Annotated in this window: 54 protein-coding genes and 1 pseudogene (1 of these 55 only partly in view); 42 read left to right on the top strand and 13 right to left on the bottom strand. The window is 64.3% G+C overall.

What is annotated here, in order from left to right; genetic code table 11:
* From VEC01_RS09985 to VEC01_RS09960, 6 genes are all read left to right on the top strand, one after another.
* On the top strand, positions 1-1,039 hold the final stretch of the coding sequence (locus VEC01_RS09985; RefSeq protein WP_324900662.1) for a ribonucleoside-diphosphate reductase subunit alpha. 1,877 nt of this gene lie to the left of the window's left edge; 1,039 of the gene's 2,916 nt are visible here — the last part of the coding sequence; its start codon lies beyond the left edge, outside the window; its stop codon occupies positions 1,037-1,039.
* Positions 1,040-1,100: 61 nt separating this feature from the next.
* Complete coding sequence (locus tag VEC01_RS09980) at positions 1,101-2,285, top strand: ribonucleotide-diphosphate reductase subunit beta (RefSeq protein ID WP_324900661.1); 1,185 nt, start codon at positions 1,101-1,103, stop codon at positions 2,283-2,285.
* Positions 2,286-2,425: 140 nt separating this feature from the next.
* On the top strand, positions 2,426-2,566 hold the full coding sequence (locus VEC01_RS09975) for a hypothetical protein (RefSeq protein ID WP_324900660.1): 141 nt from the start codon (positions 2,426-2,428) through the stop codon (positions 2,564-2,566).
* A 240-nt stretch (positions 2,567-2,806) separates the two neighbouring features.
* Positions 2,807-3,337, top strand: coding sequence for a histone H1-like repetitive region-containing protein (locus tag VEC01_RS09970; protein ID WP_324900659.1), 531 nt, complete (start codon positions 2,807-2,809; stop codon positions 3,335-3,337).
* A 98-nt stretch (positions 3,338-3,435) separates the two neighbouring features.
* Entirely contained in the window at positions 3,436-3,978 is a 543-nt protein-coding gene (locus VEC01_RS09965) for a YggT family protein (protein WP_324900658.1), read from the top strand.
* A complete protein-coding gene (locus VEC01_RS09960) occupies positions 3,975-4,280 on the top strand; it encodes a DUF167 domain-containing protein (RefSeq protein WP_324900657.1) in 306 nt (101 codons plus the stop codon). Before VEC01_RS09965 ends, VEC01_RS09960 begins: the two co-directional genes overlap by 4 nt.
* A gap of 60 nt (positions 4,281-4,340) precedes the next feature.
* Here the strand turns inward: VEC01_RS09960 and VEC01_RS09955 are convergent, their stop codons facing one another.
* From VEC01_RS09955 to VEC01_RS09915, 9 genes are all read right to left on the bottom strand, one after another.
* Complete coding sequence (locus VEC01_RS09955) at positions 4,341-4,796, bottom strand: glycine zipper 2TM domain-containing protein (protein WP_324900656.1); 456 nt, start codon at positions 4,794-4,796, stop codon at positions 4,341-4,343.
* A 19-nt stretch (positions 4,797-4,815) separates the two neighbouring features.
* Positions 4,816-5,748, bottom strand: coding sequence for a carbohydrate kinase family protein (locus VEC01_RS09950; protein ID WP_324900655.1), 933 nt, complete (start codon positions 5,746-5,748; stop codon positions 4,816-4,818).
* 73 nt (positions 5,749-5,821) lie between these two features.
* Positions 5,822-6,958, bottom strand: coding sequence for a DUF3426 domain-containing protein (locus VEC01_RS09945; RefSeq protein ID WP_324900654.1), 1,137 nt, complete (start codon positions 6,956-6,958; stop codon positions 5,822-5,824).
* Positions 6,959-6,962: 4 nt separating this feature from the next.
* A complete protein-coding gene (gene prmA / locus VEC01_RS09940; RefSeq protein ID WP_324900653.1) occupies positions 6,963-7,874 on the bottom strand; it encodes a 50S ribosomal protein L11 methyltransferase in 912 nt (303 codons plus the stop codon).
* 12 nt (positions 7,875-7,886) lie between these two features.
* Positions 7,887-9,236 (bottom strand): acetyl-CoA carboxylase biotin carboxylase subunit, encoded by a 1,350-nt coding sequence (accC, locus tag VEC01_RS09935; protein ID WP_324900652.1) that lies wholly within the window; start codon positions 9,234-9,236, stop codon positions 7,887-7,889.
* A 192-nt stretch (positions 9,237-9,428) separates the two neighbouring features.
* Positions 9,429-9,902, bottom strand: coding sequence for an acetyl-CoA carboxylase biotin carboxyl carrier protein (gene accB / locus VEC01_RS09930; protein WP_324900651.1), 474 nt, complete (start codon positions 9,900-9,902; stop codon positions 9,429-9,431).
* A gap of 80 nt (positions 9,903-9,982) precedes the next feature.
* The gene (aroQ, locus tag VEC01_RS09925) at positions 9,983-10,420 is read right to left on the bottom strand and encodes a type II 3-dehydroquinate dehydratase (RefSeq protein WP_324900650.1); all 438 of its coding nucleotides are present in this window, start codon (positions 10,418-10,420) and stop codon (positions 9,983-9,985) included.
* A gap of 83 nt (positions 10,421-10,503) precedes the next feature.
* Positions 10,504-11,025 carry a TlpA disulfide reductase family protein gene (locus tag VEC01_RS09920; RefSeq protein WP_324900649.1) on the bottom strand — a complete coding sequence of 174 codons (522 nt, stop codon included), beginning with the start codon at positions 11,023-11,025 and terminating at the stop codon, positions 10,504-10,506.
* On the bottom strand, positions 11,022-11,636 hold the full coding sequence (locus tag VEC01_RS09915; RefSeq protein ID WP_324900648.1) for a hypothetical protein: 615 nt from the start codon (positions 11,634-11,636) through the stop codon (positions 11,022-11,024). The genes VEC01_RS09920 and VEC01_RS09915 overlap by 4 nt, the downstream gene beginning before the upstream one ends.
* A 141-nt stretch (positions 11,637-11,777) precedes the next feature.
* On the opposite strand from VEC01_RS09915, the gene mpl reads away from it, so the two are divergent.
* The 9 genes from mpl (at position 11,778) to corA (ending at position 20,488) form a co-directional block, all read left to right on the top strand.
* Positions 11,778-13,154: a UDP-N-acetylmuramate:L-alanyl-gamma-D-glutamyl-meso-diaminopimelate ligase gene (mpl, locus tag VEC01_RS09910; RefSeq protein WP_324900647.1), complete on the top strand. Its 1,377-nt coding sequence runs from the start codon at positions 11,778-11,780 to the stop codon at positions 13,152-13,154.
* Positions 13,151-13,735, top strand: coding sequence for a YqiA/YcfP family alpha/beta fold hydrolase (locus VEC01_RS09905; protein WP_324900646.1), 585 nt, complete (start codon positions 13,151-13,153; stop codon positions 13,733-13,735). Before mpl ends, VEC01_RS09905 begins: the two co-directional genes overlap by 4 nt.
* Complete coding sequence (locus VEC01_RS09900; protein WP_324900645.1) at positions 13,732-14,325, top strand: chorismate--pyruvate lyase family protein; 594 nt, start codon at positions 13,732-13,734, stop codon at positions 14,323-14,325. Before VEC01_RS09905 ends, VEC01_RS09900 begins: the two co-directional genes overlap by 4 nt.
* Complete coding sequence (locus tag VEC01_RS09895) at positions 14,322-16,307, top strand: ribonuclease catalytic domain-containing protein (protein ID WP_324900644.1); 1,986 nt, start codon at positions 14,322-14,324, stop codon at positions 16,305-16,307. Before VEC01_RS09900 ends, VEC01_RS09895 begins: the two co-directional genes overlap by 4 nt.
* 53 nt (positions 16,308-16,360) lie before the next feature.
* Positions 16,361-17,260, top strand: a complete 900-nt coding sequence (locus VEC01_RS09890; RefSeq protein WP_324900680.1) for an energy transducer TonB — start codon at positions 16,361-16,363, stop codon at positions 17,258-17,260.
* A complete protein-coding gene (aroE, locus tag VEC01_RS09885) occupies positions 17,257-18,096 on the top strand; it encodes a shikimate dehydrogenase (protein ID WP_324900643.1) in 840 nt (279 codons plus the stop codon). The genes VEC01_RS09890 and aroE overlap by 4 nt, the downstream gene beginning before the upstream one ends.
* Positions 18,093-18,788, top strand: a complete 696-nt coding sequence (mtgA, locus tag VEC01_RS09880) for a monofunctional biosynthetic peptidoglycan transglycosylase (RefSeq protein WP_349256517.1) — start codon at positions 18,093-18,095, stop codon at positions 18,786-18,788. The genes aroE and mtgA overlap by 4 nt, the downstream gene beginning before the upstream one ends.
* Before the next feature lie 24 nt (positions 18,789-18,812).
* On the top strand, positions 18,813-19,235 hold the full coding sequence (locus tag VEC01_RS09875) for a DUF4124 domain-containing protein (RefSeq protein ID WP_324900642.1): 423 nt from the start codon (positions 18,813-18,815) through the stop codon (positions 19,233-19,235).
* A 287-nt stretch (positions 19,236-19,522) separates the two neighbouring features.
* Complete coding sequence (gene corA / locus VEC01_RS09870; protein ID WP_324900641.1) at positions 19,523-20,488, top strand: magnesium/cobalt transporter CorA; 966 nt, start codon at positions 19,523-19,525, stop codon at positions 20,486-20,488.
* A 377-nt stretch (positions 20,489-20,865) separates the two neighbouring features.
* Here corA and hemL read toward each other — a convergent pair whose 3' ends face one another.
* Positions 20,866-22,149, bottom strand: coding sequence for a glutamate-1-semialdehyde 2,1-aminomutase (gene hemL, locus VEC01_RS09865; protein ID WP_324900640.1), 1,284 nt, complete (start codon positions 22,147-22,149; stop codon positions 20,866-20,868).
* A 19-nt stretch (positions 22,150-22,168) separates the two neighbouring features.
* Entirely contained in the window at positions 22,169-22,999 is an 831-nt protein-coding gene (locus tag VEC01_RS09860; protein ID WP_324900639.1) for a hydroxymethylpyrimidine/phosphomethylpyrimidine kinase, read from the bottom strand.
* Between the two features lie 87 nt (positions 23,000-23,086).
* Between VEC01_RS09860 and VEC01_RS09855 the strand changes: the two genes are divergently transcribed.
* From VEC01_RS09855 to VEC01_RS09830, 6 genes are all read left to right on the top strand, one after another.
* Complete coding sequence (locus VEC01_RS09855) at positions 23,087-23,239, top strand: rubredoxin (RefSeq protein WP_040042419.1); 153 nt, start codon at positions 23,087-23,089, stop codon at positions 23,237-23,239.
* Positions 23,240-23,434: 195 nt separating this feature from the next.
* A complete protein-coding gene (locus tag VEC01_RS09850) occupies positions 23,435-23,836 on the top strand; it encodes a response regulator (RefSeq protein WP_324900638.1) in 402 nt (133 codons plus the stop codon).
* 23 nt (positions 23,837-23,859) lie between these two features.
* The gene (locus VEC01_RS09845; RefSeq protein WP_324900637.1) at positions 23,860-24,225 is read left to right on the top strand and encodes a response regulator transcription factor; all 366 of its coding nucleotides are present in this window, start codon (positions 23,860-23,862) and stop codon (positions 24,223-24,225) included.
* Positions 24,226-24,250: 25 nt separating this feature from the next.
* Positions 24,251-24,811 (top strand): chemotaxis protein CheW, encoded by a 561-nt coding sequence (locus tag VEC01_RS09840; protein ID WP_324900636.1) that lies wholly within the window; start codon positions 24,251-24,253, stop codon positions 24,809-24,811.
* Between the two features lie 70 nt (positions 24,812-24,881).
* Positions 24,882-27,194: a methyl-accepting chemotaxis protein gene (locus tag VEC01_RS09835; protein WP_324900635.1), complete on the top strand. Its 2,313-nt coding sequence runs from the start codon at positions 24,882-24,884 to the stop codon at positions 27,192-27,194.
* Between the two features lie 96 nt (positions 27,195-27,290).
* Positions 27,291-33,455, top strand: a complete 6,165-nt coding sequence (locus VEC01_RS09830; protein ID WP_324900634.1) for an Hpt domain-containing protein — start codon at positions 27,291-27,293, stop codon at positions 33,453-33,455.
* Between the two features lie 276 nt (positions 33,456-33,731).
* Here the strand turns inward: VEC01_RS09830 and VEC01_RS09825 are convergent, their stop codons facing one another.
* Positions 33,732-35,219 carry a deoxyribodipyrimidine photo-lyase gene (locus VEC01_RS09825; RefSeq protein ID WP_324900633.1) on the bottom strand — a complete coding sequence of 496 codons (1,488 nt, stop codon included), beginning with the start codon at positions 35,217-35,219 and terminating at the stop codon, positions 33,732-33,734.
* 71 nt (positions 35,220-35,290) lie between these two features.
* Between VEC01_RS09825 and VEC01_RS09820 the strand changes: the two genes are divergently transcribed.
* From VEC01_RS09820 to VEC01_RS09795, 6 genes are read left to right on the top strand one after another with little or no spacing between them, the layout of a single operon-like run.
* A complete protein-coding gene (locus VEC01_RS09820) occupies positions 35,291-35,956 on the top strand; it encodes a YqgE/AlgH family protein (RefSeq protein WP_324900632.1) in 666 nt (221 codons plus the stop codon).
* Between the two features lie 3 nt (positions 35,957-35,959).
* Positions 35,960-36,349 (top strand): Holliday junction resolvase RuvX, encoded by a 390-nt coding sequence (gene ruvX / locus VEC01_RS09815; protein ID WP_324900631.1) that lies wholly within the window; start codon positions 35,960-35,962, stop codon positions 36,347-36,349.
* Entirely contained in the window at positions 36,336-36,842 is a 507-nt protein-coding gene (pyrR, locus tag VEC01_RS09810; RefSeq protein ID WP_324900630.1) for a bifunctional pyr operon transcriptional regulator/uracil phosphoribosyltransferase PyrR, read from the top strand. Before ruvX ends, pyrR begins: the two co-directional genes overlap by 14 nt.
* Positions 36,835-37,794: an aspartate carbamoyltransferase catalytic subunit gene (locus VEC01_RS09805; protein ID WP_324900629.1), complete on the top strand. Its 960-nt coding sequence runs from the start codon at positions 36,835-36,837 to the stop codon at positions 37,792-37,794. The genes pyrR and VEC01_RS09805 overlap by 8 nt, the downstream gene beginning before the upstream one ends.
* A 3-nt stretch (positions 37,795-37,797) precedes the next feature.
* Complete coding sequence (locus VEC01_RS09800; protein ID WP_324900628.1) at positions 37,798-39,084, top strand: dihydroorotase; 1,287 nt, start codon at positions 37,798-37,800, stop codon at positions 39,082-39,084.
* Positions 39,085-39,089: 5 nt separating this feature from the next.
* Positions 39,090-39,851 (top strand): lysophospholipid acyltransferase family protein, encoded by a 762-nt coding sequence (locus VEC01_RS09795; RefSeq protein WP_324900627.1) that lies wholly within the window; start codon positions 39,090-39,092, stop codon positions 39,849-39,851.
* A 174-nt stretch (positions 39,852-40,025) separates the two neighbouring features.
* Here VEC01_RS09795 and VEC01_RS09790 read toward each other — a convergent pair whose 3' ends face one another.
* Positions 40,026-40,850: a symmetrical bis(5'-nucleosyl)-tetraphosphatase gene (locus VEC01_RS09790; RefSeq protein WP_324900626.1), complete on the bottom strand. Its 825-nt coding sequence runs from the start codon at positions 40,848-40,850 to the stop codon at positions 40,026-40,028.
* Between the two features lie 210 nt (positions 40,851-41,060).
* Between VEC01_RS09790 and rfbB the strand changes: the two genes are divergently transcribed.
* The 15 genes and pseudogenes from rfbB to VEC01_RS09715 form a co-directional block, all read left to right on the top strand.
* Positions 41,061-42,140, top strand: coding sequence for a dTDP-glucose 4,6-dehydratase (rfbB, locus tag VEC01_RS09785; RefSeq protein WP_324900625.1), 1,080 nt, complete (start codon positions 41,061-41,063; stop codon positions 42,138-42,140).
* A complete protein-coding gene (gene rfbA / locus VEC01_RS09780) occupies positions 42,137-43,024 on the top strand; it encodes a glucose-1-phosphate thymidylyltransferase RfbA (protein ID WP_324900624.1) in 888 nt (295 codons plus the stop codon). The genes rfbB and rfbA overlap by 4 nt, the downstream gene beginning before the upstream one ends.
* 2 nt (positions 43,025-43,026) lie before the next feature.
* Positions 43,027-43,578, top strand: a complete 552-nt coding sequence (rfbC, locus tag VEC01_RS09775; RefSeq protein WP_324900623.1) for a dTDP-4-dehydrorhamnose 3,5-epimerase — start codon at positions 43,027-43,029, stop codon at positions 43,576-43,578.
* On the top strand, positions 43,575-44,456 hold the full coding sequence (gene rfbD, locus VEC01_RS09770; protein ID WP_324900622.1) for a dTDP-4-dehydrorhamnose reductase: 882 nt from the start codon (positions 43,575-43,577) through the stop codon (positions 44,454-44,456). The genes rfbC and rfbD overlap by 4 nt, the downstream gene beginning before the upstream one ends.
* Before the next feature lie 71 nt (positions 44,457-44,527).
* Positions 44,528-45,937: a mannose-1-phosphate guanylyltransferase/mannose-6-phosphate isomerase gene (locus VEC01_RS09765; RefSeq protein ID WP_324900621.1), complete on the top strand. Its 1,410-nt coding sequence runs from the start codon at positions 44,528-44,530 to the stop codon at positions 45,935-45,937.
* Positions 45,938-45,948: 11 nt separating this feature from the next.
* A complete protein-coding gene (locus tag VEC01_RS09760) occupies positions 45,949-46,734 on the top strand; it encodes an ABC transporter permease (RefSeq protein ID WP_324900620.1) in 786 nt (261 codons plus the stop codon).
* A complete protein-coding gene (locus tag VEC01_RS09755) occupies positions 46,734-48,014 on the top strand; it encodes an ABC transporter ATP-binding protein (protein ID WP_324900619.1) in 1,281 nt (426 codons plus the stop codon). The genes VEC01_RS09760 and VEC01_RS09755 overlap by 1 nt, the downstream gene beginning before the upstream one ends.
* A 181-nt stretch (positions 48,015-48,195) precedes the next feature.
* Positions 48,196-49,239: a GDP-mannose 4,6-dehydratase gene (gene gmd / locus VEC01_RS09750; RefSeq protein ID WP_324900618.1), complete on the top strand. Its 1,044-nt coding sequence runs from the start codon at positions 48,196-48,198 to the stop codon at positions 49,237-49,239.
* Positions 49,223-50,152 (top strand): NAD-dependent epimerase/dehydratase family protein, encoded by a 930-nt coding sequence (locus VEC01_RS09745; protein WP_324900617.1) that lies wholly within the window; start codon positions 49,223-49,225, stop codon positions 50,150-50,152. Before gmd ends, VEC01_RS09745 begins: the two co-directional genes overlap by 17 nt.
* A 47-nt stretch (positions 50,153-50,199) precedes the next feature.
* A complete protein-coding gene (locus VEC01_RS09740) occupies positions 50,200-51,351 on the top strand; it encodes a glycosyltransferase family 1 protein (RefSeq protein ID WP_324900616.1) in 1,152 nt (383 codons plus the stop codon).
* 41 nt (positions 51,352-51,392) lie between these two features.
* Complete coding sequence (locus VEC01_RS09735; RefSeq protein ID WP_324900615.1) at positions 51,393-52,250, top strand: glycosyltransferase family 2 protein; 858 nt, start codon at positions 51,393-51,395, stop codon at positions 52,248-52,250.
* A 12-nt stretch (positions 52,251-52,262) separates the two neighbouring features.
* Positions 52,263-53,441 carry a glycosyltransferase family 1 protein gene (locus tag VEC01_RS09730; RefSeq protein ID WP_324900614.1) on the top strand — a complete coding sequence of 393 codons (1,179 nt, stop codon included), beginning with the start codon at positions 52,263-52,265 and terminating at the stop codon, positions 53,439-53,441.
* A 30-nt stretch (positions 53,442-53,471) separates the two neighbouring features.
* Positions 53,472-54,956: an oligosaccharide flippase family protein gene (locus VEC01_RS09725; RefSeq protein WP_324900613.1), complete on the top strand. Its 1,485-nt coding sequence runs from the start codon at positions 53,472-53,474 to the stop codon at positions 54,954-54,956.
* Between the two features lie 161 nt (positions 54,957-55,117).
* Complete coding sequence (locus VEC01_RS09720; RefSeq protein WP_324900612.1) at positions 55,118-56,218, top strand: glycosyltransferase; 1,101 nt, start codon at positions 55,118-55,120, stop codon at positions 56,216-56,218.
* 71 nt (positions 56,219-56,289) lie between these two features.
* Positions 56,290-56,823 (top strand): annotated as a pseudogene (locus VEC01_RS09715) (phosphomannomutase/phosphoglucomutase); the annotation flags it as partial.

The raw sequence follows: 56,823 nt of genomic DNA, 5'->3' as shown, positions 1-56,823 counted from the left end.
GACCATCCGCACTGCGATGCGCATGCTGGATAACGTGATCGACATCAACTATTACGCGGTCAAGAAGGCGCGCGACTCCAACTTGCGGCACCGCCCGGTCGGTCTGGGCATCATGGGTTTCCAGGACTGCCTGCACATGATGCGCGTGCCGTATGCATCGATGGAGGCGGTGGAATTCGCCGACCGCTCGATGGAAGCCGTCTGCTATTTCGCCTACTGGGCCTCGACCGAGCTGGCGGAAGAACGCGGCCGCTACAGCTCCTACCGCGGTTCGTTGTGGGACCGCGGCATCCTGCCGCAGGATTCCCTGAAGCTGCTGGCCGAGGAGCGCGGCGGCTACCTGGAAGTCGACAGCTCGGAAACCATGGATTGGGCAGCCCTGCGCGACCGCATCAAGACCCATGGCATGCGCAATTCGAACTGCGTGGCGATCGCGCCGACCGCGACCATCTCCAACATCATCGATGTGTCCGCCTGCATCGAGCCGACGTACCAGAACCTGTACGTGAAGTCGAACCTGTCGGGCGAGTTTACCGAGATCAACGAGAACCTGGTGCGCGACCTGAAGGCGCGCGGCCTGTGGGACGAAGTGATGGTTGCCGACCTGAAGTACTTCGACGGCAGCCTGGCCAAGATCGACCGCATCCCGCAAGACCTGCGCGACATTTACGCCACCGCGTTCGAAGTCGATCCGAAGTGGCTGGTCGAAGCGGCGTCTCGCCGCCAGAAGTGGATTGACCAGGCGCAATCGCTCAATATTTATATGGCGGGCGCGTCCGGCAAGAAGCTCGACGAGACCTACAGGCTCGCCTGGCTGCGCGGACTGAAGACCACCTACTACCTGCGCACCATCGGCGCCACCCATGCGGAGAAGTCGACCACCAAGGCCGGCGCGCTGAACGCGGTGTCGGCCACGGGCAGCCTTGGCAGCGTCACCGTCGCGACGGGCGCGACGCCGGCGGCGGAAGACCTCGCCGGCCCGGCATGCATGCTGCGCCCGGGGGATCCCGGCTTCGACGAGTGCGAAGCCTGCCAGTAAGCCGGACGTTCACTTGAACACCACGCAACCAAAACTACAATACCTGTAAGGAAGATCTGCCATGCTAAGTTGGGATGACGAAGCAAGCCCCGCTGCACAACCTGCCCGCGCGCCGCAACCCGCGCTCTCTCCCGTGATGCCGTCCGCGCCGCGCCCGCTGCAGTCCGCCGACGTCGCGCTCGATCCGGCGCTGGTGACCCCGCCGCAATCCGCATCGGGCGACGAGACGCGCCGGGTCAATGCCGCGGACAAGCGCATCATCAATGGCCAGACCGATGTCAACCAGCTGGTTCCGTTCAAATACAAATGGGCCTGGGACAAGTACCTGGCCGGCTGCGCGAACCACTGGATGCCGCAGGAAATCAACATGCAGCGCGACATCGAGCTGTGGAAGAACCCGAACGGCCTGACCGAGGACGAGCGCCGCATCATCAAGCGCAACCTCGGCTTCTTCGTGACCGCGGATTCGCTCGCAGCCAACAACATCGTGCTCGGCACCTACCGCCACATCACCGCCCCCGAGTGCCGCCAGTACCTGCTGCGCCAGGCGTTCGAAGAGGCAATCCACACGCACGCGTACCAGTACATCGTCGAGTCGCTCGGCCTGGACGAGGGAGAGATCTTCAACGCGTATCACGAGGTGGCGTCGATCCGCGACAAGGATGAATTCCTGATCCCGTTCATCGATGTGCTGACCAACCCGCAGTTCAAGACCGGTACCGTCGAGGCGGACCAGACACTGCTGCGGTCGCTCATCGTGTTTGCATGCCTGATGGAAGGTTTGTTCTTCTATGTCGGCTTCACGCAGATCCTCGCGCTCGGTCGCCAGAACAAGATGATGGGAGCGGCAGAGCAGTACCAGTACATCCTGCGCGACGAGTCCATGCACTGCAATTTCGGAATCGATCTCATCAACACCATCAAGCTCGAGAACCCGCATCTGTGGACTGCCGACTTCCGCGACGAGATCAAAGCGTTGTTTTTACGTGCGGTGGAGTTGGAATATCGCTACGCAGAGGATACAATGCCGCGTGGAGTACTCGGTTTGAATGCGCCGATGTTCAAAGGGTACTTGCGATTCATCGCGAATCGCCGCGCACAGCAGATCGGTCTCGATCCGATGTTCCCGCAGGAAGAGAATCCCTTCCCATGGATGAGCGAGATGATCGATCTGAAGAAGGAACGCAACTTCTTCGAAACGCGAGTGATCGAATACCAGACCGGTGGAGCACTGAGCTGGGAATGAACAAGAACAGACCGCGCTTCGGACTTGTGCAACGGATGGAGAGACAGCAGTCGACTCGACACCGGTAGCCGGAAAGAGACTGCAACACCGAGAGGCTACACCCTAACTTGATGGACAGTAGACGAACGACTCGATCTTCTGTGATTCAGCCGCTGAGCACGACACTGTCGGGCAAGGCGGCTTTTTCTTTGAAAAATCTGTTGGTTTTTCAGAAAGAGTATTCCCACGCCGGTTTTGCTGCCGGCGTTTTTTTTGGCTGCGGCGACCGCGGCGCCTCTTGAGCGCGCGGTCAGGATCTCCGTCACTGCCGACGCGCGGCGGTGACCCGAAGAAGAGAGACGCAACCGAATGAGGCTGAAGTGCTGCATGTATGAGGTGATGCAGCAGTTCAGCTGGTGCCGAATTCATTAGTGCAAGCAGAGGTTGCTTGTGCCGATGAATAATCCGCGTGGCCATCGCGATGACCATGCGGGTTTCCAACCTCGTAGTTTGAACTTTCTCATCACGTGAAGGAGAAACAAATGGCAACAGCTAAGAAACCCGCCGCCAAGAAGGCAGCGGCCGCCAAGAAGCCGGCGGCGAAGAAGGCAGCAGCTCCGAAGAAGGCGGCAGCAGCAGCCAAGAAGCCGGTAGCCAAGAAGGCGGCAGCGCCGAAGAAGGCAGCAGCAGCCAAGAAGCCGGTAGCCAAGAAGGCAGCAGCGCCGAAGAAGGCAGTGGCCGCCAAGAAGCCGGTAGCCAAGAAGGCAGCAGCGCCGAAGAAGGCAGCAGCCCCGAAGAAGGCGGCAGCAGCCAAGAAGCCGGCAGCCAAGAAGGCAGCAGCGCCGAAGAAGGCAGCAGCAGCCAAGAAGCCGGTAGCCAAGAAGGCAGCAGCCAAGCCGGCTGCGAAGAAAGCCGCCGCTCCCAAGAAAGCTGCAGCTCCGAAGAAGGCAGCAGCTCCGAAGAAGGCAGCAGCCAAGCCGGCAGCCAAGCCCGCCGCCGCTGCAGCCCCGGCTGTGAAGACCGTGTTGAACCCGGCAGCGGCCTGGCCGTTCCCGACCGGCACTCGTCCGTAATCGCCGAGCTTGCTTGGATGCCTGATTAAGTTCAGGCAAAATGCCCGTGGTGCGGCGCCATGCCGCACGACGGGCTTTTTATTTCTGGAGATCGGATAGTGCTCAACAGCATACTTACGTTGATTGTCGATACCGTCGCCGCGGTGCTGGGCGGCGTGCTGCTGCTGCGTTTCTGGATGCAGGTGGTGCGTGTGCGTCCGCCCACTTCGCTTGGACAGTTCACGTTCCAGCTCACTGACTGGCTGGTGCGCCCGCTGCGCCGGCTGCTGCCGGGAGTCGGCGGTTACGACTGGGCAAGCCTGATTGCCGCGTGCCTCGTGATCGTGATCGCGGTGGCGATCGATCTCGCGGTGATGTCGCGCTTCGCGCCGCAATACCTTCTGCTGCTGTCGCTGCTGCGCTTCTTCGAGTGGGTGTTCTACGGCTTCATGGGACTGCTTCTCATCGAAGTGATCTTCAGCTGGGTCAACCCGCATGCGCCGCTGGCGCCCTTCATCCGCGCACTGAACGAGCCGCTGCTGAATCCGATCCGCCGGGTCCTGCCCTTGATCGGCAACATCGATCTCTCGCCGCTGGTGCTGTTCATCGTGCTGCGCATCGGCCTGATGCTGGTGACCGAGCTGGTGATGTCGCTTGCATGAGCCGCGACTGGTGTACGCCGGTAAAAGGCGGGGTCCGGATCAGCGTCCAGATCACGCCGAACGCCAAGAAAAGCGAAGTCATCGGCGTGCTGGAGGATGCATTGAAGATCAAGCTGCAGGCGCAGCCGATCGAGGGCCGGGCAAACGAAGCCCTGGTCCGCTTCCTCGCCGCCATGCTGGATGTGCCAAGGAGCGCCGTGGCCATCACCCACGGCCACACCAATAAACGCAAGATCATCGAAGTCAGCGCGGCGATTAGCGTCGAGCGCGCCGCACAGGCGCTGCTTCCCGCCGCGCCATGAAAAACGCCCCGTTCCGAGCAGAAACGAGGCGCTCCCTTCATCCATGCTGTCAAAAAGAGTCTACTGCCGCGTGACCTTCGATATGCCGTTCGCAGTGGTGATCGTGACCCGGTCGCCGATGCGATAGGATTCGCCCGCGTCGACCCGGAAATTGCGCACTTCACCGTTGTCGAACTGCACTGTCAGTTCCGTCGACGCGCTGCTCTTGTTTGACTCTTCGAGCCGTTGTCCCGCCATGCTGCCGGCGACAGCGCCGCCGACTCCGGCTACCGCACTTCCGGTGCCGCTGCCGATCCGGCTGCCGGCGACACCGCCGAGGATGGCGCCGACCATCGATCCCACGCCCGACGCGCGGCCGCCGTGCACCGTCACGTCGCGCACATTGGTCACGCGCGCGGTTTGCACCAGCGTGCTGCCCTGGGTCGACATCACGGTCTCCGGCGGCCGGCCGGACGCGCAGCCGGCCAGCAGGGCCGCACCCAGCAAGGTGGCTGACAACGGTGAACGTGAGCGCATGCTTTCCCAGTCGTCTGAATCAGAATCGGTATCCGAAGGCTTTGTGGAAGCGGTCCTCGATCTCCTGCCGGCTCGGCGCATGGTTCTGCCCGCCCTGCTGCGCGATCTTGATCGAGCCCATCAGGCTGGCGAGACGGCCGGTGGTTTCCCAGTCCATGCCCTGTGTGATCCCGTACATCAGGCCGGCACGGAAGGCATCGCCGCATCCGGTCGGATCGACCACCGCCTCCGCGGTCACGCAGGGGATCTCGTAACGCTGGCCGTTTGCGAAGATCTCGGCGCCCTTGTCGCCGCGCGTGACGATCAATGCCGATACGCGCCTGGCGACCTGATCGAGCGACAATTCGGTGCGGCCGGTCAACAGTTCCGCTTCATAATCATTGACCGCGACGTAGGTAGCCAGTTCAATGAAATGCACCAGCTCGCTGCCGTTGAACATCGGCAGGCCCTGGCCCGGGTCGAAGATGAAGGGGATGTCGAGGTCCACGCAATCCACCGCATGCTGGAGCATGCCGTCGCGTCCGTCGGGCGCGACGATCGCCAGCTTCACGGGACCGGCGTCGGCGACCTTGTTCTCGTGCGAGAAGGTCATCGCGCCCGGATGGAAGGCGGTGATCTGGTTGCCGTTCACGTCGGTCGTAATGAAGGCTTGCGCAGTGTAGGAGGTGTCGATGGTGCGCACGCAGCGGCGCGTGATCTGCAGCCGGTCCAGCCGCTCGAGATAGGAGCCGCCGTCGTTGCCGATGGTCGCCATGATCAGCGGATCGCCATTCAGCAGCTTCAGGTTGTAGGCGATATTGCCGGCGCAGCCGCCGAACTCGCGCCGCATTTCCGGCACGAGGAAGGCGACGTTGATCTTGTGCAGCTGGTCAGCCAGCAATGCTTCGGAAAAGCGCCCGCCGAACTGCATGATGGAGTCATAAGCGAGCGAGCCGCAGATTAAGGATGTCATGGATGCCTGCCAGTTCAAATAAAGGAAGAGGAACCGGTGCGCTGCCGCAGCCACCGGGCGATGCCGAAGTGTATTACGGATAGAACAGATAGACCCTGTATCCCGATGCCTTGAGTTGCGCCAGTTCAAAGAACAGCTTCACCGGCTGCTCCGAACCGGCCGGGAACCCTGGTTTGGCGTCAGGCGCGGGCAGGTATTCGCGCGGCAGGAACACGCGGCGCGCCAATGGCTTTTCGGCGCTGTCGTTGAGCGTCAGTTCGATCGCGGGCCATGCCTGTTCCGTCGCCCCGTGGTTGCGCAGCAGGACGGCCAGCGCGAAGGTGCTTGAATCGGCAGCGACCGTTTGCAGCTCGCTCGACTCGATCGATACCGCGTCGATCTGCGCCGGCAGGCCGACCTGGCAGCCGAGCCGGGCGCAGGCGGCGGCGAGCGCGGGCTTCGTGTCCGGATACCAGGCAGCGATCTGGTCGCGAAACACGTAGGCGGCCTGCGCCAGCAGCGCAAACAGCAGGACCACCGACCCCGCAGCCATCATGATGCGCAGCACGCGCCCGACGCGCTGGCGGCGCCGGCCCTTCTTCACGAAGCTGGGTTCTTCGTATTCGGCAGCCTCGGCGCGGTCCAGCGCATCGCCGTCGGCAAGTTCCGAGGCATCCTGCTCCCGGCGCCACGGCTTGCTTTCGAGGTCGTCGATCGCCTGTCCGATTGAATCATCGGTCTCTTCCACGGCAGCGCCGGGTGCGCGGTTGCCGTCCACCGGCTCACGCCGTCCGTCCGCGAAATCCATGAGCGTCATGCGCAGCAGCGGATCGTCTTTCTGCCGGACGGGTTCCGGAGCCGGCTTGTTATCGGCGAGCGGAGCCGCATCTTCCGGCACGGGCGCGGCGGTTGTCACAGCCGGGGCTGCGGCGGGCGGCGGTGCATCGTGCAGATCGTCGGGGATGTCGATATGGAAATCGATATGCGGGAGCGTGACGCTGTCCGCGGGCGTCGGCGTCTCCGGTTTCGCAGGGCTTTCCTGCATGGCGGGTTGCGGTGCGCGGGCCGTCCCCGGCACCTGCTCCAGCGCTTCCGGCTTGAGCAGGTTTTCGATGCCGTTGAAGATCTGCTTGCAGGCGCCGCAGCGCACCAGCCCGGCGCGCAGCTTCAGCTGGTCATGCGCGACCCGGAATGTCGTATGGCAATGAGGACATTGGGTTGCGAGTGCCATCGGCTTATTGCGCGTCGGGCACCCGGCCGGACAGCGCCACCCAGCCTTCGTGGGCGGCCCACACCGACATCTTGATGAAGGGCGCGTAAGCCGCTGCGACTTCGTCGGCCTGGCGTTCGAGGATGCCGGACAGGACCAGACGGCCGCCCGGGGCAACGCGCGAGGACAGCATCGGCGCCATCAGTTTCAGCGGGCTGGAGAGAATGTTGGCGACCACGACGTCGAAGGTTTTCTGCTGCGCGTGCTGGGAGAATGCTTCCGGCAAATAATAGTCGATTTCGCAGTGGTTGCGTTCGCTGTTGTAGCGAGCCGACTCGATCGCCTGCGGATCGATGTCGACACCGACTACCGGCGTCGCGCCGAGCTTCCTGGCCACCATCGCCAGGATGCCGGAGCCGCAGCCATAGTCGAGCACCGACTGGTTGTGCGGCGGGTTGGCTTCCAGCCATTCCATGCACAGCCGGGTGGTCGGATGGCTGCCGGTGCCGAACGCGAGGCCGGGATCGAGTTCCAGAATCAGGCCGTTCGGATCCGGCGCGTCGTGCCAGCTCGGCACCACCCAGATATTGCAGCCGATGTGGATCGGTTCGAACTGGGACTGCGTCAGTCGCACCCAGTCCTGCTCGGCCACGCTGCGCAGCGTGTATGCAGGGGAGGGAATACCGCAGGCCGCGGCGGCCTCGGCGACGATCGCCGCGTGGTCCGCGGCTTCATCGGCCAGTGCGACGACCCGGCTGTGTTCCCAGGCCGCTTCGGCAGGTTCCATCCCCGGTTCGCCGAACAGCGGACGTTCGGCTTCCGTGCCTTCGTCCGCGTCCTCGACCGAAACCGACAGCGCCCCGGCTTCCATCAGTGCGTCGGAGAGTGTCTCCGCGTGGTCGCGCGCGACTTCGATGACGATTTCGGTCCAGCTCATGACTATGCCTCGTTACTTCGCCCGGTCGGCGAGTTTCTGTTCCAGGTAGTGGATGTTGGTGCCGCCCTCGATGAAGCGCGCATCCACCATCAGGTCGCGGTGCAGCGGGATGTTGGTCAGGATGCCTTCGACCACCATTTCCGACAGCGCGATCTGCATCCGGCGGATCGCCTGCTCGCGGGTGGCGCCGTACGAGATCACCTTGCCGACCATGGAGTCGTAGGTCGGCGGCACGAAGTAGCCGGCGTAGGCATGCGAATCGACGCGGATGCCGGGGCCGCCGGGCGCGTGCCAGGCGATGATGCGGCCCGGCGAGGGCGTAAACTTGAACGGGTCTTCCGCGTTGATGCGGCACTCGATTGCATGACCGGACAATTCGATGTCGCGCTGGCGGAAGCGCAGCTTCTCCCCGGCGGCGACGCGGATCTGCTCCTGCACCAGGTCGACGCCCGTGATCATTTCGGTGACCGGGTGTTCCACCTGGATACGGGTGTTCATCTCGATGAAGTAGAACTCGCCGTTCTCGTACAGGAATTCAAAGGTGCCCGCGCCGCGGTAGCCGATCTTGCGGCAGGCTTCGGCGCAGCGGTCGCCGATACGCTCGATCAGCTTGCGGGGAATGCCGGGCGCCGGTGCTTCCTCGATCACCTTCTGGTGTCGGCGCTGCATGGAGCAATCGCGCTCGCCGAGCCAGACGGCATTCTTGAATTCGTCGGCCAGCACCTGGATCTCCACGTGACGCGGATTCTCCAGGTACTTCTCCATATAGACTTCCGGATTGCCGAAGGCCGCGCCGGCTTCCGACTTGGTCATCGTGACCGCGTTCAGCAGCGCCGCTTCGGTGTGCACCACGCGCATGCCGCGTCCGCCGCCGCCGCCGGCGGCCTTGATGATGACCGGGTAGCCGATCTTGCGCGCGATGCGGATGATTTCCTTCGGGTCTTCCGGCAGCGCCCCGTCCGAGCCGGGCACGCAGGGCACGCCGGCCTTGATCATCGCCTGCTTGGCCGATACCTTGTCGCCCATCATTCGGATCGACTCCGGACGCGGGCCGATGAAGACGAAGCCGGACTTCTCCACGCGCTCGGCGAAGTCAGCGTTCTCCGACAGGAAGCCGTAGCCGGGGTGGATCGCCTCGGCGTCGGTCACTTCCGCCGCGCTGATGATTGCGGGCATGTTGAGGTAGCTTTGCGCGGACGGCGCCGGGCCGATGCAGACCGATTCGTCGGCCAGCTTCACGTACTTGGCGTCGCGGTCGGCTTCGGAATGGACGACGACCGTCTTGATGCCCATTTCACGGCAGGCGCGCTGAATGCGTAATGCAATTTCGCCGCGGTTGGCGATCAATATCTTCTCAAACATGGGCGGGCTCCGCGGCGAAATTGCTGCTGCCTGCGGCAGCTGCGCGATTTAGCTGCGCTGCTGCGCCGCCGTGCGGCTGGCCGCCGCGATTTGCGATAAGGATTTTTTCAAACATGGTGGATGATCAGTGATGCCTGTGTCACGTTAAGGGGGGGCAGGAGGGGCGGCATCTATATATATGCCGCGCGGTGCTTAACCGATCACAAACAGCGGCTGGCCGAATTCCACCGGCTGGCCGTTCTCCACCAGGATCTGCTTGATTACGCCGGATGCGTCGGCGTCGATTTCATTGAGCAGCTTCATCGCTTCGATGATGCACAGGGTGTCGCCTTCCTTCACGGTCGAACCGACGTCGACGAACGGGGGATTGCCCGGAGCGGAAGAACGGTAGAAGGTGCCGACCATCGGCGACTTGACGATGTGGCCTTCCGGTTCGGCAGGCGCGGCGGGCGCGGCCGGTGCGCCGGCGGGCGCGGCGACAGGCGCGGCAGCGGGAGCGGTCACGGTTTGCGGCAGCGATTGCGGCTGCATCATCACGACCTGGTTTTGCGGGGCGCCCGAGGATTTGACGATACGGACTTTGCTTTCGCCTTCGGTGACTTCCAGCTCGGCGATGTCTGATTCGGCGACGAGGTCGATCAGCGTCTTCAGTTTTCTTAGATCCATATGAAATTCCTCAGATTTGTGTATTTATTACAATCGGAATCGCCACAATTATAAGTGGGTTTGCAGCGAGATAATGAAAATTACAGCTTTTTGAGCGCGTACTCGACTGCCGCCTGGTATCCGTCGACGCCCAGTCCGCAGATCACGCCGACAGCGATTGCGGACAGGTAGGAGCGATGTCGGAAGCTTTCGCGCCGATGGATGTTGGAGATGTGTACTTCGACAAACGGGATGGCGACGCCGGCCAGTGCATCGCGCAGCGCGACGCTGGTATGCGTGAGTCCGCCGGGGTTGATGATGATGGCGTCGACGCCTTCCAACCGGGCCGCCTGGATGCGGTCGATCAGCGCGCCTTCATGGTTGCTCTGGAAGCTGGCGAGGCTCGCGCCGGCGGCGGCTGCCTGGGCAGCGGCTGCCTGCTCGATATCGGCCAGCGTCGTCGAGCCGTACACCTCCGGTTCACGTGTGCCCAGCAGGTTCAGGTTCGGGCCATTGACCAGAAGAAGTTTGTTTGCCATGGAGTTGCGACTCCGTTTGACGAGGATGCCGAATTTTGCCGCCAAATGATGCTGATTGGCAAGGAAAAAGATGGTACTGCCAACTAGAGCGACGCAAGGTCCTTCCGCAACTCGTCCATCTTCAGACGGCCGAGATAGGTCTTCTTCACCTGTCCGTCGCGTCCGACCAGAACCGTAAAGGGCAGGCCGCCGCCGCGGTTCCCCAGTTCCCGCGACAACTCGGTGCCATTCAGGCCGCCGATGTAGAGCGGATAACTGATCTTGTACTTTCGCGCGAATTCGGCGATGTTCGACGGGGAATCGATCCCGATGCCCAGGATGCGGACGCCGGACGCGTCCAGCTCCTGTTGCAATGCCGATAACTCCGGCATCTCCTCGACACAGGGCGCGCACCAGGTCGCCCAGAAGTTGACGATCAGCGTCTTGCCTTTCCATTGCCCCAATTGCTGCTGCTGGCCACCGGAATCAGCCATCACCTGCGACAGAAGTTTGCCGACAGCGCCGGAGTCCGGCGTCTCCGGCGCCACGCGCGTATTGGCAAAAAAGATGCCAATTCCGGCAAACAGCACGGCAACGATCAGGTAAACGACAATATTTTTCTTCATTTCTGTTCTGTTTCGGCAATCAATGCACGCACTCCCTCGGCATTCGCCCGCAGCGGCCGGCCGTCCGGACCGGCCTTGGCCGCGCCCCGCACATCATCGGTTTCATACAGCGCCAGATGCACACCTTCGTCATGCCACATGAAGCTGACCGTCTCCACCGGTTCGCCGCGCCCGGAAAAATGCGGGGTTTCCGACACCTCGAAATCGACATTTTTATTAAGCAGGAAGATTTCCACATCCTTCGCGCTTTCGGCAAACAGTTGCAGGTGGATGTCGGAATGCTCGCCGGCGGTGCCATTCAGGACCGCGCCGGTCAGATAAGGCGAAAAGCGAGCGAGGTCCTCCATCAGTCGCAGTGCCAGCTTGCGCAGATGCAGCAGGCGCGCGGGCTGCGTATCGGCGAAAAACAGTTCATTATAGATACGCACTTCTTCTTCGATCTGCGCGTTATCCGGCATGATCTCGCCGCGGACTTTCGCGTTTCCCAGTACCTGCCTGGCCGCCTTCTTCTTTGCCGTCCCGTAGTCGGCGCCGTCCTCGGCGATCAGGCGGGCAGCTGCGGCGGCGATTTCGGCGCGCAGCATCTCCGTGTTCGATGTGAAATTGCTCATGGGGCTCGATGATACTCCGTAAGGCGCGGGACCGCGGCTCAGGTAAAATTCAGGGTCCCGCCGGAAAAGCGCCGCTCTTGTCACTTTGACCTTGCGCCGCGCATTTCAGTCCGGGCTTTTTACTTATATTGAATCACCACAATGCATATCCACATTCTCGGCATCTGCGGCACCTTCATGGGCGGCCTGGCGGTGCTGGCCAAGGAAGCCGGCCACAAGGTGACCGGCTGCGACGCCAATGTCTACCCGCCGATGAGCACGCAGCTGCAGGCGCAGGGCATCGAACTGATCGAAGGTTTCGGCCCGGAGCAGGTGAACCTGCAGCCCGACCTGTTCGTGATCGGCAATGTCGTCTCGCGCGGCAATCCGCTGATGGAAGAAATCCTGAACCGCGGCCTGCCCTATACCTCCGGTCCGCAATGGATAGGCGAACACATCCTGCGCAACAAATGGGTGCTGGCGGTCGCCGGCACGCACGGCAAGACCACGACCTCCTCCATGCTGGCCTGGATCCTGGAAGACGCCGGCTATGACCCCGGCTTCCTGATCGGCGGCGTGCCGATGAACTTCGGCATTTCGGCACGGCTCGCCGGCAAGGCGGACGACTCGAATTTCTTCGTGATCGAGGCGGATGAATACGACACCGCCTTCTTCGACAAGCGGAGCAAGTTCGTCCATTATCGCGCCAGGACCGCGATCCTGAACAACCTGGAATACGACCATGCCGACATCTTCCCGGATCTCGGCGCGATCGAAACCCAGTTCCACCATCTGGTGCGTACCGTGCCCGGCGTCGGCCGGCTGGTCGTCAACGGACGCGAGGAATCGCTTCAGCGCGTGGTCGCGCGCGGCTGCTGGAGCGAGAAGGAATGGTTCGGCGTGTCCGGCGATGCAGGCTGGGGGCTGCGGGACCATGAGGACGGCAGCTTCGACGTGCGCTTCAACGGCGAGGTCCAGGGCACGGTGAACTGGTCCCTGACCGGCGAGCACAACCGGCTCAATGCGCTGGCATCGATCGCCGCCGCCCGCCACGTCGGCGTCGCGCCGGCGCTGGCCATCGAAGCCCTGTCGCGCTTCGAAAGCGTCAAGCGCCGCATGGAAGTGCGCGGCGTGGTCAACGGCATCACCGTCTACGACGACTTCGCCCATCACCCGACGGCGGTCGCCACGACGGTGGCCGGCCTGCGCAGGAAAGTCGGCGCCGCCCGCATCCTGGCAGTGCTCGAACCCCGTTCGAACACGATGAAGCTGGGCACCATGAAGGAGGCGCTGCCCGGCAGCCTGTCCGATGCCGACCTGGTGTTCGGCTACGGCGCAAAGGCCGGCAAGGATGCGCTCGGCTGGAACCTCGGCGAAGCGCTCGCGCCGCTCGGCGCGAAGGCTGCCGCCTATGACGAACTGGGTGCGCTGGTGCAGGCGATCGTGACGGCGGCGCAACCGGGCGACCATGTGCTGGTGATGAGCAACGGCGGCTTCGGCGGCGTGCATCAGAAGATCCTGGACACGCTGTCGCAATGATTCTCTACCTCCACGGTTTCCGTTCGTCGCCGCTGTCGTTCAAGGCGCGCATGATCGAAGCGCGCATGGCCGCGCTCGGGCGCGGCGGCGAATATCAGTGCCCGCAGCTGTCCGCCTCGCCGCGCGAGGCGATTGCGCTGGCCGAGCGGCTCGCAGGCAGCGTCCCCGCCGAACGGCTGACGCTGATCGGCTCCTCGCTCGGCGGCTTCTATGCCACCTGGCTGGCGGAGCGGCTGGGCTGCCGCGCGGTGCTGCTCAATCCGGCGGTCGACCCCGCGCGCGACCTGGACAAGCATGTGGGCGCCGCAACCACCTTTCATTCCGGCGAACCGTTCGAATTCAAGCGCGAGTACGTCGGCGAATTGCAGGCGCTTGCGGTCGAACGGATCACCCGGCCGGAACGCTACCTGCTGCTGGCGGCAACCGGCGATGAAGTGCTCGACTGGCGCGAGATGGTTGCCCGCTATCCCGGCGCGCAGCAATGCATCATCGAAGGCAGCGACCACGGCATTTCGGATTTCGACAAGTACCTAGACCGCGTGCTTGCCTTCTGCGGCATCGACACGGGAGCGGCCGCGTGAGGCCGTACGGGGTAGGTCATGCGCGCTGGCTTTCGCATGTGAACGGTGTCAACGCCAGCATGCAGATGCGGGACTGGCTGACGGACACCGTGTCCCTGACCATGAAACTGACCGCGCGCAGCGAGCAGTTCCGGGTGCGGCGCCTGCGTCAGGAACGCGGGCTTTGCCTGGCCGATGAATTCGCCGCGGTGGAACTGCCGCGCCGCCGGCTCGTGCAGGAGCGGGAAGTGCTGCTGCAGTGCGACGGCAGGCCGGTGGTGTTCGCACACACCATCGTGCCTCTCGATGCGACAACCTACGACTGGCCGTTCTTCGGCACGCTCGGCGAGCGTTCGCTCGGCACCACGCTGTTCGGCGATCCGCGCGTGACGCGCGGCGCGCTGCAGTACGCGAGGCTGTGCCGGCAGCATCCGCTGGTGCGCCGCGCCAGTGCCGCGCTTGGCGGCGCGGATTTCCGCGCGCCGCTGTTCGCGCGGCGTTGCCTGTACCGGCGCCGCCGCGGCGTACTGCTGGTGACCGAACTCTTCCTGCCGGCGATCCTGAACCTGCGGACACCGATTAAACAAGCTGACAAGCAAAACATCCGATGAATCTGTTTTTTGAAGAATCCGGCGATTTCAAGGCCGGTACCGTCCTGTCCCAGCAGGGGGAGGCGTACCAGGTTGAACTGCAGACCGGCAAGCGCACCAAGGTCAAGGCCCGCGACATCCTGTTCCAGTTCGCCTCGCCCGACCCGGCGCAGGTGCTGAGCGACGCGAAATCGCTGGCGGAGGAAATCGACCTCGACTTCCTGTGGGAAGTCGCCGGCCAGGAGGAATTCGGCTATGCCGAGCTGGGCGCCGAATATTTCGGCCATGAGCCCAAGCCGCATGAAGCCGCCGGCCTGCTGCTGCGGCTGCACAGCGCGCCGGTTTATTTCTACAAAAAGGGCAAGGGCCGCTACAAGGCCGCGCCCGAAGCGTCGCTGAAGGCGGCGCTGGCCGGCATCGAAAAGAAGAAGCAGCAGGCGCTGGTGCAGGCGCAGTACGTCGAGCAGCTGAAGGCGCACCAGTTGCCGGACGCCTTCAAGCCCATCGTGACACAGCTGTTGTTCAAGCCCGACAAGAACGGCATCGAATACAAGGCGCTGGAAGAGGCGAGCAGCGCGCTCCAGGTATCACCGCAGCGGCTGATGCTCGCGGCGGGCGGTATCGCATCGCCGAAGGAGCTGCATCTGTCGAGGTTCCTGTTCGAGCACTTCCCGAAGGGCACGCGCTTCCCGTCCATCAGCCTGCCCGGCGTGTCCTCGCTGCCGGTGGCGGATGTGCAGGCGTTTTCCATCGACGACGTCACCACGACCGAAATCGACGACGCCTTCTCCGTGGTACGGCAGGCCGACGGCAAGGTACGGGTGGGCATCCATATTGCCGCGCCCGGCCTCGGCATCAAGCGCGGCGACGCGATCGACGCGATCGCGCGGCAACGCCTGTCCACCGTCTATATGCCGGGTGACAAGATCACCATGCTGCCCGACGAACTGGTGGAATCCTTCACTCTCGCCGAAGGCCGTACCTGCCCGGCGGTATCGCTGTACGCGACGCTCGATCCATCCGACTGGTCGGTGGTGGCCACCGAGACCAGGGCGGAGGCGGTCCCGATTGCCGCCAACCTGCGGCACAACGACCTCGACGAGATGGTTACCGAGGAAAGCCTGGCCGCGGGCAGCGGCGACTATGCGCACAAGAGCGAGATCGGCCTGCTCTGGCAATGGGCGCAGGTGCTGGAAATGGGGCGCATGGCCAAACGCGAAAGCTTCGGCCTGAAGCCGGAGCAGGCGAACCGGGTCGACTTCAATTTCTACGTGGAAGACGACGTCGTCACCATCCTGCGCCGCAAGCGCGGCGCGCCGCTGGACAAGATCGTTGCCGAACTGATGATCTTCGCCAACAGCACCTGGGGCAGGCTGATGCACGAGCACGGGGTGCCGGGCATTTACCGCGCCCAGGGCGGCGGAGGCGGCGGCTGGGCGGCCAGGATGCAGGTGCGCATGGTCACCCATGCGGCACCCCACCAGGGTCTGGGCGTGGACCAGTATGCGTGGAGCACCTCGCCGCTGCGGCGCTATACCGACCTGGTGAACCAGTGGCAGATCCTTGCCTGCGTCGAGCACGGCGTGACTGCCCCGCTGGCGGCGCCGTTCAAGCCCAAGGATGCCGACCTGTTCGCGATCGTGTCCGCTTTCGACGCCGCCTACGCCGCCTATGCGGACTTCCAGGGCAACATGGAACGCTACTGGTGCCTGCGCTGGCTGGCGCAGGAAAACGCAAGGCAGGTGAATGCGGTCGTGCTGAAGGACGAGGTATTGCGCCTGGTTGATATTCCGCTCATCCTGCGCCTGCCCGGCATGCCGCAGGTCGCGCGCGGTACCCAGGTCCGGCTTGACCTGATCCGCTGGGATGAGGTGGACCTCACGGTCGAGGCGCGGCTGATCGAAGTGACAACGGCGACGGCCGAAGCCGACGCGGTGGCGATCGAAGATGAAGAAATTGCCATTGCAGAAGCCGAAGCGAATGCCGAATCAGCGTCTAAGTAAGCGGGGTTTATCGTAAAATCCTAGGCTTCTGAACCGCCAGTTTTTCCCGCGTGATGCTGATTCTCGAAAACCGCACGTTGTCCATCGCTGTCGCGGCGTCGGTCCTGTTGCATGGCGCGCTGCTGGCGGTGCGGTTCGCGCCGCCGGATTCCTTCAAGTTCAAGCCCATCGATCCCGGGCTGGAAGTCATCCTCGTCAACGCCAAGCATGACCGCAAGCCGGTCAAGGCGGAGGCGCTGGCGCAGGCCAACCTCGACGGCGGCGGCAATGCCGATGCCGGCCGTGCGAAGTCGCCGTTGCCCGACATGCGCCGCACCCAGAACGGCGACGGCATGAAGACCGCCCGGCAGCGTATCGAGGAACTGCAGGAGATGCAGCAGCGCATGATGGCGCAGCTGCAGAAGAAGACGCCGCTCGCGGCGCCGCCGGTCAAGGACCCCGGGCAGCGCCAGGAAACCCCGGCGCGCACCGATGGCGTCGATGCGACGGAAACCATGCGGGAACTGCTGCGGCAGGAGGCGGAGATCAACAAGCGCATCGAGGACGAGAACAAGCGTCCGAAGCGCACCTACATCTCGCCGAGCACGCGCGAAGCCGGTCATGCCTTCTACCGCGATACGATGCAGCGCCGGATCGAAAACATCGGCACGCTGAATTTTCCGCAAAAGGACGGCAGGAAAATTTATGGCGACCTGACGTTGTCCATTTCGGTCTACCAGGATGGCAGCCTGTACAGGCAGGACGGCGACGGCGGAATCACCGTCGACCGTTCCTCCGGCGTGCCCGCGCTGGACGACGCGGCCAAGCGCATCGTGCGCCGTTCCGCGCCCTTCGGCGTCTTCCCGCCCAACATGCGCACCAACGGCAAGGACGATGTGTGGATTTTCGTCTTCCGCTTCCGCTTCACCAATGAAGACACGCTGGAGGCGGACTTCCTGGGAGGACGCAAATGACGCAGGCGCCGGACCGCTACGTCGTGATCGGCAACCCGATCGCGCATAGCAAGTCGCCCGACATCCATGCCCGGTTCGCCGCGCAGACGGCGCAGCATCTGGTGTACGACCGGGTACTGGCGCCGCTCGACAGCTTCGTCGCGACCATCAACGACCTGGCCGCGCAGGGCGTCAAGGGCGCGAACGTGACCGTTCCTTTCAAGCTTGAAGCGTATGCGCGCGCGGATGCGCTCACCGACCGTGCGCGCGCGGCCGGCGCGGTGAACACGCTGAAGTTCGAGCAGGGCGGCATCCTCGGCGACAACACCGACGGCGTCGGGCTGGTTGCCGACATCGTCCGGAACGCCGCCACGCCGTTGAACGGCAAACGTGTGCTGCTGCTCGGCGCCGGCGGCGCGGCGCGCGGTGTGGTGCTGCCGCTGCTGGGCGAGGCGCCGGCCGAACTCGTGATCGCCAACCGCACCGCGTCGAAGGCCGAGGAGCTGGCGCAGCAGTTCGCCGCCGCCGGCAAGGTCGCGGCCTCTGATTTCGGATCGCTGGACGGCGCCTTCGATGTCGTCATCAATGCCACCTCCGCCAGCCTGTCCGCCGACCTGCCGCCGGTTCCCCCGGGCGCGTTCCGGTCCGGGGCGCTGGCCTACGACATGATGTACGGGAAGGCTCCCACGGTATTCATGCAGTTCGCCGAGCGGCACGGCGCGGTCGCCCGCGACGGGCTGGGCATGCTGGTCGAGCAGGCGGCCGAATCGTTCTTCGTCTGGCGCGGCGTGCGTCCGGAAACCGCCCCGGTGTTCGCCGACCTGCGCGCCGCGCTGCGCACCGGGGTCGCGGCATGAAGCTGCTGCGCAAACTGCTGCTGTGGCTGGTGCTGGCGCCGGTCCTCGCGGTGCTGGCGCTGCAGCTGTACTTCGTTGCGCAGATCTGGTGGTGGATCGATCACAACCCCTCGTCGACGGCCTTCATGGACCGGCAGCTGTCCATCCTGCGGGAACAGAACCCGAAGGCGCAGCTCAAGCACAAGTGGGTGCCGTACGACCGGATCTCGAAGCATCTGAAACGCGCGATCATCGCCGCCGAGGATGCGCGGTTCTCGGAGCATGAGGGTGTCGACTGGGAGGCGATGCAGAAGGCCTACGAAAAGAATGCAAGGAAGGGCAAGGTGGTCGCCGGCGGTTCCACCATCACGCAGCAGCTGGCCAAGAACCTGTTCCTGTCCGGCGAGCGCAGCTACCTGCGCAAGGCACAGGAAGTCGCGATCACCTACATGCTCGAATCCATGATGGAGAAGGAACGCATCTTCGAGATCTACCTGAACGTGGTGGAATGGGGCGTGGGCGTGTTCGGCGCGGAGGCCGCCGCGCAGCATTACTACGGCGTCTCCGCTGCGCAGCTCGGGCCGGCGCAGGCCGCCCGTCTCGCGGTCATGCTTCCCCGTCCGCGGTTTTACGACAGGAATCCCGGATCGGCTTACCTGGCGCGGCGTGCCGACCTGATCCTGCGCCGGATGAACGCGGCGGAACTGCCGTGACGAAAACAAAAAGGGAGAACTTCCATGCATAAGCGGTACCAGAAGGGATTGAGCCTGCTGTGGACGGCGGTCATCGTCGGCATCGTCACGCTGGCGGCGATGGTCGGACTGATGTCGGCGCGTTACGAGCGCAACTATTTCGCCGAAGGCTGGAAAAAGCTTGCCGGCGGCGATGCCGGCAAGGCGGTGCAACAGGTGCAGCAGGGCGTCGGCGGCGCGGTCATCCCGGCGGCAGCGCAAGCGGGGGCCGATGTGCGCAAGTGCATGGTGGACGGCAAGGTGGTGTATTCCAATGTGGAGTGCGGCAAGGGCAATCCCACCAGCCAGCAGGTAAAGATCCACGATACGCGGGGCTTCGAGGCGCCGAAGGTTCCAGCGGCGCCGGTGCCGGAGGAGGGCGCGCCGACCATGCGCGACAAGGCGATCGACAAGGCTGTCGAACGCTAGTCTGTTGCTCGCCATGCCCGCTTGCCTGCCTTCATCGATATCAGTACACTTGCGCTGTTTTCGTTTTCCGGAGACCCGTCTTGGGTAGTCCCAGTACACACAGTCGACCGTCACTGCACGGTCAACCGGCGAGTTAGCGCCAAGGCACCCTCCTTCCGCGCCTCTCGCCATGCTTTGGTGGGCGGGCGCGTCCAGGCCATCCGTGGCCGCGTTCCCTGTGTTGAGAATCACCCCGCGCGTATGACCCGCGGGATGGCTGCGTTTACAAAATGCAGCCGGGAGAGCACATGATCAATGTTTTCGTCTTGCAGAACGGGCGCCTGAACCAGGTCAACATCGAAACCAGGCGCGACCTGGAGAATGTTGCCCCGGTCTGGGTCGACCTGACCGATCCGAACGACGAGGAACGCGCATGGGTGAAAAGCATCTATGGCGTGACGCTTCCGGGAGAGGATGAGGTCAAGGATATCGAGGCGTCAGCCCGTTACTACGAAGCGGAAAACGGCGATCTGCACCTGCGCACCGACTTCCTGCTGGAAGAGGATGACGGCCCGTCCCGGGTGGTGACGGTGGCGTTCATCCTGGCACGGAACATGTTGTTCTCGGTCCATAACGATGACCTGCCGGTGTTCCGGCTGGTGCGGATGCGTGCGCGCTCGCGTCCGGGGTCGATCGGCGATTACAAGGATGTGCTGCTCGACCTGTACGCGACCGACGCCGAGTATTCCGCCGATGCGCTCGAAGGCATCTACCAGAGCCTGGAAGACGTCAGCCGCCGCGTGCTGCAGAAGGAACTGACAGACCAGGATGCCGCCGCCGCGCTCAACGCCATTGCCCAGGAGGAAGACTTGAACGGCCGTATCCGCCGCAACATGATGGATACGCGCCGGGCGGTCAGCTTCCTGATGCGCGGGCGGCTGCTGAACGCCGAGCAGTTCGAGGAGGCGCGCCAGATCCTGCGCGACATCGAATCCCTCGACGGCCACACCGCCTTCCTGTTCGACAAGATCAACTTCCTGATGGATGCCACGGTCGGTTTCATCAACATCAACCAGAACAAGATCATCAAGATGTTCTCGGTCGCGTCGGTCGCCTTCCTGCCGCCGACCCTGATCGCCAGCATCTACGGGATGAATTTCGAGCTGCTGCCGGAGCTGAAGTGGACCATGGGCTATCCGTTCTCGCTCTCGCTGATGCTGGTGAGCGCGGTCGCACCGTTCTGGTATTTCCGCAAGCGCGGCTGGTTGAAGTGACGGCGACGTCCAAGAGCGCGCAGCGCGATTGGAAACAGCGCCGTCATCCCCGCGAAGGCGGGGATCCATACCGGGGCAGCCCGGCAACCTCACCATGGGTTCCCGCCTGCGCGGGAACGACACGGAAGGCAGGGAAACAATAGTCAAGAGCGCGCGGCGCGAATGGAAGCAGCGCCGTCATCCCCGCGAAGGCGGGGATCCATACCGAGGCAGCCCGGCAGCCTCACCATGGGTTCCCGCCGGCGCGGGAACGACACGGAAGGCAGGGCAACGACACTCAAGAGCGCTTAGCGCGAATGGAAGCAGTGTCGTCATCCCGGCGCGCGCCCGCGCGGCCCGGCCTCCGCAGCCCGGCCGGGATCCAGTGCCGTTGCTTTTCAGCGTATTGAGGAAAACGCCTTGCGCGCCGCTTCCACAGTCTCCGCAATCACGCCGTCGTCATGCGCGGCCGACACGAACCCGGCCTCGAACGCCGACGGCGCCAGATATACCCCCAGGTCCAGCATCGCATGGAAGAAGACGTTGAACTTCTCCTTGTTGCAGGCCATGATTTCGGCGTAACTGCCCGGCACGCGTTCGGCGAAGTAGAGGCCGAACATGCCGCCGACGGAGTCGGCGCAGAAGGCGACGCCCGCTTCCTTCGCCGCCTCGGACAGGCCCTGCACCAGCTTGCCCGTCTGCGCGGTCAGGTTTTCGTAGAAACCCGGTTGCTGGATCAGTTTCAGCGTGCTCATGCCGGCGGCCACTGCCACCGGATTGCCCGACAGAGTGCCCGCCTGGTACACCGGGCCGAGCGGCGCGAGGAATTTCATCAGGTCCTTGCGCCCGCCGAATGCCGCCACCGGCATGCCGCCGCCGATCACCTTGCCCATCACCGTCAGGTCGGGCGTGATGCCGTACATCTGTTGCGCACCGCCGAGGCCGACGCGGAAGCCGCACATCACTTCGTCGAAAATCAGCACCGCGCCGTGCTGGGTGCACAGACGGCGCATCGCCTGCAGGAATTCCGGCGTCGCGCGCACCAGGTTCATGTTGCCGGCAACCGGTTCGACGATCACGCAGGCAATCTCGCTGCCCATCTTGCCGAAGGCCTCTTCCAGTTGCTGCGCATCGTTGTAGTCGAGCACCACCGTATGCTTGGCGAAATCCTCCGGCACGCCGGCCGAGGTCGGATTGCCGAAGGTGAGCAGGCCGCTGCCCGCCTTCACCAGCATGGAATCGGCATGGCCGTGGTAGCAGCCTTCGAACTTGATGATCTTGTCGCGGCCGGTCGCGCCGCGCGCCAGCCGCAACGCGCTCATCGCCGCTTCGGTGCCGCTCGATACCAGGCGCACCTGTTCCACCGACGGCAGGATGCGGCAGATCTCCTCCGCCATCTCGATCTCGCCTTCGGTCGGCGCGCCGAAACTCAGTCCGCGCGCGGCGGCATCCTGCACCGCCTTCACCACCTGCGGATGCGTGTGGCCGACGATGGCCGGTCCCCAGGAGCCGATGTAGTCGATATAGCGTTTGCCGTCGGCATCCCAGAAATACGGGCCTTCGGCGCGGGTGATGAAGCGCGGCGTGCCGCCGACCGAGCGGAAGGCGCGCACTGGCGAGTTGACGCCGCCCGGCGTGCTGGTTTGCGCACGGGCAAACAGAGTGTCGTTCTTTGAAGTCATACGAAGAAGTGAGAAACAGTTATTGATCGGAGGCCGGGTCGGGATCCCTGGCCCAGAAATAGCGGTCCGGGGTGAGTTTCCCCATTCCGAGGCGATGAGCGTTGGCGAGCGCGGCGTGCGTGAATTCCTGCGCTTCGAAGACTGCTTCCGGTACCTCCATGCCGTTGGCAAGCAGGGCGGCGATGGTTGCGGAAATGGTGCTGCCGGCCCCGGCGAAGGAGCCGGGCAGGCGCGGCCAGCTGTCCTTGCGCAGCATGCCGGATTCGTCGAAAAGTGCGTTGGTCACGTCGTGCATGTCGCCCGGGGTGCCGGTGACGAACAGGTATTCGCAACCGAGGTCGATGACGCGCATCGCATCCATCGGCAGCGCATCTTCGGCAGTCGGCTCGCGCCAGGTTTCCGCCAGCCGGGACAGTTCGACCGCAGAGGCGAGCAGCAGCGTGGTTTGCGGGATCAGCAGTTCGCGGATGGCCACCAGCATGTCTTCGCTGTCCTGCCCCTGGTCCGGCATCGCGGACAGGAAGGGGTCGAGAATCAGCGGCATGTCCGGATAGTCGGAAACGATTTCCGCGATCGCGGTGACGCTCTCCAGGCTGCCGACCGCACCGACCTTGAAGGCGGCAACCGGCATGTCCTCCAGCAGCACGCGCGCCTGGTCCGCCACCCAGTCCGCGTCGATCACCTGCACATCCTCGATGCGGGCGGTATCGGCGATCAGGATGGAAGTGATAACCGATAGTCCATGGCAGCCCATGGCGGCAAACGAAGCGAGGTCGGCCTGGATGCCGATGCTTCCCGTCGGGTCGGCCGTTCCGAAGGTGAGGATCAGCGGGGAATTTTGGTTTTGCACGTCTCGTGGATTAAGATAATCGACTTTGCATTTTACTTGATTGAAGGGCAGTCAACCGTGACGAATAAAGAGGAATTCAAGACCTGGATGTGCCTGATCTGCGGCTGGGTATACGACGAGGCCGCAGGATTGCCGGAGGAGGGGATCGCGCCGGGGACGCGTTGGGAGGATGTCCCGATGAACTGGACCTGCCCGGAATGCGGCGCCAGGAAAGAAGACTTCGAAATGGTGGCAATTTAAGCAAGTAGCAGATTTGCAACAACTTTCTGATTAGAGTCATTCCACTAACATTCTGCTCACCAATAGTATATCCCTGCGGATATTCGCAGAAAAACCACGTTGCTCCCCTTGAAGCAGTGCGGTCTTGCTGCTAAGAATCTTGCTTTTTGTTAGGGTAGGGTCGTATATTGGGCAGAAGTTCAGTGGGATGACTTCATGACAACATCAGCGGATAACGCCAGCCTCAAGATCATGGTGATCGACGACAGCAGCACGATTCGTCGATCCGCCGAAATCTTTCTTGGCCAGGCCGGCTACCAGGTTGTTCTTGCCGATGACGGTTTCGATGCCTTGGCGAAAATGAGCGACCACAAGCCGGCCCTGATTTTTTGCGACATCCTGATGCCCCGGCTTGACGGCTACCAGACTTGCGCGCTCATCAAGAAAAGCGCCAAGTTCCACGCCACGCCAGTCATCATGCTGTCGTCCAAGGATGGATTGTTCGACCGGGCGCGCGGCGCGATGGTCGGTTCGGACGCCTATCTCACCAAGCCGTTCACCAAGGACAGCCTCCTGAAGACGGTACGCGAGCACACCGCATCCCTGCTCACCAAATAACTTTTCCAGATTAAAGGTTCAAGATGCCAATACAAAAAATTCTTGTAGTGGACGATTCGCCGACCGAGCGATATTTCCTTACGGATATTCTGGTCAAGAACGGCTTTTCAGTCTCGACGGCGGAAAGCGGCGAAGAGGCGCTGACGAAGGTCAAGGCGGACAAGCCCCAGCTGATCCTGATGGACGTGGTGATGCCCGGCCAGAACGGCTTCCAGATCACGCGTGCCATCGCCCGCGATCCCGAGACGCAGGACGTGCCGGTCATCATCTGCACCAGCAAGGGGCAGGAAACGGACCGCATCTGGGGATTGCGCCAGGGCGCGCGCGACTACATCGTCAAGCCGGTCGACCCGCAGGAACTGCTGTCGAAGATCGCGGCACTCGGCTGAGCGATCCGCCATGACCCGGCACTCATTGGATTTACCGACCGGTACCGCAGTCGCCGATCCCGAAGGCAGCACGCGCCGCACGCGTCTGCGCGAGTTCCAGACCCAGCTGGTCGAGCGCATGCAGGCCGCCACCAGCGGCAGCGCCGCGCAGGCGAGCCAGCTGGGCGTGATGATCGGGCAGACGCGCTGGCTGCTGAACCTGCAGGAGGCCGGCGAAATCGTGTCGGTCGGGACGATCACCAAGGTGCCGCTGACGCAGAACTGGTTCCTCGGACTGACCAATATCCGCGGCAACCTGATCAGCGTGATCGACCTGGCGCACTTCCGCGGATTCCCGCCGACCCCGGTCGACAAGGACAGCCGCATCGTCGCCTTCGGGCCCTCGCTGTCGTTCAACAGCGGCTTGCTGGTGTCGCGCGTGATGGGTCTGCGCAACGTCGCCGAAATGGAGCGCCAGCCGGCTAAGGATGCCGGCGCCGTTCCATGGGCGGCCAATCAATACCTCGATCGAGAGTCCCAGCTGTGGACGGAACTCGACCTTTCTTTAATCGTGCAGGACCCGCAGTTCCTGCAGGTGGGCATATAACACCAAGTCCCAGGCGCCGCCAGCTTCGTAATCCAGGATCGCATTTCAGAATAAACGAGGAGATTCAGTAATGGCATTCAAGCTACCGTTCCTGTCCAAGGGAAAACAAGAAGAACTTGCTCAAGAAGGCGGTAAGGGCAGCGGCGACATCGCTGCGGATGCCTTGCTGGAAACGGCCCACACCGTGCTGGTGCACGATGCCGTGGCGGCCGTATCCTCTCCCTCGCCGCATGCCGGCGAGACCAACCTGAACGCAACCTTCATCGGCGACGCGCTGCAAAAGACCGGCGATATCCGCCTGCCGCTGGTCGGCCACCTGCCGCTCCAGAAACAGGTGCGCGTCCTGCTGTTTACGCTGCTCGGCGCGATCGGTTCCGGCGTGGTCGGCGTGATGCTCAATACCAGCTATTCCACAGTCGCATCGACACAGACGCAGATTGCCGGTGACGCGCTGATGCACTCGCAGCGTATCGGTAAGGCGGCGCCGAATGCGATCCAGGGCAACCTGGAGGCGTTCAAGCAGCTGGAGGAAAGCCGCAAGGAATTCAACCGCGACCTGAACGTGCTCGCCAAGGGCGGCGACTACCAGGGCCGCGAAATTCCGGTGCCGTCGGAACAGATGGCCGGCATGCTGGGAGGCACGCAGAAAGTCTGGGCGAATTCGGACAAGGCGGCGGAAACCATCCTCAAGCTGAAAAAGGAACTGACCGGCTTCGGTACCACGCTGCAGAAACTGAATACCCTGTCCCCGACCCTGCTGGAGCTGACTGAACAGATCGCCACGCTGAAGGCGCAGGCCGGCGCCTCCCCGCGTGAAATCTCCGCCGCCGGCCAGCTGGTGATGCTGACCCAGCGCCTGGGACGCAGCGCCAACGAATTCCTGACCTCCGAGGGCGTGAACCCGGAAACCGCCTTCCTGCTCGGCAAGGACACCAACACCTTCCGCGACATCACCGAAGGCTTCCTGAACGGCAGCGACGTGCTGCGGCTGTCGGCAACCAAGGATCCGGACGCGCGCGAGAAACTGACCGAGCTGCAGAACGTGTTCGCGGAATACCAGGCATCGGTGGCAACCATCCTCGGCAACCTGCAAAACTTCATCGCGGCGAAGCAGTCCGAACAGCTCATCTTCGCGGAAAACGAAACCCTGAAGCAGCGCATCACCGCACTCCAGAAAGCCTATCGCGCCGAGGAAGACTCGATGCACTGGACTTTCTGGCTGATGCTCGGAAGCGCGCTGGCAGCGATCATCGCCGCCGTCGGCATCGCCCTGGTACTGCTGCAGGACAGCCGCAACCGCACCAAGGAAGCCGACCAGCGCCGCCAGGAAGCGGAAGAGCAGCGCCTGCTGGCCCTGCAGAAGGAGGAAGAGGCGAAGCGCACCAACGACCAGAACCAGGCCGCGATTCTGCGCCTGATGAACGAACTGCAGGAAGTGGCGGACGGCGACTTGACGGTGCAGGCGACGGTGTCGGAAGACATCACCGGCGCGATCGCCGACTCGGTGAACTACACCGTTGAAGAACTGCGGGGCCTGGTCAGCCGCGTTACGCGTACCGCGGAGCAGGTGACGTCGGCATCGAACCAGGCGCAGGACATTTCCAACGAGCTGCTGGTCGCATCGCAGAAGCAGTCGCGCGAGATCGCGGAAACCGGCCAGGCGGTTCTCGACATGGCTGCCCAGATTACCGACGTGTCGAAGTCGGCGACCGAATCGGCCGAGGTGGCGCGCCAGTCGGTGGCCGCGGCCGAGCAGGGTGCGCGCGCGGTGGAAGACGCGATCAAGGGCATGAACGAAATTCGCGAACAGATCCAGGAAACCTCGAAGCGGATCAAGCGCCTCGGCGAATCCTCGCAGGAGATCGGCGAAATCACCGAACTGATTTCCGACATTACCGAACAGACCAACGTGCTCGCGCTGAACGCCGCGATCCAGGCGGCGTCCGCAGGCGAAGCCGGCCGCGGCTTCTCGGTGGTGGCGGAAGAAGTGCAGCGCCTGGCGGAACGCTCCGGCGAAGCGACCAAGCAGATCGGCGCGCTGGTGCGCACCATTCAGACCGATACCCACGACGCGGTTGCCGCTATGGAAAAGTCGACGCAGGGCGTGGTCGAAGGCGCGAAGCTGTCCGACGCGGCAGGCGCCGCGCTGGCCGAGATCCGCAGCGTGTCGAACCGCCTGGCGGACCTGATTCAAAGCATTTCGGCCACCACCGAGCAGCAGGCGACATCCGCCAACGGTGTGGCGCAAAGTATCCAGAACATCCTGACAGTGACGGAGCAAACCCAGATAGGCACGCAGCAGACGGCGCAGTCGATTCGCGAACTGTCGATGCTGGCGGAAGAGCTCAAGAATTCGGTGTCGCGTTTCCGCGTGACGGCCTGATCGCGCTCATCGCCGGCCAGCGGCCTGATGGCTTACCAGTAATGCTGCGCGGCGTACGGCATGGACGTACGCCGCCATTTGACCCGCGAGGCAGTCATGACCACCTCATCTTCCGCCCCGTCCCCCGGCGTCCGGAACAGTTTCGATACCGGGCCGCTGTCCTGGGTGATCGGCGAAATCCGCGAAGCGCTGAACCGCTCCCGGGCGGCGCTGCATGAAGCCGCGGCGCAGGATGCCGATGCGCGGCTGACGCCGCTGCGCCATGCGAAGAGCTACCTGCACCAGGCGCACGGCGCGCTGCAGATCGTCGACGTCGACGGCATCGCAATCATCACCGAAACCGTTGAAGACCTGCTGGACCGCATCGATGCGCGTCAACTGACGCTGACGGCGGAACTCGCCGGCGCGATCGGCAACGGCTATCAGGCGCTGGTCGAATACCTGGACGAGCTGCTCTCGGGCATGCCGCACCAGCCGGTGCGCCTGTTCCCGTACTACCGCGCGCTGCTCGAAGCGCGCGGCGCCGAGCGCATCCATCCAGCCGACCTGTTCTTCCCGAACCTCGCAGTACGGCCGCAGCTGCCGCCGGCGGATCCCGGTGCGGACGTGCGGCCCTCGCGCTACATGCGCCTGCGCCACGAGTTCGAAAAGGCCTTGCTGCCCTTCCTGAAGAGCACCAATCGCGACGCCGAGCTGGCCAATGCGGCGGCGATGCGCGCGGTCGTCGACGAAATCGAGCGCCTGCAGACGCACCAGCAAACGCGCGCGTTCTGGTGGGTGATGCACGGCCTGGCGGAGGCGGTGGCCGCCGGGCAGATCCCGAACGAGATTTACGTCAAGCAGCTGTTCGCGCGCATCAACCTGCAGATCCGGCGCCTGTCGCAGGGGTCGCCGAGCATTGCCGAACGCCTGCTGCGCGACGCGCTGTTCTTCATTGCCCGCATCGCCGAGCCCTCGCCGCGCGCCAGGCAGATCCGCGCCGCCTACCAGCTCGACGGACTGGTGCCGGCCGATTACGACAAGAAGCGCTACGGCCAGATCAATATCGATGCGCTCGCGGCAGCCAAGGAGCGGCTGGTGCAGGCCAAGAATATCTGGAACCGCATCGCCGGCGGCGACGTCAGCTTCGCCGAAACCTTCGAACACGAAATGCGCATGCTGGCCGATGCCGGCAGCAAGCTCAATTCTGCGCCGCTGTCCAAGCTGTTGCGCGAGCTCAAGGGCATCGCGCGGCACGCCGCCCACGCCAAGCCGGGCGACATGCTCGGCCTGGAAATGGCAACCAGCCTGCTGTTTGTCGAGAATGCCCTCGGTCAGATTTCCCGGCTGCCCGACAATTTCCCGGAACGCGCCGACGCGATGACGGCGCGCCTGCTATCCGTGGTGGCCGGCGAGATGCCGGCGCAATCGGCGCCGTGGCTCGACGACATGTCGCGCGAGGCGCAGCAGCGCCAGACGATGACGGCGCTGGCCGGCGAGATGCAGAACAGCCTGCGCCAGGTCGAGAAAATGCTCGACGAATACTTCCGCGATCCCTCGCAGCGCCTCGGGCTCGGCCAGCTCGACCAGGTGCTGCACCAGATCGAAGGCGCCCTGGCGGTACTCGACCAGGACGATGCGGTACGCACGGTGCAGCATACGCGCGAGGCGGTGAAGCGCTTCGCCGCGTCCGAGCCGGACGTCGCGCCGGAACAAAACGAATTCCAGCAGGTCGCGCAGAACGTCGGCGCGCTCAGCTTCTTCATCGAAACCCTGCAGCTGCAGTCGGAAGAGGCGAAGAAGCGCTTCTCCTTCGACGAAAGCTCCGGCACCTTTCAAGCCCGGCTGATCGAGCCGCCCGAGCCCGAGCAAACCCGCGCCGAAGAGGCGCTGCTGCCGGAAGCGCCGGCTGTGCCGGATGCGCCGGAAGAAACTCGGCCGGCGCAAGGCTTCCCGACGGTCGAGGATGAGCTTGCCTTTCACCAGCAGCAGTCGGCCGAACTGGCGATGTCGCTGAGCATCGAACCGGATAACCAGGCACTGCAGGAGCAGCTGAAGGAATCGCTGGAACAGATCCGGCTCGACGCGACGCTGGTCGACAATCCGGAGGCGAATGACCGCGCGCAGGCGGGTATAGAGATCCTCGGGCGTTCCGATTTTTCCGCATCGCCCCAGGCACTGGCGGAAATCATTACCGCCACCGTTCCGGCGGCGGCCGCTGCCGAACCGCTGCCGCCGCTGGTTGCGCCGCAGACGGACGAAGCGATCGACGCCGAGCTGCTCGAGATTTTTCTCTGCGAAGCAGAGGAAGTCCTTGGCACGGTGAAGCAAACCATGCCCGAGTCGCGCAACCAGCCGCACAACCAGGAGCATCTGACCACCCTGCGCCGCTGCTTTCATACCTTGAAAGGCAGCGGCCGCATGGTCGGCCTGATGGCCTATGGGGAAGCGGCGTGGAGCATCGAGCAGGTACTCAACCTGCGGCTGTCCGAAGCGCGCAGCGGCGACGCGGAGCTGTATGCGCTGCTGGACAAGGCAACGGAACTGCTCGGCGCCTGGGTCCAGGATCTGAAGCTGCAAGGAAAGTCGTCGCGCACGCCGGATGCGCTGATTGCGGCGGCGGCGCGGGTAAAGGCCGGCGAACGGTTTGAATACATCGAAGAACCGGCGGCGCAGGAAGCGGCGTCGGCGGCGACGGTGCAGCAGATGCGGCCGGCAGCGACGGACGCCGGCCACGCGCAGGGCGCCGGCGTCGACCGGCTTGCTCCCTTCGACCTGCAGCTCGAGCCGCAGGAGGAGAGCCAGGCCGCCGCGCCGCCGGATGCCGGCCCGGATGCGGCGACCGAGGATGCATCGGCCGGCATTGCGGCCCAAGGACCGGATGCTCCGGAAGCGGCCGAGGTGCTGATCCAGGCGGAAGAGATCGAACTGTCCGATGCCGAGTACGCAATGTTCGGCGATGCGCAGGAGCCGGGCGCCGCCGGGCCCGCAGCGCCGGCGGTGCCGCAAGCTCAGGAAGCGCAGGTATCGGACCAGCCGGTGCTGAAAATCGCCGAGGTGATCGAGTTCCCGACGCTGCAGGCGCCCGAGGTGCGGCGCGACGACAACGTCAAGCGCATCGGTGACCTGGAGATCAGTGTGCCGCTGCACAATATCTACCTCGCGGAAACGGACGAGCTGGTTCGCGTGCTTGCCCAGGATTTTGCCGAATGGCGGCATGAGCCCGAGCGTGAAGTGAATATCCAGGCCGTGCATGCGGCGCATTCGCTTGCGGGCAGCTCGGCCACGGTCGGCTTCATGCCGCTGCAAGAGGTGGCGCATGCGCTCGAGATGGTGCTGCAGACGCTCGCCCGCACGCCCGTGTGCCTGACGCAGCACGAATTCGACACGCTCGAGCAAACCATCGAACGCCTGAAGCTGATGCTGCAGAAGTTCGCGCTGGGCGAAATGCCCGCCTACCAGCCCGAGTATGCGCGTCTGCTGGCGAGCCTGCGCCAGGATGTCGAATCCCGCGGCGGCGAGGCCGACGTTCTTCCGCAGACCGCATCGGCGCCGGAGATCGGCGATGCCTTGCCTCCGGTGACGGACGAGTGGCGGGTACCGGGACAGGCGACGGCGGCGGCGGAGACCGTTGCGCCTGCAGACTTCGAACTCATGCTGGAACCGCTTGCCGCGCTGGAAGAGGGCGCGGCAGCGGTGCAGGCGGAAAGCGTCAGCCGGCCGCCTCTTGCTGCCGAAGCCGCTGCCGCCACTGCCCGCGATGACGGGCAGCCCGAGCGCGACGCCGGAACCGCCGCCGGCGCAGCATTGCCTGCCGCACCATTCGCCGAGCCGGTGTTTGCCGCGGAAAGCGACGCCGCGATTGACCCGGCGCTGGAGCTCAAGGATGAACTCGACGCCGACCTGATGCCGGTCTTCCTGGAAGAGGGCCGCGACATCCTGCCGCAGATGGGAACGACGCTGCGCGGCTGGCAGGAACAGCCGGCCGGGCTGGCGGCGCCGCAATCGATGCTGCGCTCGCTGCATACGCTCAAGGGCAGCGCGCGCATGGCGGGCGCGATGAACCTCGGCCAGCATCTGCACGACATGGAAACCCGCATCGAGAACGTGATGCGGCTCGGAACGCCGTCGCCGCTGGCAATCGATGAACTGCTGATCCGCTATGACCAGGCGCTGCAGATGTTCGAACAGCTGCAGAATCCGCATCAGGCGCAAGCTGCGCCGGCCGCCGCTGTTCCCGCGTCCGTTCCGGAGGCCGAACCCGGAGTGACATCCGCGGCTGCGAAACCCGATGAACCGGTGGTGCTTTCCGCGCTGATGCCGGTGCAGGCCGGGAAATCTGCCGCGGCGCCCGCGCCGCGGGAAGCGCGTGCCGTTGCCAAGCCGGCCGGCCCGGTTCCGCTGGTGCGCGTGCGCGCCGACATCCTCGACCGCCTGGTCAACCAGGCTGGCGAAGTGTCGATTTCCCGCTCCAAGCTCGAAACCGAGGTCGGGACCTTGAAGCAGTCCCTGACTGAGCTGACGGAAAACGTGTCGCGCCTGCGCGACCAGCTGCGTGAACTCGAAATGCAGGCGGAAACCCAGATCGCGTCCAACATGGCGCAGTCGGCCGACCGCGAGTTCGATCCGCTGGAATTCGACCGCTTCACCCGGCTGCAGGAACTCACGCGCATGGTGGCCGAAAGCGTCAACGACGTCGGCTCGGTGCAGCACAACCTGTCCCGCACGCTGGAAAGCGCGGTGGGCGACCTGGCGACGCAGGCGCGCCTGACGCGCGAACTGCAACAGGACCTGATGCGGGTGCGCATGGTGCAGTTCGCGAGCATTTCCGAGCGGCTGTTCCGCGTGACGCGGCAGGCGGCCAAGGAAGTCGACAAGCGGGTGAACCTCGACATCCGCGGCTCCGCGGTGGAAATCGACCGCGGCGTGCTGGAGCGCATGACCGGGCCGTTCGAACACCTGCTGCGCAATGCGATCGTGCACGGCATCGAGGCGCGCGAGCTGCGGCGCGCCGCCGGCAAGAATGAAGTCGGCGAACTGCTGGTCGAGATCCGGCAGGAGGGCAATGAAGTCGTGATGCAGTTCTCGGACGACGGCCAGGGGCTCAACGTCGGCCGCATCCGCGACAAGGCGCGCCGTATCGGGCTGCTGGCCGAGGATGGCGACATGTCCGATGAGGAAGTGGTCGACCTGATCTTCCATCCGGGTTTTTCCACTGCCGAAGAAATCACCGAGCTGGCCGGCCGCGGCATCGGCATGGATGTCGTACGTTCCGAAGCGGCGGCGCTCGGCGGCCGCGTATCGACCTGGTCGGAACCCGGCAAGGGCGCGCACTTCACGATCCACCTGCCGCTGACGCTGGCGGTGACTCAGGTGGTGCTGCTGTCGACCGGCGGCCGGACCTATGCGGTGCCATCGGTGCTGGTGGAGCAGGTGCAGCAGCTCAAGACCAATGCGCTGGCCTCCGCCTACAACGACGGCGCGGTGGTCTGGCAGGGGCAGCGCGTGTCGCTGCACTACCTGTCGACCCTGCTCGGCGATACCGCCGCGTCGCCGGTGTCGCAGCATTATTCGCCGCTGCTGATCCTCAAGAGCGGCAACGAGCGGGTAGCAATCCACGTCGACGAGGTGATCGGCAACCGCGAAGTGGTGGTCAAGAACATCGGGCCGCAGCTGGCGCGCATGAGCGGCATCGCGGGCGCCACGGTGCTCGGCTCCGGCGATATCGTGCTGATCCTCAATCCGGTGCCGCTCGCGCAGCGGGCCGCGCATGAGCAGCCGCGCGCGCCGCGCCTGGCGCCGTCGGACGCGCTGGAATCAATGGGCGCGGTTGCCGAGATGGCGCTGCAGGAACCGGCTGTGCCTGCATCCGAGCCGGTGCAGGGATTGCGTACGCAGAATATCGTGATGGTGGTTGACGATTCGCTGACGGTGCGCCGCGTGACGCAGCGCCTGCTGACGCGCGAAGGCTATCAGGTGGTGCTGGCCAAGGACGGTGTGGACGCGCTCGAGCATCTGCAATCGATGACGCCGGACGTGATGCTGGTGGACATCGAAATGCCGCGCATGGATGGCTTCGACCTGACGCGCAACGTGCGCGGCGACGAGCGGACCAGGCACATCCCGATCATCATGATCACCTCGCGCACCGCCGCCAAGCACCGCAACTACGCGCTGGAACTGGGCGTCAACGAATACCTCGGCAAGCCGTATCAGGAAGAGCAGCTGCTCGCACTGATTGCCGGGTTCATAAGGAAGGAAAAGGCTGTGCCGGTTTCCTGATTGTGGCTGGCGCACTCGGCCCGCACCGTTGGTGCGGGTTTTTTTTGCGCGAATGGCCGGGGCGGGCCTGCGCCAGCCCGGCGCCGATGCGCCAGTAGATCGTGCAGATGATTTTTGCAGGTAAAGAACCGTAGGGTGGGTGGGGCCGCCGAGGTGGGGCCGCCGAGGTAGAGCGAAGCGAAACCCGCCATGCGCCTCGATGAGCGTAGCCAAAACGGCGGGTTTCGCTGCGCTCTACCCACCCTACCCATTCATCAAATTCATCTGGATGGCCTGCTAGCCGTTTTCGCCGGACGCGCCGGGTTTCGCCTTTCTCACCACCGCATAACGTTCCAGCGTGCGCTTGCGGGCTTCGTCATGCCGCACCACCGGCAGCGGATAGTTGTCCCCGAGCCGTACGCCGGCCTGCGCCAGTTCGGCCGGCGCCGCCTGCCAGGGCGCATGGATTGCCTTTGCAGGCAGGCCGGCCAGTACCGGCAGGTAGCGCTTGATGAACCTGCCCTCGGGATCGAATCTCTCCGATTGCGTCACCGGGTTGAAGATCCGGAACCACGGCTGCGCGTCGCAGCCGGTCGACGCCGCCCATTGCCAGCCGCCGTTGTTGGCTGCCAGGTCGTAATCGTTCAGCTTGTCGGCGAAATAGCGTTCCCCGCGTCGCCAGTCGATGCCGAGGTCCTTCACCAGGAAACTCGCGCTCACCATGCGCAGGCGGTTGTGCATGTAGCCGGTCCGGTTCAGCTGCAGCATCGCGGCGTCGACCAGCGGATAGCCGGTACGCCCTTCGCACCACGCCTGGAACAGCCGGTCGGCGTGTTCGCCGCTTTCCCAGCGGACCGCGTCGTACTCCGGCTTGAACGCGCGCGTCACGACATGCGGGTGATGGTGCAGGATCATGAAATAGAATTCCCGCCAGACCAGCTCCGACAGCCAGGTGGCCGCGCCGTCGCCGCCGGCGCCCGCACGCATCGTCTCGAGCGCGCGCCGCACCAGGCCGCGGATGGAAACCGTGCCGAACCGGAGGTGGACCGACAGGTAGGACGGCCCCTTGAACGCCGGGAAGTCGCGCATGCGGCCGTAGTCCGGCATGCGCTCGACGAAATCGTCGAATGCCGCCTGTCCGCCCGTCATCCCCGGACGGATGCCGGTATCGAGCAGGCCGGCCTGCTCGAAGCCAAGTCCGGATAGCGCGGGCAACGCGGCGCGGCCCGCCGGCGGCGCCAGGCGCGACGCAAGCGGCTCCACCGGAAAGGGCGCCAGTGCCGACTCTTCGTTCGCATGCAGCTTTTTCAGCCAGGCATTCTTGTACGGCGTGAATACCGCAAACGGCTTCCCGCTTTGCGACAGCACCTCGTCGGTGTCGAAGATCACCTGGTCCTTCAGGCAGACCCAGGCGCGGCCGGCCGCGTGCAGGCGCCGGGCCACGGTCCCGTCCCTGGCGACCGCCGCCGGCTCGTAATCGCGATTGGCGAATACCGCATCCACGCCGAGTTCCGCTGCCAGCGCCGGGATCTCGTCTTCCGCGACGCCGTGGCGCACGATTAGCGCGCCGCCGGCCTTGCGCAACTCTTCATCCAGCTCGGCTATGCTGCCCAGAAGAAATTCGACGCGGCGGTCGCGTCGCGCCAGCGGATCGAGGATTTTCTTGTCAAAAATAAAAGCGCAGTGGACGCTGCCGCTTTCCGCCAGCGCGCGATGCAGCGCCGCATGATCGAAACTGCGCAGGTCGCGCCGGAACCAGACGAGGGATTGAAGGAATCGTTGCATGAGGAATGTTGATGCAGGCCGGTGTTTTTTCAGGGCGGGGCCGGGGTCAAAACTGCTAAAATGCTCACATTATGGTGAAACCCAGCAAGTCACGCACGACCACGCCGAAGCCCGGTGCAAGCCAGGATACCCCTGATTTTTCCGCTTCGCCCGGCCACGCTCCGGAATCGCAGCTGCACCTGGCGGATCATTTCCTGATCGCCATGCCCTCCATGCTCGATCCGGTGTTCGGCGGCACGGTCATCTACCTGTGCGAGCACAACGCCGACGGCGCGCTCGGCGTGATCATCAACAAGGCGACCGACATGACGATGGACGTGCTGTTCGAACGCATCGACCTGTCGCTGGAAATCGAAGCGGACCGCATACCCGTGGACAAGAAGCCGGTGATGTTCGGCGGCCCGGTGCAGGTGGAGCGCGGTTTCGTATTGCATTCACCGCACGGCCCGTATTCGTCGATGATGAAGGTGACCGACGAGGTCGCGCTGACTACCTCCAAGGACGTGCTCGAGGCGGTGGCGGTCGGCAATGGCCCGGCGCGCCTGATGGTCAGCCTCGGCTGCGCCGGATGGACCGCCGGCCAGCTGGAGGAGGAGATCGCGCGCAATGGCTGGCTCACGGTACGTGCCGATCCGTCCATCATTTTCGACATGCCGATCGAGCTGCGCTTCGACGCGGCAATGCGGCTGCTCGGTATCGATCCGATGATGCTGACCGGCGAAGCGGGGCACGCATAAGCAGTGGAAACGGTTCTCGGCTTCGATTTCGGCCTCAAGCGCATCGGCGTCGCCATCGGCAATACCCTGATCAGACAAGCACAGCCCCTGACCGTGATCACGGCCGCGACCAATGACGCAAAATTCGCGGCGATCGCGTCCCTGGTCAGGGAATGGCAGCCCGCGCGCTGCGTGGTCGGCCTGCCGCTGCACCCGGATGGCGCCGAGCATGAGATGACGGTGCGCTGCCGGCGCTTCGCCAACCAGTTGAACGGCCGCTTCGGCGTCGCCACGGTCCTGGTGGACGAACGGTATTCTTCCGCGGTCATCGCGCAGCAGCGCGGCGAGGCGATCGATGCGCAATCCGCGGCAATCATTTTGCAACAATACTTGAACGACTATGTCCAATCCTAACTTCGACGCCGAGCAGCTGTACGCGGCGCTCGCCGAGCGCGTCAAGAGCGCGCTCGCGCACGCCGAGAACGTCGCCATCGTCGGCATCCATTCCGGCGGCGCGTGGCTGGCGGAACGCCTCGCGAAAGACATGCAGCTGGCCGAGCGCCTGGGCTTCATCGACGTCTCCTTCTACCGCGACGACTACGCGGAACGCGGCCTGCATGCGGAAGTCAAGCCGACCCAGATCCCGTTCGACGTGGAAGGCGCGACCATCCTGCTGGTGGACGACGTGCTCTATACCGGGCGCACCACCCGCGCGGCGATCAACGAGCTGTTCGACTACGGGCGCCCGCGCCGCATCATGCTGGCGGCGCTGGTCGACCGCGGCGGACGCGAACTGCCGATCGCCGCCGATTTCGTCGCCGAGACAGTGACGCTTCCCGACGACCAGCAGCTCGTGCTGCAACGCGCCGGCGACGGCAGCTTCTCCCTGACGGTGGACCATGCTTAATCCGCAACTGAACAAGAACGGCGAGCTGCAGCACCTGCTCACCATCGAAGGCCTGCCGAAGGCGATCATCACCCACATCCTCGACACCGCATCCTCCTTCGTCAGCATCAGCGACCGCGAGGTGAAGAAGGTGCCGCTGATGCGCGGCAAGAGCGTGTTCAACCTGTTCTTCGAGAACTCCACCCGCACCCGCACGACCTTCGAGATCGCGTCCAAGCGGCTGTCGGCGGACGTGATCAACCTGAACATTTCCGCATCCAGCACCGCGAAGGGCGAATCGCTGCTCGACACCATAGACAACCTGGCGGCGATGCATGCCGACATGTTCGTCGTGCGCCATGCGCAATCCGGCGCGCCCTACCTGATCGCCAAGCACCTGATCGACACCAACCAGCCGCATGTGCACGTGGTCAATGCCGGCGACGGCCGCCACGCGCATCCGACGCAGGGCCTGCTCGACATGTACACCATCCGCCACTACAAGAAGGATTTCAGCAACCTGACGGTGGCGATCGTCGGCGACATCCTGCACAGCCGCGTGGCGCGCTCCGACATCCACGCGATGACCACCCTCGGCGTGCCGGAAGTGCGCGCAATCGGCCCGCGCACGCTGCTTCCCGGCGGTCTGGAGCAGATGGGGGTGCGGGTGTTCACCGACATCAACGAAGGCCTGAAGGACGTCGACGTGATCATCATGCTGCGCCTGCAGAACGAGCGCATGTCCGGCGCGCTGCTGCCGTCGGCGCAGGAGTTCTTCAAGAGCTACGGCCTGACCCCGGAACGGCTCGCGCTGGCCAAGCCGGATGCGATCGTGATGCATCCGGGCCCGATGAACCGCGGCGTCGAGATCGACTCCGCGGTGGCCGACGGCGCGCAGGCGGTGATCCTGCCGCAGGTGACCTTCGGCATCGCGGTACGGATGGCGGTGATGAGCATTTTGGCGGGAAATTAAACAATGAAACTGCATATCAAGAATGGCCGGCTGATCGATCCGGCCAGCGGCACCGACGCGCAACAGGATTTGTTCATCGCGGACGGCAAGGTGGTGGCGACAGGGAAGGCGCCGGACGGATTTGCCGCAACCAGGACCGTCGATGCGAGCGGCATGGTGGTGATGCCAGGCCTGGTGGACCTGAGCGCGCGCCTGCGTGAGCCCGGTTACGAATACAAGGCGACGCTGGAATCGGAAATGCAGGCCGCGATGCAGGGCGGCGTGACCAGCCTGGTCTGCCCGCCGGACACCGATCCGGTGCTGGACGAGCCGGGGCTGGTGGAAATGCTGAAGCACCGCGCCAAGACGCTGAACCAGGCGAATGTGTATCCGCTCGGCGCATTGACCGCCGGCCTGAAGGGCGAAGCGCTGACGGAAATGGCCGAGCTGACCGAAGCCGGCTGCATCGGATTTTCGCAGGCGGAAGTGCCGGTGGCTAACACCACCGTGCTGATGCGCGCGCTGCAGTATGCGAACACCTTCGGCTACACCGTCTGGCTGCGTCCGCAGGACCCGCACCTCGGCCGCGGCGGGATCGCGCACAGCGGGCCGGTTGCGTCGCGCCTCGGCCTGCCGGGAGTGCCGGTGGCGGCGGAAACCATTGCGCTGCACACCATTTTCGAACTGATGCGTGTCACCGGCGCGCGCGTGCACCTGTGCCGCATGTCGTCGGCCGCCGGGCTGGCGCTGGTACGCGCGGCGAAGAAGGAAGGCTTGCCGGTCAGCTGCGACGTCGGCGTGCACCATGTGCACCTGACCGATGTCGATATCGGTTTCTTCGATCCGAATGCCCGCATGACGCCGCCGCTGCGGGCGCAGCGCGACCGCGACGCGATCCGGGAGGCTTTGCTGGACGGGACCGTCGACGCGATCTGCTCAGACCATACGCCGGTCGACGACGATGAAAAGCTGCTGCCGTTCGGCGAGGCATCACCCGGCGCCACCGGGCTGGAACTGCTGCTGCCGCTGGTGCTCAAGTGGGCCGACGAAGGGGCGGAGCGTTCGCCGCAGGGATTGGCAACGGCACTGGCGAAGGTCACTTCGGATGCGGCGCGGGTTGCCGGCCTGGCCGGCGGCCGGCTGGCGCCCGGCAGCGCCGCCGACATCTGCGTATTCGATCCGGCGGCGCGCTGGAGGGTGGATGCGAATGCACTCGCCAGCCAGGGCAAGCACACGCCTTTCCGCGGCTATGAAATGAGCGGGCAGGTGAAGATGACGATCGTGGCCGGGCATATCGCGTTCGAGCGCTAAGCGGCATGGCCGTTCTCCGCCTGCTGCGCGTCCTGCTGCATCTGTTCGAAGGGCTGGCGACCTGCGCGCTGGTGTTTCCGTTCATCGATGACGCAGGGCGGCGCGCGCGCATCCGCCGCTGGTCGGCGCGGCTGCTGGCAATATGCCGGGTGCGGGTGCGCATCGCGCATCTGCACGGGGCGCAATCGGCGCCGCGCGCGCTGATGGTGGCCAACCACGTTTCCTGGCTCGACATCTTCGTCATCAACAGCCTGCAGGCCACCCGCTTCGTCGCCAAGTCGGACATCCGGAGCTGGCCGCTGATCGGCTGGCTGTGCGAGAAGACCGGCACCATCTTCATTGCGCGCGGCAGGATGCGCGAGGTGCGGCGGATCTACCAGGGGCTCGTCGCCAGCTTGCACGCGGGCGAGCATGTGGCATTTTTCCCGGAGGGCACGACTGCTGCGCAGGGTGCGCTGCTGCCGTTTCATGCCAACCTTTTCGAGGCGGCAATCGAGGCGGACGTGCCGGTGCAGCCGTACGCGCTGCGCTATGTGGATGATTCCGGACGCCTGCATCCGGCCGCCGATTTCGTGGGTGACATGACTTTCCTGCAAAGCATGCTGACAGTGCTGGGCGCGGGCGGCATGACCGCGGAGCTGACGGTGCTGCCGCCGATCGAAACGGGCGCCGCGTCACACAGGCGCGAACTGGCGGAGGCGGCGCAGGCGGCGATCGCCGCAGTGCTCGACGAGAGAGCGGTCAGCGGGACTCGCAAGCAGATCTAGTAGATCATCCGGATGAATGTGTAGGGTGGGTGGGGCCGCCGAGGTGGGGCCGCCGAGGTTGGGCCGCAGGCGAAACTCATCGTTTTGGCTACGCCTATCGAGACACATGGCAGGTTTCGCGTTGCTCAACCCACCCTACGGTCCTCAAGTCATTAAAATCATCTGGATGATCTGCTAGATCGAGCCGGGTCGCTGAAACTGCGGGCAGTCGACCTGGATCACCGAGCGGTCTTCCAGGCACACCGCGGTCAGCTTGCCGCCCCACAGGCAGCCGGTGTCGAGGCTGATCAGGTTCGGGCGCAGCGTCAGGCCGAGCGTCGACCAGTGGCCGAACACGACCGTCACGTCTTCGGTCCTGCGGCCGGGTACGTCGAACCAGGGCATGAAGCCGGGCAGCGCGGTTTCCGCGCCTTTCGACACCGCCAGGTCCATTTGCCCGTCCGCGGTGCAGAAGCGGATCCGGGTCAGCGCGTTGACGATGCAGCGCAGGCGGTCCGCGCCTTGCAGGCTGTCGTCCCACCGGTCCGGCGTATTGCCGTACATCTGACGCAGGAAATCCACCCAGTCCGGCCCGCGCAGCACGGCTTCCACCTCGCCCGCCAGCGCCAGCGTCTGCGCCGCCGTCCATTGCGGCAGCACGCCCGCGTGCACCAGCAGGTGGCCGTTGACCTGGAGCGCCAGCGGCTGCCGGCGCAGCCAGTCCAGCAATTCGTCACGGTCCGGCGCGTTCAGGATGTCGTCCAGCGTATCCGAGCGATGCGGCTTGCGAATGTTTTCCGCAACCGCAAGCAAATGCAAGTCGTGGTTTCCCAATACCATACTTGTGGTATCGCCGAGCGCGCGAACTTCGCGTAAAGTGGCGAGCGACCGCGGGCCCCGGTTGACCAGGTCGCCGACGAAGATGAATCGCGGTTGCGCGCAGACGGCACGGATGCGGTCGAGCAGTTCGGTGAGTTTCGGTTGGCAGCCCTGCAGGTCACCGATCACATAAGTCGTCATGAAAGACTAGAATTTCCAAAAAGAAATAGAAAAACTGCTGGCACGGCATTATAAAGAAAGAAAAACCGGCGGCATCTTGCCTGGGTAACAAATCCTTACTTCTGCAGGTCTCGATCCTTGATTAAATACGCACGTGCCTTGGCGCTATCATTTCATTATTTTCAAGTAAAATCATAGGTTTACCAAAATTTCACCCGACAGGATACCCGAATGATATTAGTGACGGGCGGAGCCGGTTTTATTGGTTCCAACTTCATCATTGACTGGCTGGCGCAGGATGACGAGCCTATCGTCAACCTGGACAAGCTCACCTATGCCGGCAATCTGAAGAACCTGCTTGCCTTGCAGCAGGATACCCGTCATGTCTTCGTGCGCGGCGACATCTGCGACCGCGCGCTGGTGGCGCAGCTGCTCGACACCCACAGGCCGCGCGCGATCGTGCATTTCGCCGCCGAGAGCCATGTCGACCGCTCCATCCTCGGCCCCGGCGAATTCGTCACCACCAATGTAAACGGCAGCTTCAGCCTGCTGGAAGCGGCGCGCGACTATTTCGCCCGCCTGCCGCAGGCGCAGCGCGCGGCGTTCCGCTTCCTGCATGTGTCGACCGACGAGGTATACGGCTCGCTCGGGCCGGACGACGCGCCTTTTTCCGAGACCACCGCGTACGCGCCCAACAGCCCGTACTCCGCATCGAAGGCGGCATCGGACCATCTGGTGCGGGCCTACCACCATACCTACGGGTTGCCGACGCTGACTACCAATTGCTCGAACAATTACGGGCCCTACCAGTTTCCGGAAAAGCTGATCCCGCTGATGATTGCCAATGCGCTTGCCGGCAAGCCGCTGCCGGTGTATGGCGACGGGCGCAACGTGCGCGACTGGCTGTATGTCGGCGACCATTGCGCGGCGCTGCGCCGGGTGCTGCAGGACGGCCGTCCGGGCGAAGCCTACAACATCGGCGGCTGGAACGAAAAGACCAACCTCGAGGTGGTGCACGCGCTGTGCGACATCCTCGACAGCCTCGCGCCGAAGGCGGGCAGCTACCGCGACCAGGTCGCGTTCGTGCAGGACCGGCCCGGCCATGACCGCCGCTATGCGATCGACGCGCGCAAGATCGAGCGCGAACTCGGCTGGAAGCCGGCGCAGACCTTCGACAGCGGCATCCGCCACACGGTGCAGTGGTATCTCGACCATGCCGACTGGGTGCGCGACGTGCAGTCCGGCGAATACCTCAAGTGGGTGGAACGGAATTACGGCAGCCGCGCCGGCGCGCAGGGAGATCTGCGATGAACGCGCAGCGCAAGGGCATCGTGCTGGCCGGCGGTTCCGGCACGCGGCTGTATCCGGTCACCACGTCCATCTCGAAGCAGCTGTTGCCGGTGTACGACAAGCCGATGATTTATTACCCGCTGACCACGCTGATGCTGGCGGGCATGCGCGAGATCCTGCTGATTTCGACACCGCAGGACACGCCGCGCTTTGTCGACCTGCTGGGCGACGGCAGCCAGTGGGGCATCAGCATCCGGTATGCGGTCCAGCCTTCGCCCGACGGGCTGGCGCAAGCCTTCATCATCGGCCGCGAATTCATCGGCAACGACCTGTCGGCGCTGATCCTGGGCGACAACATCTATTACGGCCATGATTTCGACACACAGCTGCGCACCGCGACGCAGCGCGAGGAGGGCGCGACGGTCTTCGCGTATCACGTGACCGACCCGGAACGCTACGGCGTGGTGGAGTTCGACGACCGGCGGCGCGCGGTCAGCATCGTCGAGAAGCCGCAGCAGCCGAAGTCGAACTATGCGGTCACCGGCCTGTATTTCTACGACCGCCAGGTGTGCGACATCGCGGCCGGCATCAGGCCGTCGGCGCGCGGCGAACTGGAAATCACCGACGTCAACCGCGCCTATCTCGACCAGGGCAAGCTGAACGTCGAGGTGATGGGCCGCGGCATGGCCTGGCTCGATACCGGCACCCACGAATCGCTGATGGACGCGGCGCAATACATCGCCACCATCGAACGGCGCCAGGGACTGAAGATCGCCTGCCCGGAAGAGATTGCCTTCCGCAAGGGCTACATCAGCGCCGAGCAGCTGGAAAAGCTGGCGCAGCCGCTTGCGAAGAATGCCTACGGCCAGTACCTGCTGCGCATCCTCACCGACCACGTGTTCTGACCATGAAGCTCGTTGCCACCGCCATTGCCGATGTCTTCCTCGTCGAACCGACCGTGTTCGGCGATGCGCGCGGCTTCTTCTTCGAAAGCTTCAACGAACGCCGCTTCCGCGAAGCAATCGGCGCCGGCGACGAGCTGCGCTTCGTGCAGGACAATCATTCGAAGTCCGCGAAGAACGTGCTGCGCGGCCTGCATTACCAGATTCGCCAGCCTCAGGGCAAGCTGGTGCGGGTGGTGGCCGGCGAAGTGTTCGACGTCGCGGTCGACATCCGGCGCAGCTCGCCCACCTTCGGCAAATGGGTCGGCGCCATCCTCTCGTCGGAAAACAAGCGGCAGATGTGGGTGCCCGCCGGCTTTGCGCATGGTTTCGTCGTGACGAGCGACAGCGCCGAATTCCTGTACAAGACCACCGATTACTGGGCGCAGGAATACGAGCGCAGCATCGCCTGGAACGATCCGGCGATCGGTATCGAATGGCCGGTTTCCGGCGAACCCGTGCTTTCGGACAAGGACCGCAATGCCAGGCTGCTGGCCGAGGCCGAGGTGTACGCATGAGAATCCTGGTGACGGGCCGCAGCGGCCAGGTCGGCTATGAACTCGAGCGCAGCCTGCAGGGCCTGGGCGAGGTGATCGCGGCGGACCGGGACATGATGGACCTGTACGATCTCGACCGCATCCGCACCGTGATCCGGGAGATCAAGCCGGCGCTGATCGTGAACCCTGCCGCCTATACCGCCGTCGACGCCGCCGAGAGCGAGCCGGAACGGGCGATGCGCATCAACGGCGAAGCGCCCGGCGTGATGGCGGAGGAAGCGCGCCGGCTGGGCGCGGCAATCATCCATTACTCGACCGATTACGTGTTCGACGGCAGCAAGGCAGGCGCCTACACCGAAGAGGACGTGCCGATGCCGGCCAACGTCTACGGCCGCACCAAGCTGGCCGGCGAGCAGGCGATCCAGGCCAGCGGCGCGCCGCACCTGATCCTGCGCACCAGCTGGGTCTACGGCACGCGCGGCCGCAACTTCCTGCTGACCGTGCGCCGGCTGGCGCAGGAAAAGGAAGAACTGCGTATTGTCGCCGATCAATACGGGGCCCCTACCTGGTGCCGTACTATTGCCGATACGACAGCCCATATGGTGGCCGGACTCGGCGCGGGCAGGGCGAATGCCGGACTGGACCTGGACCTGTTGCGCCAGAGGTCAGGCGTGTATCACCTGACTGCGCAAGGTCAAACCACATGGCACGGGTTTGCAGAGACTGTAATTGCGCACTGGTCGACCGAAAGGAAACCGGTGGTGAAACCAATCACGACGAAGGACTATCCGCTGCCTGCAAAAAGGCCGGCGAATTCCGTTTTGTCCTGCAACAAGCTGATGGAGACGTTTTGCAGCCTGCCGCGCTGGGACAGCGCGTTGCGCCTGTGCCTCGAGTAGTAAGGCCGGGGCGAAGGAAAACGAACCTACAATTCCAAATACTCAACAATTCATAAGAGCGAAAATTCATCATGTTGATCCCCATTATTCTTTCCGGCGGTGCCGGCACGCGCCTGTGGCCGGTATCGCGCGAGGCGTATCCGAAGCCTTTCATGCGCATCGGCGGCGGCAAGAGCCTGCTGACGCAGACGCACGAGAGGGCGCTGGCGGTGTCGTGCAATACCGCGCCGCTGATCGTCACCAACCGGGAGTATTACTTTCTGTCGCATGACGAACTGGCCGACCAGGAAGTCAAGCCGCACTACCTGCTCGAGCCGACCGGCCGCAACACCGCGCCGGCGATCGCGCTCGCCGCGATGTGGGCGATGGAACAGAAGAGCGATGCCTGCCTGCTGGTGCTGCCGGCCGACCACCTGATCAAGGACACGCCGTCCTTCTATACCGCCGTGCAGCATGCGGAAAACCTGGCCAAGGACGGCTTCCTGGTGCTCTTCGGCGTCAAGCCGACCGGCCCGGAAACCGGCTTCGGCTATATCGAGATGGGCGACAAGGTGAGCGAGCACGCGCAGCTGGTGCGGCGCTTCGTCGAAAAGCCGGATGCGGTGACCGCGGCGAAATACCTCGAGCAGGGCAATTACGTCTGGAACAGCGGCATGTTCTGCTTCCGCGCCAGCGCCATCCTGGAGGCGTTCGCCGTCTATAATCCGGCGCTGCTGGAAGCGGCGCGCGAGGTCTGGAAGAGCACCCGGCCCGAGGGCGACAAAATGGAGCTGCCGGCTTCCTTCGCGGCGCTGGAGAACATCTCGATCGACTATGCGGTGATGGAAAAGGCGAAGAACATCGCCGTCATCCCGGGCGACTTCGACTGGAGCGACATCGGCGCCTGGAAAGCGGTCGCGGAAGCGATTCCGGCCGACGCCGACGGCAACACCAGCAACAATTGCCAGACCATCGTCATCGACAGCCGCAACACCCACATCGAAACCAAGGACCGCCTGGTCGCGGTGATCGGCCTGAACAACCTGCTGGTCGTCGATACGCCGGATGCGCTGCTGGTGGCGGACAAGTCCAAGAGCCAGGAAGTGCGCGAAGTCGTCGCCCGCCTGAAGGCCAGCGGCCACGAGGCGCACAGGACGCACCGCACGGTCGCGCGTCCGTGGGGCACCTATACCGTGCTGCAGGAGGCGCCCGGCTTCAAGATCAAGCGCATCGCGGTCAAGCCGGGCGCGTCGCTGTCGCTGCAGATGCATCATCACCGCAGCGAACACTGGGTGGTGGTGTCGGGCAAGGCGGAAGTGATCAACGGCGAGCAGGTCATCGCGCTGGAAGCGAACCAGTCGACCTATATCCCCGCCGGCAACAAGCACCGCCTCACCAATACCGGCGACACGGAACTGGCCCTGATAGAGGTACAATGCGGCTCCTATCTGGGCGAGGATGACATCGTCCGCTTCGAAGATATCTACGGCAGGGTCAAATAATGGCAGTAGGCATGGTGCGCTCGATATGGAGCTATCGCGGCTTCATATCCGGCAGCGTCAAGCGCGAGTTCCAGTCGCGCTACCGGAATTCGCTGTTGGGCGCAGCATGGACGGTTCTCAATCCGCTGGCGATGATCGTGGTCTACACGGTCATCTTCTCGCAGGTGATGCGCGCGCGCCTGCCCGGCGTCGACAGCGGCTTTGCGTACAGCATCTACCTGTGCGCCGGCGTGCTGACCTGGGGCTTGTTCGCGGAAATCGTCAGCCGTGCGCAGAATGTCTTCCTCGAACATGCGAACCTGATCAAGAAAATCAGCTTCCCGCGCATCTGCCTGCCGGTGATCGTGGTCCTGAACGCCGGCATCAACTTCGCGATCATCTTCAGCCTGTTCGTGCTGTTCCTGCTGGCGACCGGCAGCTTTCCCGGCGCGAGCTTCATCGCGATCTTTCCGGTGCTGACGATACAGATCGCGTTCGCAATCGGGCTTGGTATCATTGTCGGCGTACTGAATGTTTTCTTCCGTGATGTAGGTCAGTTCTTCTCCGTGTTGCTGCAGTTCTGGTTCTGGTTCACGCCGGTCGTCTATCCGGTGTCCATCCTGCCGCCCGCGCTTCTTCCGTATTTCAACCTCAATCCGATGGTGCCGCTGGTGACCGCCTACCACGACATCCTGGTGCATGGTGGCTGGCCGCAGTGGGACACCCTGGCGGTGCCGGCGGTGCTGGCGGCGCTCCTGTGCGTGCTCGGCATGCGCATGTTCCGCAAGCGCGTCGGCGAAATCGTGGATGAACTGTAATGGGTTATATCCGCGTCAACGGCCTCGGCAAGGCCTACAAGCAATATTCCAGCCATTGGGCCCGGCTGGCGGAGTGGATGCTGCCCTTTGGCGGGCCGCGCCACCAGCTCAAGTGGGTGATGCGTGACGTCAGCTTCGGGCTGGAGCCGGGCGAAGCGGTCGGCATCATCGGCATCAACGGCGCCGGCAAGAGCACCTTGCTGAAGATGATCACCGGCACCACGCAACCGACCACCGGCAGCGTCGAGATCAGCGGCCGCGTCGCGGCGCTGCTGGAACTGGGCATGGGATTCCATCCGGAGTTCACCGGCCGCCAGAACGTGTTCATGGCCGGCCAGCTGCTCGGCCTGAGCATCGACGACATCGCACGCCTGATGCCCGAGATCGAAGCCTTTGCCGAGATCGGCGACTACATCGACCAGCCGGTGCGCGTGTATTCCAGCGGCATGCAGATGCGCCTGGCTTTCAGCGTCGCGACCGCGCGCCGCCCGGACGTGCTGATCGTCGACGAGGCGCTGTCGGTGGGCGACGCCTATTTCCAGCACAAGAGCTTCGACCGCATCCGTTCCTTCAGCCGCGCCGGCACCACGCTCTTGATCGTGTCGCACGACAAGCACGCGATCCAGTCGATCTGCAACCGCGCGATCCTGCTCGACGGCGGCCGGCTGGTGAAGGAAGGCGATCCGGAAGAGGTCATGGATTACTATAATGCCCGCCTGGCCGAACGCGAGAACAGCAACCTGAACCTGCAGCAGAAGCAGCTCGACGGCGGCAAGGTGCAGACCGTGTCCGGTAGCGGCGAGGCGACGGTGGCCGACATTGCGTTGCTGAACGAGCGCGGCGAGCCGCAGGAAGTGTTCGACGTCGGTGTGCCGGTCAGCCTGCGGGTGAAGGTTGCGGTACGGCGCGCGATCCCGCGCCTGGTACTGGGCTACATGATCAAGGACCGGCTGGGGCAGGCGGTGTACGGCACCAATACCGATTTGTCGCAGCAGCCGCTGCACGACGTGCAGCCGGGCGAGCCGATCACCTACCGCATCGATTTCCCGCTGACCCTCGGGCCGGGAACCTACTCGGTTGCGGTGGCGTTGCAGAGCACGGATACGCACCTGGTCGATAATTATGAATGGCGCGACCTGGCGCTCGTGTTTACCGTCGCCAACCTGAGCAAGCCGCAGTTCGTCGGTTGCGCGTGGATCCCGCCGCGCATCAGCATCGACCGGCCGCAGGCGGCAGCGACGGCAGCCGAGCCGCTGGCATGCGCCGGCAGCAGGCAGTGACAGGCTCGGGCAAAATGGCGGCTTGCGCGTTGATTCTGAAACAACTTTGATTTGTGTTATCACCGAAAAACAAATTTCCATTAACTTGTGCGAAGGCTGCTGACGGTTTTCTGCCAGGCAAGCACTTGCGCCACCCGGACTTCCTCTCCAATCCCGATTCAGACTCTTGCAGACGATAAAAATGACGACTTCCAAAACCGCGATCATCACCGGCATCACCGGCCAGGACGGTGCCTATCTCGCCGAACTCCTGCTGAACAAGGGGTACAAGGTGTACGGCACCTACCGCCGCACCAGCTCGGTCAATTTCTGGCGCATCGAAGAACTCGGCGTCGACAAGCATCCGAACCTGCACCTGGTGGAGTATGACCTGACCGATCTGTCGGCCAGCATCCGCCTGCTGCAGACGACCGGCGCAACCGAGGTGTACAACCTGGCGGCGCAGAGCTTCGTCGGCGTGTCCTTCGACCAGCCGGTCACCACTGCCGAGATCACCGGCATCGGCCCGCTGAACCTGCTGGAGGCGATCCGCATCGTCAATCCGAAGGTGCGCTTCTACCAGGCATCGACCTCGGAAATGTTCGGCAAGGTCCAGGCGATCCCGCAGATCGAATCGACCCCGTTCTATCCGCGCAGCCCGTACGGCGTGGCCAAGCTGTATGCGCACTGGATCACGGTGAACTACCGCGAGTCGTATGACATCTTCGGCTGCAGCGGCATCCTGTTCAACCACGAGTCGCCGCTGCGTGGCCGCGAGTTCGTGACGCGCAAGATCACCGACACGGTCGCCAAGATCAAGCTCGGCAAGCAGGATGTGCTGGAGCTGGGCAACATGGACGCCAAGCGTGACTGGGGCTATGCGAAGGAATACGTGGAAGGCATGTGGCGCATGCTGCAGGCGAGCGAACCGGATACCTTCGTGCTGGCGACCAACCGGACCGAAACCGTGCGCGACTTCGTCACGATGGCATTCAAGGCGGCCGGCTCCCAGCTCGAATGGCGCGGCCGCGGCGAAAACGAAGAGGGTATCGATGCCGCCACCGGCAAGACCGTGGTGCGCGTGAATCCGAAGTTCTACCGCCCGGCGGAAGTCGACCTGCTGATCGGCAATCCGGCCAAGGCGAAGGAAAAGCTCGGCTGGGAACCGCAGACGACGCTGGAGCAGCTGTGCCAGATGATGGTGGAAGCCGACCTGCGGAGAAACGAGCGTGGCTTCTCCTTCTGACGGCACGCCGGCCTCGCGAGGCCGCGTGCTGCTGACCGGCGCCAACGGCTTCACCGGCAAATACGTGCGGGCGGAGCTGGAGGCGGCCGGCTATACCGTGGTCGGCGCGCTCGTTGGCGCCGCCCGCGGCCCGCATGAAGTGACGCTGGACATCACCTCGCCGGACAACTGCCGGCGGGTGATGGAAAAACTGCGTCCGGACTACCTGATTCATCTCGCGGCGATCAGCTTCGTCGCGCATGCCGATGCCGATGCGTTCTATCGCGTCAATGTGATCGGCACCATCAACCTGCTGCAGGCGATGGCGGACGCCGGCGTGACGCCGCGCCGGGTGCTGATCGCCAGCAGCGCCAATGTGTACGGCAATGCCACCGCCGGCGTGATCGCCGAGACGCAAGCGCCGCAGCCTGTGAATCATTACGCGGTGAGCAAGCTGGCGATGGAATACATGGTGCGAACCTGGAACGACCGCCTGCCGATCGTGATCACCCGTCCGTTCAACTACACCGGCGTCGGCCAGGAACCGCATTTCCTGGTGCCCAAGATCGTGTCGCATTTCGTGCAGCGCGCGCCGCTGATCGAGCTCGGCAACCTCGACGTCGAACGCGACTTCTCCGACGTGCGCATGGTGGCGCGCGCCTACCGCGGCCTGCTGGAGCAGGAGCGCACCGGCGAGATCGTCAACATCTGCAGCGGCCGGCCCTATTCGCTGCGCGCGATCATCGGCCACATGCAGCAGATCGCCGGTTACGAGATTGACGTGCGCGTCAATCCGGCCTTCGTGCGGCAGTCCGAGGTGAAGACGCTGGTCGGGGCGCCGGACAAGCTGCGTTCGCTGGTGGCCGGCCTCGATCCGATCCCGCTTGAAGACACGCTGCGCTGGATGTACGACGCCGGCACGGCTGCCCACTGAAGAACCGGTCCCGCGCCCGCGGGATTGCCTTATTACAATAACGCTCCATGGACCTTTTCAACCGCGTACGGGTCGGCATCAATGCCGTGCCCATCCTGTCCCCGTTGACCGGGGTCGGCCAATACACGTACCGGTTGATCACGGAACTGCAGCAGCTGCTGCCGCAGCAACCCTGGCTGTTCTACGGCACCTCCTGGGACCGCGAGATCCGCACCGCCGCGGCGCCCGGCGCGCGCGAGATCAACAATGCGATCAAGCAGCTGCTGCCGCACCCGCATGTGGTCACGCGTTTCCTGAAGCAAACCCGGTTTTCCGCCGGCGCGCGCAAGCACCGCATTACCCTCTACCATGAGCCTGCCTACCTGGCCTACCGGTTTTCCGGCCCGACGGTAGTCACGATCCATGACCTGTCCTGGGTGCGCCATCCGGAAACCCATCCGCCCGAGCGGGTGCGCGAGATGAACCTGTTCATGCCGCGCATCGCCGAGCGGGCGAGCCACATCATGGTCGATTCCGACTTCGTACGCGACGAGGTGATGCGCCACTACGGCGTGCCGGGTGAGCGCGTGAGCACGGTGCTGCTCGGGGTGGCGCCGGAATTCCGGCCGCTGGATCCGCAAGCCTGCCGCCCGGTGCTGCACCGCTTCGGGCTGCAGCACGGCTGCTACCAGCTTGCGGTTGGCACGCTGGAGCCGCGCAAGAACCTGTCGACCGTCATCGCTGCCTTTGCGCAATTGCCGCCGGTTGTACGGCGGCGTTTTCCACTGGTCATCGTCGGCATGCACGGCTGGGGCATGCAGGACTTTTCCGCAAGCCTGCGGCACATGGTCGAAGCGGCGGAGGTGCGCCTGCTCGGTTTTGTCGGCCAGGAAGACCTGCCGGCGCTGTATTCCGGCGCGCGGCTGTTCGTCTATCCGTCGCTGTATGAAGGGTTCGGGCTGCCGCCGCTGGAAGCGATGGCCTGCGGCGCGCCGGTTATCGCGTCGCGTCGCGCCTCGCTGCCGGAAGTGGTCGGCGACGCCGGCCTGCTGGTCGATCCGCTCGACGACCGCGCGATCGCGCAGCATATGCAAGCGCTGATCGAGGATGACGCGATGCATGCGTCGCTTGTTGCGGCAGGCTGCGAACAGGCGCGGAAATTCACATGGCGCAAGTTCGCCCATGAGACAATCGCGGTATACAAGAAAGTGCTCGCCTGAGCCGTGCCGCCAGGCGGAGCGTCAACCCGTTCGGACCATTCATGTCGATTAGCTGTTGCGTGGTGAGTTACCACAATCCGCCGGAAGAGATCGCCGAGGTGCTGCGCAGCGCGTCCGCCACGCCGGACGTGGCGCTGACCCTGGTCGACAATTCGGCCAACGATGCCCTGGCGGCGGTCGCCCGGCGTTTCGGCGCGCGTTATGTGCACCGGCCGGACAACCTCGGCTTCGGCGCCGCGCACAACCTTGCGATCCGCGAAGCTATCGCGCAGGGCGCCGACTACCACCTGGTCCTGAACCCCGACATCAGCTTCGGGCCGGAGGTGATCCCGGCGCTGCGCGCCTACATGGATGCGCATCCCGACATCGGCCTGATCATGCCCGACATCCGCTATCCGGACGGCAGCCGCCAGCACCTGTGCAAGCTGCTGCCGCATCCGGGCGACCTGTTCGTGCGGCGCTTCCTGCCCGCCCTGTACCGCCTCTCCGGCCGGCTCGACACCTATGAGATGCGGCGCAGCGGCTACGACCGGATCATGGACGTGCCCTCGCTGTCGGGCTGCTTCATGTTCCTGCGCACTTCGGTGCTGAAGAAGGCCGGCGGCTTCGACGAACGTTTCTTCATGTACCTGGAAGACGTCGACCTGTCGCGCCGCATCGGACAGATCGCCCGTACCGTGTATTACCCGGGCGTGTCGATCACGCATGCGTATCAGAAGGGATCCTACAAGACCAGCGCGCTGTTGCTGCGCCACATACGTTCCGCGATCCGATACTTCAACAAATGGGGCTGGGTGTCCGATGCGGAACGCGGCGCCGTCAACCGCGCCGCGCTGCAGGGCCTGCAGCACGCGCAGCCGCTGCCCGCTGATGCGCCGTCGCTGACCAACCGGAAATAGGCGATGCCGGCCATGAAAAACGTATTGATCGACCTGACGCAGCTGCCGCTGGAGCGCACCGGCGTCGGCGTGTACGCGGTCAATTACGTGCGCAGCCTGCGCCGCCTGGCCGGCCTGCAACGCCTGCATTTCCTGGTGCTGGACGACGATCCGGAATTGCTGCGCGACGTGCGCGCGATTCCCGGAGCAAATGCCATCGTGCTGAAGGCGGCGCTGTTCCGCCGTTTCGCGCTGCGCGTGCTGCTGGAGCAATGCATCATTCCGTTCCTGGCGTTCACGCGCGGCTTCGACGCGGTGCACTCGCTGCATTACAGTTTTCCGTTGTGCAGCTTCGGCCGCTTCAAGCGCATCGTCACCGTCTGCGACATGTCGTTCTTCCTGTTCCCCGGACTGCATGTGCCAGTCAAGCGGCTGTTCTTCCGCTTCTTCATCCGCCGCCTGCCGAAGGTCGAAGGGCTGCTGTTCATCTCCGCCTCCACCATGCAGGATTTCATGCGCGACTTCCCGCAATGCCGCGCGGCGCGCCGCGTGATGCCGCTCGGCGCCGACCTGGCGCGCCTGGCGCAGGCGCCGGATGCGGCGCTGGTGCAGGCCTTGCGCGCGCGCTTCGGCATCGACCGCTACATCCTGTATGTCGGCACGGTCGAGCCGAGGAAGAACATCCTCGGGCTGGTGCAGGCCTTCGAGCGCTGCGCGGCTGCGCATCCCGGCGTCAAGCTGGTGATCGCCGGCAAGCTCGGCTGGGATTATGAAAACCTGCTGCAATACCTGAAGTCTTCCGCCGCACGCGAGCGCATCGTTCTTGCCGGCTATGTGAACGAAGCGGAAAAGCATGCGCTGCTCAAGTCGGCGCTGCTGTTCGCATATGTGTCGTTCTACGAAGGTTTCGGACTGCCTGTGCTGGAAGGCATGGCGGCCGGCGTGGCCACTATCACCAGCAACATTTCCTCGATGCCCGAGGTGGCCGGCGATGGCGCGCTGCAGGTGGACCCGAACGACACCGCGCAGATCGCCGCGGCGATGCATGGCCTGCTGGCCGACCCCGCGGCGCGCACCGCACTGGCGGCGCGCGGCCTGGCGCAAAGCCGAGCCTTTACCTGGGAGAACACCACGGCGGTCTCCCTCGACTTTTACCAGGAAGTGCTGGAACGTAACGGCATGGCGGCCTCGCTGCAGCGCCAGAACGAATGACACGGCCCTGCCGGCCCCGCTGCTGAACGCATGCATACCCTGCGCTTTTTCATCTTCAACCTGCTCGGGCACACGCTGCCGATGACCGTCGCACTGGTGTCGGTGCCGATGATCGCGCATTTCGCCGGCGTCGAGCGGCTGGGCGCGCTCGGCGTGGTGTGGGCGCTGGTCGGGTATTTCAGCTTCCTCGATTTCGGCCTGAGCCGCGTGGTCACCCGGCGCGTCGCGCAGGCGGCGGAGCAGGGACGGCTGGATGAAGAGCTGCTGGACCTGCGCGGCTTTTTCTGGTGGCGCGCGGTGCCGGCGCTGGCAGTGATCGGCTTGCTGCTGCTGGCGTCGCGTATCCTGTTCGCCGGCTTCCTGCCGCAGGGCGAACTCGGGCGCGAGCTGGCAGCGAGCTGGCCCTGGATTTCATTCAGCATTCCGGTCACCCTGGCGACCAACTGGCTGCGCGGCGCGCTCGAAGGCGTACACCGTTTTGCCCGCGTGAACCTGATGCGCACCGTGTTCGGCGCCTGGACCTATGCGGCGCCGGCGGTCGCATCGCTGTGGGCGCCGACGCTGGAAGGCATGATCATCGGCATCGTGCTCGGGCGCGCGCTGGCGCTGGCGGTGCACGCCTGGGCCTGCCTGCAGGCAGAACCCGCCATCCTGCTTGGCCCGATACGCACGCAGCTCGCAGGGCAGGGCCTGTTCTTCCAGGAAGGCGGCTGGATCACCGTGTCCAACGTGATCGGCCCGCTGATGCTGTATTCCGACCGCTTCGTGCTGGCGGCGCTGGTGCCGCCCACCGCGGTCGCCTGGTACGTGACCTCGCAGGAAGTCCTGCTGCGCACCATGGTGATTCCCGCCGCGCTCGCCGGCGTGCTGTTTCCCAAGTTCGCAGGCAAGCCCGATACCCGCGCCGAAGCGCCGCTGGCCGCCCTGTACCAGCGCGGCATCCGCGTGATCGCGGCAATCATGCTGCCCCTGTGCGCGCTCGCCGCCGCCGGCGGCTACGACGGCCTGCGCCTGTGGCTGGGCCAGCCGTTCGCCGCCAATGCATACCGCGTGGTCGAGATCGTCGCCGTCGGCATCTTCGTGTATGCAATCGCGCACCTGCCGCAGGCATGGCTGCAGGGCGTGGGGCGGGCGCACCTGACAGCCAAGGTGCAGCTGGTCGAACTGCCGCTGTACGCGCTCGGTCTGTATACAGCGGTGACCGCATGGGGAATCGCCGGCGCGGCGGTGCTGTGGGTGCTGCGGGTCTTCCTCGATTGCCTGCTGCTGCTGCGCCTGGTCGGACAGGAGAGCGCGCGGCCGGTCGCGCTGCCGGTGCTGATCGGCGTGTCGTTCACCGGCGCTGCCGGGCTGCTTTCCGGTCCGGACCTGGACTGGGCCTGGCGTGCCGCGCTGTGCGCCGCCGCGTTCGGCGGCGCGGCCGCAATTTCCTGGTTCGTCTTCCTCGACCGGGACGACCGGCGCAAGGTGACCGGGTTGCTGCGCGGGCGATTCAGGGTGTTGCCGAAAGTATAAAAATTGTCATGATCTTGTAAAAAATGGATGCAATTGCGTGATTAACATCTGGCAATAATTTAGACTGTCACCTTCTTTTTTCCGGCGAAATCCGCACCGGCCCGGTTTTTCATGCCCCGACTGCGCGGCAAGCCCGCGCAACGCGATTTCGTCCCACTTTCATGTCGTCTTTTCTCATCAGTTTCATCGCTGCCGCACTCCTGACGCTGCTCGTCATCAGGCACGCATCGCTGCACGATGCGATGCTCGACAGCGACCTGAACGGCGTGCAGAAGGTGCACGCGCGCGCGGTGCCGCGCATCGGCGGCGTCGGCATCTTCGCCGCCGTCGTGCTCTCGGCCGCGATCGCGACCTGGCGCACGCCACCGATCGGGCAGGCGATGCTGCTGCTGCTGCTGTGCTCTTCGGTCGCCTTCGCCGGCGGCATCGTGGAAGACCTCACCAAGCGGGTGAGCCCGTCGCGCCGGCTGATCCTGACCATGGTGGCCGCTGCGATGGGCTACTTCCTGCTCGACGCGAAAGTGGAGCGGATCGACCTCGGCGTGTCGCAATGGGCGATTGCCTGGGTTTGGATCGCCTTGCCGCTGACGGTGCTGGCGGTGGCGGGCATCGCGAATGCGATCAACATCATCGACGGCTTCAACGGGCTGGCGACAGTAGTGTCGATCAGCATGCTGGTGTCGCTCGCCTATGTCGCCTTGCAGGTGAACGATACCTTCGTGCTGGTCACCGCGCTGATCGTCGCCGGCGCCGCGGCCGGGTTCCTCATCTGGAATTATCCGGTCGGGCTGATCTTCCTCGGCGACGGCGGCGCCTATTTCCTCGGCTTCATGGTCGCGGAGCTGGCGGTGCTGCTGGTGATGCGCAATCCCGCGGTATCGACCTGGTATCCGGTGCTGCTGCTGATCTATCCCGCGTTCGAAACCATCTTTTCCGCCTACCGCCGCCTGTTCCTGCGCGGCCAGTCGCCCGGCACGCCGGACGGCATCCACCTGCACAGCCTGATATTCCGCCGGGTGGTATTGTGGGCGGTCGGGCGCCGCGACGCGCGCGCATTGAACCTGCGCAACGCGATGACTTCCCCCTATCTGTGGCTGCTGTCGCTGATGGCGGTGGTGCCGGCGACCTGGTTCTGGCGGCATACCTGGATACTGATGGTATTGAGCCTGGTGTTCGTCGTGACTTACATATGGCTTTATGCGCGCATCGTGCGTTTCCGCTCGCCGCGCTGGATGATCCTGGGCAAGAAAAAAGGAAAGTGAGAGGGTGCCGGCCGCGAACTTCTGCGCGCGGCGGCTTTCTGTAAAGATTCAACCAGTTTTCATAAGAGATCATGTCTACCGCTTCTTCCGCTACTTCTGCTTCTTCTGTTTCGCAAACCATCTTCAAGGCCTACGACATCCGCGGCATCGTGGGCAAGACCCTGGACATCGGCGTGGCGCGCCAGATCGGCCAGGCGTTCGGCACCGCCGCCCGCATCAAGGGCGAACAAACCGTGGTGATCGGCCGCGACGGCCGCCTGTCCGGCCCGGAACTGGCAGCCGCGCTCGCGTCCGGCCTGCAGCGCGCCGGCATCGACGTGATCGACCTCGGCGTGGTCGCCACCCCGATGGTCTACTTCGCCACCCATGCGCTGGAGGCGCAGTCCGGCATCATGGTCACCGGCAGCCACAACCCGCCCGACTACAACGGCTTCAAGATGGTGCTGGGGGGCGAGGCGATCTATGGCGACGCGATCCAGAGCCTGTACACGACCATTGTGCGCGCCGACTTTGCCAGCGGCAACGGCAGCTACCGCACGCATGACATCAAGGAGGCCTACCTGCAGCGCATCGCAAGCGATGTGAAGACCAGCCGCAAGATGAAG

Source organism: Noviherbaspirillum sp., from assembly GCF_035627455.1.
GTDB lineage: Bacteria > Pseudomonadota > Gammaproteobacteria > Burkholderiales > Burkholderiaceae_D > Noviherbaspirillum.
The sequence above is the reverse complement of the archived record's forward strand: the minus strand, read 5'-3'. Positions and strand labels throughout refer to the sequence as shown.

Excerpts from the sequence above, each read along its gene's own strand:
- corA (WP_324900641.1), top strand. The coding sequence starts at position 19,523 with ATGATCAATGTTTTCGTCTTGCAGAACGGGCGCCTGAACCAGGTCAAC.
- VEC01_RS09855 (WP_040042419.1), top strand. The coding sequence starts at position 23,087 with ATGTGCCTGATCTGCGGCTGGGTATACGACGAGGCCGCAGGATTGCCG.
- VEC01_RS09805 (WP_324900629.1), top strand. The coding sequence starts at position 36,835 with ATGCTTAATCCGCAACTGAACAAGAACGGCGAGCTGCAGCACCTGCTC.
- VEC01_RS09825 (WP_324900633.1), bottom strand. The coding sequence starts at position 35,219 with ATGCAACGATTCCTTCAATCCCTCGTCTGGTTCCGGCGCGACCTGCGC.
- VEC01_RS09945 (WP_324900654.1), bottom strand. The coding sequence starts at position 6,958 with ATGGCACTCGCAACCCAATGTCCTCATTGCCATACGACATTCCGGGTC.
- VEC01_RS09730 (WP_324900614.1), top strand. The coding sequence starts at position 52,263 with ATGAAAAACGTATTGATCGACCTGACGCAGCTGCCGCTGGAGCGCACC.
- VEC01_RS09980 (WP_324900661.1), top strand. The coding sequence starts at position 1,101 with ATGCTAAGTTGGGATGACGAAGCAAGCCCCGCTGCACAACCTGCCCGC.
- VEC01_RS09740 (WP_324900616.1), top strand. The coding sequence starts at position 50,200 with ATGGACCTTTTCAACCGCGTACGGGTCGGCATCAATGCCGTGCCCATC.
- VEC01_RS09725 (WP_324900613.1), top strand. The coding sequence starts at position 53,472 with ATGCATACCCTGCGCTTTTTCATCTTCAACCTGCTCGGGCACACGCTG.
- VEC01_RS09735 (WP_324900615.1), top strand. The coding sequence starts at position 51,393 with ATGTCGATTAGCTGTTGCGTGGTGAGTTACCACAATCCGCCGGAAGAG.
- VEC01_RS09795 (WP_324900627.1), top strand. The coding sequence starts at position 39,090 with ATGGCCGTTCTCCGCCTGCTGCGCGTCCTGCTGCATCTGTTCGAAGGG.
- VEC01_RS09895 (WP_324900644.1), top strand. The coding sequence starts at position 14,322 with ATGAATCTGTTTTTTGAAGAATCCGGCGATTTCAAGGCCGGTACCGTC.
- VEC01_RS09800 (WP_324900628.1), top strand. The coding sequence starts at position 37,798 with ATGAAACTGCATATCAAGAATGGCCGGCTGATCGATCCGGCCAGCGGC.
- accB (WP_324900651.1), bottom strand. The coding sequence starts at position 9,902 with ATGGATCTAAGAAAACTGAAGACGCTGATCGACCTCGTCGCCGAATCA.
- VEC01_RS09890 (WP_324900680.1), top strand. The coding sequence starts at position 16,361 with ATGCTGATTCTCGAAAACCGCACGTTGTCCATCGCTGTCGCGGCGTCG.
- VEC01_RS09765 (WP_324900621.1), top strand. The coding sequence starts at position 44,528 with ATGTTGATCCCCATTATTCTTTCCGGCGGTGCCGGCACGCGCCTGTGG.
- VEC01_RS09970 (WP_324900659.1), top strand. The coding sequence starts at position 2,807 with ATGGCAACAGCTAAGAAACCCGCCGCCAAGAAGGCAGCGGCCGCCAAG.
- VEC01_RS09720 (WP_324900612.1), top strand. The coding sequence starts at position 55,118 with ATGTCGTCTTTTCTCATCAGTTTCATCGCTGCCGCACTCCTGACGCTG.
- hemL (WP_324900640.1), bottom strand. The coding sequence starts at position 22,149 with ATGACTTCAAAGAACGACACTCTGTTTGCCCGTGCGCAAACCAGCACG.
- rfbA (WP_324900624.1), top strand. The coding sequence starts at position 42,137 with ATGAACGCGCAGCGCAAGGGCATCGTGCTGGCCGGCGGTTCCGGCACG.
- rfbC (WP_324900623.1), top strand. The coding sequence starts at position 43,027 with ATGAAGCTCGTTGCCACCGCCATTGCCGATGTCTTCCTCGTCGAACCG.
- mtgA (WP_349256517.1), top strand. The coding sequence starts at position 18,093 with ATGAAGCTGCTGCGCAAACTGCTGCTGTGGCTGGTGCTGGCGCCGGTC.
- VEC01_RS09830 (WP_324900634.1), top strand. The coding sequence starts at position 27,291 with ATGACCACCTCATCTTCCGCCCCGTCCCCCGGCGTCCGGAACAGTTTC.
- accC (WP_324900652.1), bottom strand. The coding sequence starts at position 9,236 with ATGTTTGAGAAGATATTGATCGCCAACCGCGGCGAAATTGCATTACGC.
- VEC01_RS09905 (WP_324900646.1), top strand. The coding sequence starts at position 13,151 with ATGATTCTCTACCTCCACGGTTTCCGTTCGTCGCCGCTGTCGTTCAAG.
- VEC01_RS09820 (WP_324900632.1), top strand. The coding sequence starts at position 35,291 with ATGGTGAAACCCAGCAAGTCACGCACGACCACGCCGAAGCCCGGTGCA.
- aroE (WP_324900643.1), top strand. The coding sequence starts at position 17,257 with ATGACGCAGGCGCCGGACCGCTACGTCGTGATCGGCAACCCGATCGCG.
- VEC01_RS09760 (WP_324900620.1), top strand. The coding sequence starts at position 45,949 with ATGGTGCGCTCGATATGGAGCTATCGCGGCTTCATATCCGGCAGCGTC.
- VEC01_RS09950 (WP_324900655.1), bottom strand. The coding sequence starts at position 5,748 with ATGACATCCTTAATCTGCGGCTCGCTCGCTTATGACTCCATCATGCAG.
- aroQ (WP_324900650.1), bottom strand. The coding sequence starts at position 10,420 with ATGGCAAACAAACTTCTTCTGGTCAATGGCCCGAACCTGAACCTGCTG.
- VEC01_RS09915 (WP_324900648.1), bottom strand. The coding sequence starts at position 11,636 with ATGAGCAATTTCACATCGAACACGGAGATGCTGCGCGCCGAAATCGCC.
- prmA (WP_324900653.1), bottom strand. The coding sequence starts at position 7,874 with ATGAGCTGGACCGAAATCGTCATCGAAGTCGCGCGCGACCACGCGGAG.
- pyrR (WP_324900630.1), top strand. The coding sequence starts at position 36,336 with ATGTCCAATCCTAACTTCGACGCCGAGCAGCTGTACGCGGCGCTCGCC.
- VEC01_RS09835 (WP_324900635.1), top strand. The coding sequence starts at position 24,882 with ATGGCATTCAAGCTACCGTTCCTGTCCAAGGGAAAACAAGAAGAACTT.
- rfbB (WP_324900625.1), top strand. The coding sequence starts at position 41,061 with ATGATATTAGTGACGGGCGGAGCCGGTTTTATTGGTTCCAACTTCATC.
- VEC01_RS09850 (WP_324900638.1), top strand. The coding sequence starts at position 23,435 with ATGACAACATCAGCGGATAACGCCAGCCTCAAGATCATGGTGATCGAC.
- VEC01_RS09875 (WP_324900642.1), top strand. The coding sequence starts at position 18,813 with ATGCATAAGCGGTACCAGAAGGGATTGAGCCTGCTGTGGACGGCGGTC.
- VEC01_RS09755 (WP_324900619.1), top strand. The coding sequence starts at position 46,734 with ATGGGTTATATCCGCGTCAACGGCCTCGGCAAGGCCTACAAGCAATAT.
- VEC01_RS09955 (WP_324900656.1), bottom strand. The coding sequence starts at position 4,796 with ATGCGCTCACGTTCACCGTTGTCAGCCACCTTGCTGGGTGCGGCCCTG.
- mpl (WP_324900647.1), top strand. The coding sequence starts at position 11,778 with ATGCATATCCACATTCTCGGCATCTGCGGCACCTTCATGGGCGGCCTG.
- VEC01_RS09790 (WP_324900626.1), bottom strand. The coding sequence starts at position 40,850 with ATGACGACTTATGTGATCGGTGACCTGCAGGGCTGCCAACCGAAACTC.
- VEC01_RS09845 (WP_324900637.1), top strand. The coding sequence starts at position 23,860 with ATGCCAATACAAAAAATTCTTGTAGTGGACGATTCGCCGACCGAGCGA.
- rfbD (WP_324900622.1), top strand. The coding sequence starts at position 43,575 with ATGAGAATCCTGGTGACGGGCCGCAGCGGCCAGGTCGGCTATGAACTC.
- VEC01_RS09960 (WP_324900657.1), top strand. The coding sequence starts at position 3,975 with ATGAGCCGCGACTGGTGTACGCCGGTAAAAGGCGGGGTCCGGATCAGC.
- VEC01_RS09920 (WP_324900649.1), bottom strand. The coding sequence starts at position 11,025 with ATGAAGAAAAATATTGTCGTTTACCTGATCGTTGCCGTGCTGTTTGCC.
- gmd (WP_324900618.1), top strand. The coding sequence starts at position 48,196 with ATGACGACTTCCAAAACCGCGATCATCACCGGCATCACCGGCCAGGAC.